The organism is Desulfomicrobium escambiense DSM 10707 (assembly GCF_000428825.1).
Lineage (GTDB): Bacteria > Desulfobacterota > Desulfovibrionia > Desulfovibrionales > Desulfomicrobiaceae > Desulfomicrobium > Desulfomicrobium escambiense.
Window position 1 is genome coordinate 1 of sequence record NZ_AUAR01000008.1, and the last position, 57,671, is coordinate 57,671.

Annotated in this window: 51 protein-coding genes and 1 tRNA gene (1 of these 52 running past the window's edge); 27 read left to right on the forward strand and 25 right to left on the reverse strand. The window is 61.9% G+C overall.

From position 1 onward, the window contains the following. From G394_RS21830 to G394_RS0108710, 9 genes are all read right to left on the reverse strand, one after another. Positions 1-179 (reverse strand): transposase (locus G394_RS21830; RefSeq protein WP_043774332.1); only part of this gene is annotated, 179 nt, incomplete at its 3' end. A 117-nt stretch (positions 180-296) separates the two neighbouring features. Beyond that, positions 297-545 (reverse strand): hypothetical protein, encoded by a 249-nt coding sequence (locus tag G394_RS0108675; RefSeq protein ID WP_028577323.1) that lies wholly within the window; start codon positions 543-545, stop codon positions 297-299. Between the two features lie 4 nt (positions 546-549). Beyond that, entirely contained in the window at positions 550-1,302 is a 753-nt protein-coding gene (locus tag G394_RS0108680) for a M48 family metallopeptidase (protein ID WP_084435478.1), read from the reverse strand. A gap of 4 nt (positions 1,303-1,306) precedes the next feature. After that, the gene (locus tag G394_RS0108685; protein WP_028577325.1) at positions 1,307-4,624 is read right to left on the reverse strand and encodes a type I restriction endonuclease subunit R; all 3,318 of its coding nucleotides are present in this window, start codon (positions 4,622-4,624) and stop codon (positions 1,307-1,309) included. Then, complete coding sequence (locus G394_RS0108690; protein WP_028577326.1) at positions 4,624-4,884, reverse strand: DUF1016 family protein; 261 nt, start codon at positions 4,882-4,884, stop codon at positions 4,624-4,626. The genes G394_RS0108685 and G394_RS0108690 overlap by 1 nt, the downstream gene beginning before the upstream one ends. Beyond that, a complete protein-coding gene (locus G394_RS18580) occupies positions 4,881-5,804 on the reverse strand; it encodes a restriction endonuclease subunit S (protein ID WP_169725546.1) in 924 nt (307 codons plus the stop codon). Before G394_RS18580 ends, G394_RS0108690 begins: the two co-directional genes overlap by 4 nt. A gap of 370 nt (positions 5,805-6,174) precedes the next feature. Then, positions 6,175-6,312: a hypothetical protein gene (locus tag G394_RS21180; protein ID WP_156902550.1), complete on the reverse strand. Its 138-nt coding sequence runs from the start codon at positions 6,310-6,312 to the stop codon at positions 6,175-6,177. After that, entirely contained in the window at positions 6,309-7,421 is a 1,113-nt protein-coding gene (locus G394_RS0108705; RefSeq protein ID WP_028577327.1) for a PDDEXK nuclease domain-containing protein, read from the reverse strand. Before G394_RS0108705 ends, G394_RS21180 begins: the two co-directional genes overlap by 4 nt. Further along, positions 7,414-9,912, reverse strand: coding sequence for a type I restriction-modification system subunit M (locus G394_RS0108710; protein ID WP_028577328.1), 2,499 nt, complete (start codon positions 9,910-9,912; stop codon positions 7,414-7,416). Before G394_RS0108710 ends, G394_RS0108705 begins: the two co-directional genes overlap by 8 nt. Positions 9,913-10,390: 478 nt before the next feature. Here G394_RS0108710 and G394_RS18585 point away from each other — a divergent pair, with 478 nt between their 5' ends. Then, positions 10,391-10,762, forward strand: a complete 372-nt coding sequence (locus G394_RS18585) for a helix-turn-helix domain-containing protein (protein ID WP_051307070.1) — start codon at positions 10,391-10,393, stop codon at positions 10,760-10,762. A 200-nt stretch (positions 10,763-10,962) separates the two neighbouring features. On the opposite strand, the gene G394_RS0108720 is transcribed toward G394_RS18585, so the two are convergent. After that, positions 10,963-11,355: a hypothetical protein gene (locus G394_RS0108720; protein ID WP_156902552.1), complete on the reverse strand. Its 393-nt coding sequence runs from the start codon at positions 11,353-11,355 to the stop codon at positions 10,963-10,965. A gap of 108 nt (positions 11,356-11,463) precedes the next feature. On the opposite strand from G394_RS0108720, the gene G394_RS0108725 reads away from it, so the two are divergent. The 7 genes from G394_RS0108725 (at position 11,464) to G394_RS18595 (ending at position 21,384) form a co-directional block, all read left to right on the forward strand. Beyond that, positions 11,464-12,804, forward strand: coding sequence for a helix-turn-helix domain-containing protein (locus G394_RS0108725; RefSeq protein ID WP_028577330.1), 1,341 nt, complete (start codon positions 11,464-11,466; stop codon positions 12,802-12,804). A 105-nt stretch (positions 12,805-12,909) separates the two neighbouring features. Then, positions 12,910-13,485, forward strand: coding sequence for a TorD/DmsD family molecular chaperone (locus G394_RS18590; protein WP_051307071.1), 576 nt, complete (start codon positions 12,910-12,912; stop codon positions 13,483-13,485). A 26-nt stretch (positions 13,486-13,511) separates the two neighbouring features. After that, on the forward strand, positions 13,512-15,764 hold the full coding sequence (locus tag G394_RS0108735) for a molybdopterin-dependent oxidoreductase (protein WP_028577331.1): 2,253 nt from the start codon (positions 13,512-13,514) through the stop codon (positions 15,762-15,764). Positions 15,765-15,777: 13 nt separating this feature from the next. Next, entirely contained in the window at positions 15,778-16,338 is a 561-nt protein-coding gene (locus G394_RS0108740; RefSeq protein ID WP_028577332.1) for a 4Fe-4S dicluster domain-containing protein, read from the forward strand. Positions 16,339-16,349: 11 nt separating this feature from the next. Further along, a complete protein-coding gene (locus tag G394_RS0108745; RefSeq protein WP_342663413.1) occupies positions 16,350-17,126 on the forward strand; it encodes a dimethyl sulfoxide reductase anchor subunit family protein in 777 nt (258 codons plus the stop codon). A gap of 379 nt (positions 17,127-17,505) precedes the next feature. Then, positions 17,506-19,458 carry a methyl-accepting chemotaxis protein gene (locus G394_RS0108750; protein WP_028577334.1) on the forward strand — a complete coding sequence of 651 codons (1,953 nt, stop codon included), beginning with the start codon at positions 17,506-17,508 and terminating at the stop codon, positions 19,456-19,458. A gap of 243 nt (positions 19,459-19,701) precedes the next feature. Then, a complete protein-coding gene (locus G394_RS18595) occupies positions 19,702-21,384 on the forward strand; it encodes a methyl-accepting chemotaxis protein (RefSeq protein WP_051307072.1) in 1,683 nt (560 codons plus the stop codon). A gap of 159 nt (positions 21,385-21,543) precedes the next feature. Here the strand turns inward: G394_RS18595 and G394_RS0108760 are convergent, their stop codons facing one another. The 3 genes from G394_RS0108760 to G394_RS20745 all read right to left on the reverse strand — a co-directional run bounded on the left by G394_RS0108760 (position 21,544) and on the right by G394_RS20745 (position 24,120). After that, positions 21,544-22,506, reverse strand: coding sequence for a radical SAM protein (locus tag G394_RS0108760; RefSeq protein ID WP_028577335.1), 963 nt, complete (start codon positions 22,504-22,506; stop codon positions 21,544-21,546). Between the two features lie 376 nt (positions 22,507-22,882). Beyond that, positions 22,883-23,878 carry a DUF6976 family protein gene (locus G394_RS0108765; protein WP_028577336.1) on the reverse strand — a complete coding sequence of 332 codons (996 nt, stop codon included), beginning with the start codon at positions 23,876-23,878 and terminating at the stop codon, positions 22,883-22,885. An 8-nt stretch (positions 23,879-23,886) separates the two neighbouring features. Then, on the reverse strand, positions 23,887-24,120 hold the full coding sequence (locus G394_RS20745; RefSeq protein ID WP_084435484.1) for a hypothetical protein: 234 nt from the start codon (positions 24,118-24,120) through the stop codon (positions 23,887-23,889). Positions 24,121-24,689: 569 nt separating this feature from the next. On the opposite strand from G394_RS20745, the gene G394_RS0108770 reads away from it, so the two are divergent. Beyond that, positions 24,690-25,151: a hypothetical protein gene (locus G394_RS0108770; protein ID WP_028577337.1), complete on the forward strand. Its 462-nt coding sequence runs from the start codon at positions 24,690-24,692 to the stop codon at positions 25,149-25,151. A gap of 84 nt (positions 25,152-25,235) precedes the next feature. Here G394_RS0108770 and G394_RS20145 read toward each other — a convergent pair whose 3' ends face one another. Then, complete coding sequence (locus G394_RS20145; protein WP_084435486.1) at positions 25,236-27,911, reverse strand: PAS domain S-box protein; 2,676 nt, start codon at positions 27,909-27,911, stop codon at positions 25,236-25,238. A 580-nt stretch (positions 27,912-28,491) separates the two neighbouring features. Between G394_RS20145 and G394_RS0108780 the strand changes: the two genes are divergently transcribed. From G394_RS0108780 to G394_RS18610, 3 genes are all read left to right on the forward strand, one after another. Continuing rightward, complete coding sequence (locus G394_RS0108780) at positions 28,492-30,663, forward strand: methyl-accepting chemotaxis protein (protein ID WP_028577338.1); 2,172 nt, start codon at positions 28,492-28,494, stop codon at positions 30,661-30,663. 154 nt (positions 30,664-30,817) lie between these two features. Continuing rightward, on the forward strand, positions 30,818-34,279 hold the full coding sequence (locus tag G394_RS20150; RefSeq protein WP_051307074.1) for a response regulator: 3,462 nt from the start codon (positions 30,818-30,820) through the stop codon (positions 34,277-34,279). After that, complete coding sequence (locus G394_RS18610) at positions 34,266-35,183, forward strand: GGDEF domain-containing response regulator (protein ID WP_211226242.1); 918 nt, start codon at positions 34,266-34,268, stop codon at positions 35,181-35,183. Before G394_RS20150 ends, G394_RS18610 begins: the two co-directional genes overlap by 14 nt. A 60-nt stretch (positions 35,184-35,243) precedes the next feature. Here G394_RS18610 and G394_RS0108795 read toward each other — a convergent pair whose 3' ends face one another. From G394_RS0108795 to G394_RS0108810, 4 genes are read right to left on the reverse strand one after another with little or no spacing between them, the layout of a single operon-like run. Next, positions 35,244-35,627 carry a putative zinc-binding protein gene (locus G394_RS0108795; protein ID WP_028577339.1) on the reverse strand — a complete coding sequence of 128 codons (384 nt, stop codon included), beginning with the start codon at positions 35,625-35,627 and terminating at the stop codon, positions 35,244-35,246. Positions 35,628-35,637: 10 nt separating this feature from the next. Then, positions 35,638-35,871 carry a thioredoxin family protein gene (locus G394_RS0108800; RefSeq protein ID WP_028577340.1) on the reverse strand — a complete coding sequence of 78 codons (234 nt, stop codon included), beginning with the start codon at positions 35,869-35,871 and terminating at the stop codon, positions 35,638-35,640. A 29-nt stretch (positions 35,872-35,900) separates the two neighbouring features. Then, positions 35,901-37,202, reverse strand: a complete 1,302-nt coding sequence (locus G394_RS0108805; RefSeq protein WP_028577341.1) for a permease — start codon at positions 37,200-37,202, stop codon at positions 35,901-35,903. Between the two features lie 9 nt (positions 37,203-37,211). After that, positions 37,212-37,556, reverse strand: coding sequence for an ArsR/SmtB family transcription factor (locus G394_RS0108810; protein ID WP_028577342.1), 345 nt, complete (start codon positions 37,554-37,556; stop codon positions 37,212-37,214). A gap of 168 nt (positions 37,557-37,724) precedes the next feature. Between G394_RS0108810 and G394_RS0108820 the strand changes: the two genes are divergently transcribed. The 7 genes from G394_RS0108820 to G394_RS0108850 all read left to right on the forward strand — a co-directional run bounded on the left by G394_RS0108820 (position 37,725) and on the right by G394_RS0108850 (position 41,678). After that, on the forward strand, positions 37,725-38,039 hold the full coding sequence (locus G394_RS0108820) for an ArsR/SmtB family transcription factor (protein WP_028577343.1): 315 nt from the start codon (positions 37,725-37,727) through the stop codon (positions 38,037-38,039). A 46-nt stretch (positions 38,040-38,085) separates the two neighbouring features. Further along, a complete protein-coding gene (locus tag G394_RS0108825; RefSeq protein ID WP_028577344.1) occupies positions 38,086-38,322 on the forward strand; it encodes a thioredoxin family protein in 237 nt (78 codons plus the stop codon). A gap of 256 nt (positions 38,323-38,578) precedes the next feature. Further along, positions 38,579-38,965, forward strand: a complete 387-nt coding sequence (locus G394_RS0108830; protein WP_028577345.1) for a thioredoxin family protein — start codon at positions 38,579-38,581, stop codon at positions 38,963-38,965. Beyond that, on the forward strand, positions 38,965-39,669 hold the full coding sequence (locus G394_RS0108835) for a cytochrome c biogenesis CcdA family protein (protein WP_028577346.1): 705 nt from the start codon (positions 38,965-38,967) through the stop codon (positions 39,667-39,669). Before G394_RS0108830 ends, G394_RS0108835 begins: the two co-directional genes overlap by 1 nt. A 117-nt stretch (positions 39,670-39,786) precedes the next feature. Next, positions 39,787-40,134 (forward strand): ArsR/SmtB family transcription factor, encoded by a 348-nt coding sequence (locus G394_RS0108840; protein ID WP_028577347.1) that lies wholly within the window; start codon positions 39,787-39,789, stop codon positions 40,132-40,134. A 20-nt stretch (positions 40,135-40,154) separates the two neighbouring features. Further along, entirely contained in the window at positions 40,155-41,252 is a 1,098-nt protein-coding gene (gene arsB / locus G394_RS0108845) for an ACR3 family arsenite efflux transporter (RefSeq protein WP_028577348.1), read from the forward strand. Between the two features lie 6 nt (positions 41,253-41,258). Continuing rightward, the gene (locus tag G394_RS0108850; RefSeq protein WP_028577349.1) at positions 41,259-41,678 is read left to right on the forward strand and encodes an arsenate reductase ArsC; all 420 of its coding nucleotides are present in this window, start codon (positions 41,259-41,261) and stop codon (positions 41,676-41,678) included. Between the two features lie 110 nt (positions 41,679-41,788). Here G394_RS0108850 and G394_RS0108855 read toward each other — a convergent pair whose 3' ends face one another. Then, positions 41,789-42,922, reverse strand: a complete 1,134-nt coding sequence (locus G394_RS0108855; protein ID WP_028577350.1) for a DUF362 domain-containing protein — start codon at positions 42,920-42,922, stop codon at positions 41,789-41,791. 424 nt (positions 42,923-43,346) lie between these two features. On the opposite strand from G394_RS0108855, the gene G394_RS0108860 reads away from it, so the two are divergent. The 4 genes from G394_RS0108860 (at position 43,347) to lplA (ending at position 46,968) form a co-directional block, all read left to right on the forward strand. Further along, positions 43,347-43,661: a BON domain-containing protein gene (locus G394_RS0108860; protein WP_028577351.1), complete on the forward strand. Its 315-nt coding sequence runs from the start codon at positions 43,347-43,349 to the stop codon at positions 43,659-43,661. Between the two features lie 94 nt (positions 43,662-43,755). Continuing rightward, positions 43,756-44,718, forward strand: a complete 963-nt coding sequence (locus G394_RS0108865; RefSeq protein WP_028577352.1) for a thiamine pyrophosphate-dependent dehydrogenase E1 component subunit alpha — start codon at positions 43,756-43,758, stop codon at positions 44,716-44,718. Between the two features lie 32 nt (positions 44,719-44,750). Then, positions 44,751-45,728, forward strand: a complete 978-nt coding sequence (locus G394_RS0108870) for an alpha-ketoacid dehydrogenase subunit beta (RefSeq protein WP_028577353.1) — start codon at positions 44,751-44,753, stop codon at positions 45,726-45,728. A gap of 262 nt (positions 45,729-45,990) precedes the next feature. Further along, on the forward strand, positions 45,991-46,968 hold the full coding sequence (gene lplA / locus G394_RS0108875) for a lipoate--protein ligase (RefSeq protein WP_028577354.1): 978 nt from the start codon (positions 45,991-45,993) through the stop codon (positions 46,966-46,968). Between the two features lie 86 nt (positions 46,969-47,054). Here lplA and G394_RS0108880 read toward each other — a convergent pair whose 3' ends face one another. Together G394_RS0108880 and G394_RS20155 are read right to left on the reverse strand one after the other, a co-directional pair. Next, entirely contained in the window at positions 47,055-48,029 is a 975-nt protein-coding gene (locus G394_RS0108880; protein WP_028577355.1) for a calcium/sodium antiporter, read from the reverse strand. Between the two features lie 415 nt (positions 48,030-48,444). Continuing rightward, entirely contained in the window at positions 48,445-49,605 is a 1,161-nt protein-coding gene (locus G394_RS20155; protein ID WP_084435488.1) for a sensor domain-containing diguanylate cyclase, read from the reverse strand. 284 nt (positions 49,606-49,889) lie between these two features. Between G394_RS20155 and G394_RS20160 the strand changes: the two genes are divergently transcribed. Then, positions 49,890-51,932, forward strand: coding sequence for a sensor domain-containing diguanylate cyclase (locus G394_RS20160; protein WP_084435490.1), 2,043 nt, complete (start codon positions 49,890-49,892; stop codon positions 51,930-51,932). 378 nt (positions 51,933-52,310) lie between these two features. Continuing rightward, positions 52,311-53,219, forward strand: a complete 909-nt coding sequence (locus tag G394_RS0108895; protein WP_051307077.1) for a Tim44 domain-containing protein — start codon at positions 52,311-52,313, stop codon at positions 53,217-53,219. Positions 53,220-53,628: 409 nt separating this feature from the next. On the opposite strand, the gene G394_RS0108900 is transcribed toward G394_RS0108895, so the two are convergent. From G394_RS0108900 to G394_RS0108915, 4 genes are all read right to left on the reverse strand, one after another. Continuing rightward, positions 53,629-53,713, reverse strand: a tRNA-Leu gene (locus tag G394_RS0108900). Between the two features lie 88 nt (positions 53,714-53,801). Beyond that, the gene (gene secG / locus G394_RS0108905) at positions 53,802-54,146 is read right to left on the reverse strand and encodes a preprotein translocase subunit SecG (protein WP_028577357.1); all 345 of its coding nucleotides are present in this window, start codon (positions 54,144-54,146) and stop codon (positions 53,802-53,804) included. 18 nt (positions 54,147-54,164) lie between these two features. Further along, positions 54,165-54,920 (reverse strand): triose-phosphate isomerase, encoded by a 756-nt coding sequence (tpiA, locus tag G394_RS0108910; RefSeq protein ID WP_028577358.1) that lies wholly within the window; start codon positions 54,918-54,920, stop codon positions 54,165-54,167. Then, positions 54,917-56,098, reverse strand: coding sequence for a phosphoglycerate kinase (locus G394_RS0108915; RefSeq protein ID WP_028577359.1), 1,182 nt, complete (start codon positions 56,096-56,098; stop codon positions 54,917-54,919). The genes tpiA and G394_RS0108915 overlap by 4 nt, the downstream gene beginning before the upstream one ends. A gap of 198 nt (positions 56,099-56,296) precedes the next feature. On the opposite strand from G394_RS0108915, the gene G394_RS0108920 reads away from it, so the two are divergent. Next, complete coding sequence (locus G394_RS0108920) at positions 56,297-56,734, forward strand: GNAT family N-acetyltransferase (RefSeq protein WP_211226244.1); 438 nt, start codon at positions 56,297-56,299, stop codon at positions 56,732-56,734. Further along, positions 56,731-57,671 carry the 5' portion of a M20 metallopeptidase family protein gene (locus G394_RS0108925; protein ID WP_028577361.1) on the forward strand. Its footprint extends 226 nt past the window's final position, so the window shows 941 of its 1,167 coding nt (coding positions 1-941); the start codon lies at positions 56,731-56,733; the stop codon falls past the right edge of the window. Before G394_RS0108920 ends, G394_RS0108925 begins: the two co-directional genes overlap by 4 nt.

Here is a 57,671-nt window from a genome sequence, read left to right on the forward strand (position 1 = left end):
CTGCGATAGCCCAGACGGCCCTCTGTGCGCTCACCCTTGGATGCTCCAAGGGCTGCGTCCATCTCGGCCTCCAACGTTTGCTGGACAACCGCACGCACGAGTTCCTTCAAAACATCCTGTTCGCCTTCAAGAAGCCCTTTCAGTTCAGACGACGATAGAATAGAATTCTTCCTGACCATGGCAGACTCCTCCCGGAGTTGTGGATTGGTGGTACAACCCACACATGCCATGGTCTTTCTTTTTGCTGAAGATCCCGCACACTACCTTTTAATCCTCTTGGAATTGCTCTTCCCCCGTCAACGTAGCTCCACACGTCCCGGTATTGGGGCGTCAAGTCGAACAGACCTCCACGGCTTACGGACCGTCTTCGCCCAGCCCATCGGAAACAAGATTTGTTGGACTGCATCAGCCCAGCGTTTCGTTACATCGAAAGCCTGGCTCAGCTCCTCATATACCTTCTGTTGCTCGGGGTTGGATTTGTCGTAAATCGTCCTCTTCCATTTGTTCAGCAGCTTGAAATGGTCACTGGTAAAATAATCCGCCATGCTTTTATATCCCCTCGATATCAATCCCATGTTCCGCCAGCCAAGCCTTGCGCTGCGCATAGTCGGGCATTGCCCGCTCAACGCGCAGCCAAAAGGCCGCGGTGTGGTGGGCCTCGTGCAGATGGGCCATCTCGTGCACGACCACGTATTCCGCGATACGGGCCGGCAGCAGGATGCTCTTCCAATGGAAGTACAGCCAGTCGCCCTTGCCGCAGGAGCCCCAGCGATACCCGAGATCCTGCACCTTGATGCCGACGGGCATCACCTCCATGCGCGACCGGTACTCGGCCACGCGGCCCGACAGCCATACCCGGGCCCTTTCGCTGTACCAGCGGATGAAATGCTCGCGTGCGCCTTCCTGCGCATCGCGCCGCAATGCAAAGCGGCCATTCGCCAGTTTCAAGGGCGTGTTCTGGTCCTCGACCAGTTTCAGCCGATAGCTGCGCCCCAAATACAAAAACCCCTCGCCGCCGACGAACTCTTTACGCGGCACCTGGCGCTGCAAACGCTCCTTTTCGGCCAACTTCGTATACACCCAAAAGCGCTTTTCAGTGACGAAATCACGCAACTGGGCGATGCCGACGTCAGGCGGCGCGCTCAGAATCAGCTCACCGGTTCGTTCCACCGTGATTTGCATGGTCCGGCGGCGGGCGCTGCGGCGTAGCGCGAAGCGCAGATCGTCCACTTGGATATAGCTCTCGGCCGAGGCAGAGGGACTATCCGTTTGATGGTCGACAGATTTCAAAGGCACCGACATGGCGTTACACCTGCACCAGTTTATCGTGGTTGGCGCGGGCCTGTTCCATCAACTTGTCCGCGAGAACGCCCGCCTTGTCGGTATCCACCAGAGGCGGCCGCAGGCGCATCACGTGTTCGAACAGCTGCGTGTTCAGGTTTTCCTGCGCCGCACGTTTGTAGGGGCTCCAGATGTCGCGGTTGTCCTGCAGTTCCTGCGCAATCAGGTCCACCAACTCGACCGTCACATCCTTCAATCGCAACAGTTCCGCAGGCGTCGGCGTCTGCCCGGCGCACACCACGTCCAGAACGGTGCGCAGGAAGGACGCGTACTGCTCGGGCAAATCGCCCGGCGTATCGGCGCTGCCGGCTTTGCCCGTGCGCAGTTCGTCGATGATCTTCTGCAATTGCGAGATCACCTCGTTCCACTGCTCGCCCAAGGTCTTGAGGATGTCGTTCAGGCGTTCGGAAAGCTTGCGGTACAATACGGGGTCTTCGTCCAGGTGCTTGCGAATGTGCGAGCGAATCGCGTGCTCCATCTCGGAAGCCTTGGCGCGGTCGTTCGCGGCGCGCGCGACATGCGTGTCAAACTCGGCATCGGTCAGCTGGATCGGCGGAATCTTGGGGTCGATACCCAAGGAGATCACATGGTCGTCGATCAGCTTGCGCACCTTGGCGCCGACATCCTTGCCCAGCACCGGCGTGTCTTTGTAGCGGTTGCGGGCGCGGGCGTAGATGTAGGCCAGACGCTTGGCGTCGCCCGAGTAGGGCAGGCCCTCGGGACGCGGCAGCACCGTGTCCAGCGATCCCAAAAACGCCTTGAGCTTGACGGAAAATTCGGCGCGCAGCTTCTCGCTGCCCAAGGCCTCAACGCAGGCTTCGGTGTCATCCAGCGACTCGATACCGAGCCTTCGGAACAGGTCCACCACGCGCAGATGCCGGGCGCGCAGCACCGGCACCTCGTCCTTCAGGCTGGCCAGCGAACCCTCCACGTCCTCGGCGGAGTACGCGGCCAGCGCCTCCTTCAAATGCCGGGCCACACCATAGTAATCCACCACGATGCCGCAGCGCTTGCCGAAGCCGGTCCGGTTGACGCGGGCAATGGCCTGCAGCAGCTCGGCCTCGCGGATCGGGCGGTCCAGGTACATCACGCCTTCGATCGGCGCATCAAAACCGGTGAGCAGCATCGATTTCACGACCAGAAAAGTCAGCGGATCGGTCTTTTCCGGCTTGGCGTGAAACAGCGGCTTCTTGAAACGCTTGATCAATTGCTCGTGCGCCGCGCCGTCCGTCCAGCGCTTCCAGGCCGGGTCGTCGTTGTTGCTGCCCGAAATGACGGGCGCGAACTCGATGCGGGCCAGGGTGTCGCGATAGCGCCAGGCCTGCACCACCGCCTGCACCTTGGCCGGTCGTTGACACAAGGCCTCGTCATCCAGCCCCTTGTCTTCCGGCGGCAGCGCCTGCGCTTCAGCAAGCAGCTCGTCGCGGGCCTGCTTCAAGGCCTCGAAATAGCGGATCGCCGCCAGACGGCTGTACGCCACCACCTGCGCCTTGTAGCCGTTGGGGAGGATATTGGTGACGTAATGGCGGATGATGTCACGGGCCTTGTCGGCGATGAGCGCCGGGGCATCGAAGATATGGCCCTTGGTGGCGTACTTTTTCTTGATCGCCTCCAGTTCCTCGGGCGTGTGCTGGCGGAAGAGGTCCTCGAACAACTCGTCCAGGCTGGCCCCGTCCCTGATCGCCCCGGAGGCCGTGCGGCCCTCGTACAACACCGGCACGGTGGCGCCGTCGGCCTCGGACTCCTTGATGGTGTAGCGGTCGATGAACTCGCCGAAAATCTCATGGGTGCGCTTCTTCTCGCCCATGATGATCGGCGTGCCGGTAAAGCCGATGCGCGCGCAGTTGGGCAGGCCAGCCAGCAGGTTGGCGTGCAGGTCCCCCGCCTGGGTGCGGTGGGCCTCGTCCACGAGCACGAGGATGCTCTCGTCCTCGTTCAGCACCTCGAACTTCTCGTTGGCCGCATAGGCGGCTTTCGGCTCCTCCAGCCTTGGCAGATCGTCCACGGTCAACGGCGCTTCGCCAACAGTGTCGGTGTCACGATATTTCTGGATGGTGGCGAAGATCAGCCCTGGCCCCTTGCGGCGCGCCAGGGCCTTGATGCCCGCCGTGCTGTCGGCCACCTCGACCGCTTCGCCGGTCAGGGTGGCGGTGACGGACAACTGACCCTGCAAGTCCTTGCGATCGGTGACGACGATGACCTTGAAGCGCCGCAGGTCCGCGTCCCCGCGCATCTTGCGTACCAGAAACACCATGGTCAGGCTCTTGCCCGAGCCCTGGGTGTGCCAGATGATGCCGCCGCGCGTATCGTACTCGCCGTGCTGCAATCGCGTCCGGCCGGTCTTGAGCCGGGCAATGGCCCGATTCACCGCCCGGTACTGCTGGTAGCGGCACACAGCCTTGATGGTCTGCCCACCCGCCTGCATGAACAGCACGAAATTCTTGATCACATCCAGCAGGTGCGCGGGTGCGAGCAGCCCGGCGATCAGGCGTTCCTGCTCGGACAGGGCGGGCTTGCCCAGAGCTTGCGTCACCTCGATCTCGCTGCCGGTGCCATCAGGGCCGACCACCGTTTTCCACTGGCCGTAGTGCTCGAAGGCCGCGCCCACGCACCCCACCCGCGCCTCGTCAAAACTGGTGGCCACAAGCAGCTGGTTGGTGGCGAACAACGGCTCGCTGCCCTCGTTGTCGTCGACCTCGAAGGCGGCCTTGCGCTGGTTGCTGTAGCGACGCAGCTGGTCAACGGCCTCGGCCAGGGGTTCGGGCGTGGATGGGCTCTTGCACTCCACCACGACCAGGGGGATGCCGTTCACCAGCAGCACAAGGTCGGGCACGATGAAGGCCTTGCCGCTGTTGAAGCCTGGAGGGCAATCGACGCGGTACTGGTTGATGACGGTGAAGCGGTTGTTGGCCGGAGTCTCCCAGTCGATGTAGCGGATGGTCTGCCCCCGCCCCCCGATCCAGCCGGGCAGGCCTTCAACGGTCAAGCCACGAATCAACAGGCCGGTGGCCTTTTCGTTGGCCTCCATCAGCTTGTGCGTGCCCAGGCGGGTGATGGCCGCCACGGCCTCGGACAGTCGCGCATCGTCCAGCCAAGGCTCGCCGTCGGGGCCGGGGTTCAGCGCGCGCAGTTGTCCGCGCAGGACATCCTCCTGAATCACCTCGGCAAAGCCGGTTCGGCCCGTGACCGCCGGGTCGTCCAGACTGCCCTCGATGTGCCCCCAGCCCAGCGTTTGCAGCTGGGCCACGAAAGGCTTTTCGACATCGTCAAGTTCCCAGCCCATCAGCACTCCTTCCCCGGTATTGCATCCGGCAGTCGGCCCAGTTCCTGTTTGATATGAATCTCCAGCACACTGCGCGACCAGCCGTGTTCAGTGGTCCGCAGTGCAAAGGCCAGACGCAGGCCAGGGGTTTTCAGCTTGGTCGAGAGCACCGGATCGTGCCCCCAGGACAATTGTCCAAAAGGCTGTTGGACAATTGCTTCGGCTGTCCATTCGACATAGCCAATGAGTGGATGGGGCAAGGAAAGGGGGCGTTCGGTCATTCGGCAGCCTCCAGCAGTGGAGTAACACGGACGCGGCCGGTGAGGAGGTCGTCCATTAGGCTGATTTTTTGCAGAAGTAGATTAGCACGCAGTGCTGATTCGCTGCGGATACTTTCGTCGATGCTTGCCATCCGCTTGACTGCTTCCAATTGTTCTTCAGGCTGCGGGAGCGCAAACGAGAGCGCAGCAATCTGTGCAGAGTTAATTCCCTCACGCGTCCCTCGTCCCTTCACTTGATCCACTTGGGACTTGGTATTGTCGGAATTGAAAACCGCATAAAGATAAGAAGGATGACACCTCGCTTTGTCGACAGCCACCCGAATAATGTGGTAGTTGATGACAGCTCCATCTGCGCGCGCGTCCGCTAGCGCATTGCGGCCTGTTGTTGCTCCTTGTCGCGCAAACAACAGGTCGCCCTCCTGAATAAGGTACTTCGCAAGCGAGTTAGCCTTGTGCTGTGTGACATACTGTGTGTCACTCCAATCAATGAAGCCTGACTGGACGTTTCCAATTCGCAGTACAGGCACGCCTTCGGGTCTAAAATCACTCTGGCCGAGATCTGCACCAAAGGGTCCAGTGAGGATGCTCTGACGGTCTTCGGGGGCTACATCCAACACGCCCCGCAGCTCCCAGGTCTTCGGAATCAAACCCACCCGCGAGGTCTTGTAGAGATGCGGCGCCTCGGCCTGGGGTGGGCGCAGTTCGCCGTTGGCGTCGATGCCGCGCGTCAGCAGGTCGTGCAACAGGCCCTGCTTGACGGCCTTGAGCTTGGCGATAATCGCCTCGGTTTCGTGGATGGCGGTGTCGAGGGTGTCGAGAATTTTGGCGAGGGTCGATTGCTCGTCGGGGTCAAAGTTGGCAACAAGAAACTCGTCGAAAAACGAGCGTGGGACACGTTGCTGCCCCGCAGAACCGACCATCTGCCCCTCCGCTGCGTGCCTGAATTTCCTCCACTGTGTAAGGTGGAAAACAAACCGCTGCGCGTTTCCTGGCCTTGCCCGTAGCACGTGGAACTCGGTGCTCCCGAACCCGAGACCGTTCTCAAGGCCGAGAGCGTGAGCGCCTTTGCCGTTCTCCATACACGGAGTAATCTTCGCAACAAGAATGTCTCCTTCATTGAATGCAGTGAATCCGGCAGCAATCGATCTGAGCGGACGAATTTGCTTGAACGTCCAATGTCCTGACTCGGAAACATCTCCCATCGGAATGAATGAAACCGCGTCCTTACCAGAGAGGTTTCTCGGAATCCGAACGGTTGGATTGACCTCGGCAATCGACGAGAGGGGCAAGTCACACATACCCCACGCCCCTCAAAACCCCCTGCAACACCTTCGCCGCCTCATCCCGCTCCCCCTCGATCTCCGTCACCCGCACCCGGTACGTGTTCCACCAGTTCGCTAAGGCCGCCACTTTTCGGTTCGAGTTCATTGCGCTCCCTCCAGTTCGTGCAAGGCCCGGCTCAAGAAGGCGCTCATGTCCTCTGGCCGAGGCAGTTCAACCTGATAGCGTGACACGAACAGGCTGTCCGAAAGACCGGCCAAGGCGTAGCGCAGCAATTCGTCATTCTTGGCTGTGCAGAGCAGGAGGCCTATGGGCGGCTGGTCGCCCGGAGTCATGGCGTTTTCCCGGTACCAGCCGACATAGCTGTTCAATTGCCCCAGATGTTCGTGGCGGAAGTGGTCGGTCTTGAGTTCGACCAGGACATGGCATTTGAGAATGCGGTGATAGAAGACCAGATCCACGAAGAAATACTCGCCGCCGATAGACAGGCGCTTTTGCCGCGCCTCGAAGCAAAAGCCGTGGCCGAGTTCGAGCAGGAAGTCTTGCAGCCGATCAATCAGCGCGGTTTCCAGATCAGCCTCGCGCATGACTTCAGCAGGCTGGAGGCCAAGAAATTCAAAGACGTAGGGATCACGGATGACCTGAGCCGGAGTCTGGACCTCGCAGGACTCACGGGTCAGCCGGCTCAAAGCGTCCTTGTCGCCGGACAGGCCGCTGCGTTGATAATACAGGCTGCCGATCTGGCGTTTGAGTTCACGTACCGACCATTGGCCTCGCAGGGCTTCGATTTCATAGAAACGCCGCTGCTCTGGATCGGCAATTTCGCAGAGCAGCGCGAAATGGGAATAGCTCAGGCGGGCAAGAAGCTGCATTTCGGGAGCTGACTGTGGGGACGCCGTTCCCACTTTCTCCAGTAGGACGCTTGGCAATGATTGTGGGGACAGCGTCCCCATTATCTGCGGGTAGCACGTAAAGAAATCCCGGTAGCGGTAGAGTTCACGGCGGTCGCAGCCCGGTATGCGCAGGGCTTTGAGCCGGGCGGCCAAGCGTGAAAACAGATGTTCGCCATACTCGGCGCGGTCTTTGCCCGCCAGTTCGAATTCGGCGATATGACGCCCGATCAGCCAGTTGCGCAGGCTCAGACCGATATTGACCGCCCGAGACGCTTGTGCGGCCATCTGCCGATGCGCTTCGGCAATGGCTTGAGCCAATGTTTCAAAGTCTTCCGACCCGTGGAACGGCAATGATTCAGACATACCCCAACCCTTTCAAAAACCCCTGCAACGCCTTGGCCGCCGCATCCCGCTTGCCCTCGATCTCGGTCAGCGTCACCCGGTACTTGTCCCACCAGTTCTCGAACGCGGCCACGATCTGCTTGCGCTGGGCGGCCATGTAGCGTTCGACGATGGCCTGCATGTCGTTGTGCAGGATGGTCAGCAGCAGGTCGGCGGCGGCTTCCGGGGCCAGCCCGTCCACGGCGGCGTCAATGTGCTGCCTGAAGCTGTCCTTCTTGGCCTTGAGCTGCTTTTTGACGGCGGCGAGTTCCTTTTTCCACGCCCTGATCTGCTCTTCGTTCACCGCGTTTTCATCGTCGCCATCCTCCTCCGCCTCGGCGGCTTCGCCGTCCTCGCCTTCGGCGCCCTTGGGCGCGGCAGCCTTGATTTGGCTGTCCAGCTCGGCCTTTTTGGCCTCCAGCTCGGTGATGGCCTCCACGAAATCACTCATCAGGAACTTGACCAGCTTGTGCTCCAGCGGGTTTTCCTTGCTGGTCTTGTCTTCCAGCGCCGTGACGATGCTGGTGCGCCAGGCGTCGGCCACGCCTTTGGCGCCGCGCGCCATCAAGGTGAGGAAGTCGTACTTGGTCTGATACCAGAAGCCGGCGACGATGCCGCGCACCTGGAAGGGGTCGAGCAGACCGATGGCCTCCAGACTCTGGCTGAAGCTGGCCAACAGGTCGTTACGCAATGCGACGAGGCTGGCGGCGTTGTCCATTTGCCCGGACAACTCCGTGATGCGCACGCTGTGGGTTTGCCACCAGTGCTCGAAGGCGGTGCGGACGGCCGTTTCCTTGGCGACCAGACCGGCATTGCTTTCAACAGCCGGTTTGAGGGCCTGACGGGTGTCGAGAATCGGCGCGAAATCGAGATACCTGGCGTCCCGTTCCACCAGCAGATCCATGGGGTTCAGACCGTGGGCGCTGAACAGTACGGCCTTGTCGGCCACCTCGGCCTTGGGGATGCCGCCCACCAGATGGGCGCGCACGTCGTGCGGCTCGGGCGGCGGCGCGTTGTCGGCGTAGCGGCGGATGTTGAGATTGCAGTCGTTGGCTTTGAGCGTGGCGTTGTCGACAATGGCCGAAAAAGCGTCGATGGCCCGGAACTCATCGAAGGTGGTGACGATCTTTTCGATGTGCTCGGGCAACAGGTAGTTCTGGGCGCGGCCTTCGAAGAATTCGCGGTCGGCATTGATGAACAGCACCTTGCCCTGGCGCTCGGGCGGCTTGCCGCTGACGCGTTGGGCGCCCTTCTGCACCCTCTGGCGCAAGACCAGAATGCAGGCCGGAATGCCCGTGCCGTAGAACAGATTGGGCGCGACGCCGATGACGGCTTCGAGCAGGTCATCCTCGATGATGCCGGCGCGGATGTTTCGTTCCTCGCCGCCCCGGAACAGCACGCCGTGAGGCATGACGGTGGCGACCATGCCGCCGTCGCGGGTCACGGCCAGCATGTGCTGCAGAAACATCAGGTCGGCCTTCTTGGCGCCCAGCGGCACCTGACCGTAGGTGAAGCGCTCGGCTTCAAACTTGGGCTGCCAGGCGGGCTTGCCATTAGCATCCTTCTCGGTGTTGCCCCAGTTGATGGAGAACGGCGGGTTGGTGAGTACGCGGTCGAAGTGCATCAGCTCACCGCCTTCCACGTGCTGCGGCTCGGCCAGGGTGTCGTCATTTTGCAGATTGGCGTTGCTGATGCCGTGCAGCAGCATGTTCATCTTGGCGATGGACCAGACCGTTCCGTTGAATTCCTGCCCGAAGAGGTTGGCCTTGCGGCCGTCTTCGCCGTGCTCGTCGATGTATTCCTTGGAAGCGATCAGCATGCCGCCGGAGCCGCAACAGGGGTCGTAGATGTCGTGCTTGAGCTCGGGCTTGATGAGCCGCACCATCATCCGCACCACCGAACGCGGCGTGTAGAACTCGCCGCCCTTCTTGCCGGCCGAGTCGGCGAACTCGCCGATCAGGTATTCGTAGGCCGCGCCGAGCAGATCCGGGAATTCAAAATCCTCGTTGCGCAGCCGGTAGGCGCCGAAATGGGTGATCAGCTGGCGCAGCTTGATATCCGGGATCTTGCTCTGGCCGACCTTGCGGGTGAAGTCGATGTGCTCCAGCACATCGTACAGGCTGGTGTTGGCCGTCTCGATGCCGGTCAGCGCCTTGTTCAGAAAGTCCCCCACGTTCTGGTGGGCATCGTTGAGCAGAAATTCGTAGCGCGACTGCGGCGGCACCCAGAAGGACCCATCCTTCTTGTACCAGCGCGAATTTTCGGCGGATTTCTCGGCCTCGGCGGTGTTCTTGCCCGCGTCGATTTCCAGTTTGATGACTTCTTCACAGCGCTGGTCGAACACGTCGGAGCAGCGTTTGAGAAACAGCATCCCGAAGATGTATTCCTTGAACTCCGAGGCATCCATTTTGCCGCGCAGAATGTCGGCTGCTTTGAAGAGGTGACGTTCGAGCTGTGGGAGGGTCAGTGGCATGAAGGGAATCCGGTTCAGTTCGATGGTTCTTGTGAGATGCTCCCCAACCGTTGCCAGGGAGATGGCCGCTCCGAGGCATGCGATCTTCGGACAGACAGGTCAAGGCGTCCTTGGGCGAAAATTTCTCCAGATTCTTCTTCGATCATCAAGCACAAACACCTTGACAATTTTGCTACAAGAAAAGTTGCGAAAGGGACAAGTACTTATTTTGTCATACATATTTCACTGCAAGACTGACTGACAATACGTACATGATCCCCTGGCAGAAAAGAACCTCTGGGTAGGGTTGATATTGATTTCAACGGGCAGCACGCTGACCACGGTTCTTTTGCCGTCACCTTTCCGATAACCATCGACAGCGCAAGCATGAAAGGATCACGCATCGTCTCAGACCTGATTTCGAAACCGATGAAAAATAGCAGGCCATACCCTCCAGCCACAAGCGCCTGGCCCGGGAGAGAATGAAGGAGATCATGCAATGCCGGACCTGAAATACGAACCCGTGACCCACGACCACGAAAAATTCCTGCAACGGGCCCGCCGCCGGAAAAGATTCGAGGACGCTTACGAGAGACTGGAAGGTGAATACGCGGTCATTCGCGAACTGGTCGCGGCGAGAATCCGGGCAGGCCTGACCCAGGAAAGCGTCGCCACGCGCATGGGCACCACCAAGAGCGCCGTGTCGCGGCTCGAAAGCGCCGGGAGGCATTCTCCGTCAGTATCCACGCTCAGGAAATACGCCCGCGCCGTTGGCTGCGAACTGGAAATCAGGCTCCGCGAGATGGAGGCCCTGCACGAGCCCGAAGCAAATACATCCGCCTGCGAAACGGCTGAAGACTACAAGGCCTGACCAAGCTATCCGACTCGCCACGTCTCCGGCAGGGCTCATCCTCTCCGCGAGAATTTTCTCCAGGTTTTGGCTCTGCTGATCAGCCCCTCCGGCGCCCATGCCTCTGCCGAACGCCTCCGTCCCGGACATCGGCGCCGAAGAGGCGACCATCTCGAACGTCAGCCCAACGCACCGGGCCGATCCCGGTTAACCTCTGCGCCTCACGGAGCGATCACGATGGTCTCCTCCCTCTCCATGAGCGGCCTGGCCGCAACTCCGCCGCAGCTTGTCTTGCAGATCTGGTTGAGCCTGAAATTCAGCACGTATTTCCCCGGAGTCTCGAAGACCAGGCTGGTCACCGGGTACCCGGGTATGATCCTGGGCATGGGGCCGTCGGGGCTTTCCAGGATGTCCACGTTGATGGCCACGGACTGCCCAGACGGCGGGGTGTAGCCGCCCATGTCGAAGGACGCGGTCATGTCCGCGCCCACGGCTCGCTCTCCTGCGAGGACGAGGCGGCCGGCCTTCGTCCCGGCAGCCTGGCCGCCGTCGGCGAGGGCCATGCCGGTCATGCCGAGGCACAAAACGGTTATGAAAACGCAGATTCGTCGCATTCTTCCTCCCGAAGCTCGGATTGACCTGCCTTGCTGATACGCCCAAAAAGAAATAAGACAATCCGGTGGGTAGACAATGGGTAGAACGCCTTGCCGGAGAAGAACGCCATGAAGACGCCCGTCACGAACGGCCACGAGGGCCTGTTGCGGCTGATCGAGACAGACCAGGACTATTTCCTCGAAAGATGGACCATCCGCATGGAGGCCGCAGGATACCTGCAGCACACCACGGCCAAGCGCGTGGACTGCATGGTCGCCCTGAAGGAATTCCTGCACCCGATCCTCGCCGACCTCGAATCAGGCGGCATTCCATCGGATTTCCCGGAACTGCTCCGCCGCGACAGCGGCTGGGAACGCTTCCTGATCGAATCGTCCCGCCGCCACCGGGCGCGCGGCATCACCTTCGACATGTTCCTCGGCTGCTTCAAGACCTTCATCCACAGCCTCCTCGACGTCATCGAGGCCATGGATGCCGAATACGCCCGCAAGGTGGAGGCGCGCAGGCTGATCCGGCTCTACGGCGACGCCCTCGAAGTGCTCTACCTGCAGGACTGGATCCGCACCTTCCCCGATTTCTCGGACGGCAGGCTCGACGACATGAACCGGCTCCTGACCCTGGAGAAATGCCGCTTCGAAAACATACTGAACGCCACCTCGGACCTCATCCTCGTAGTGGACGGCACCGGACAGGTGGTGAACATCAACGCCGCGGTCAAGGCCGTCATGGACGAGGCGCACGTGATGCATCGCCCCATTTGGGAAGTCCTTTCCCTGGAGGGCGACAGCGTCGACGAACTGCTCCGGTACTACCCCGTAGGCATCACCTGCGAGCTCGCACCCTTCGGGGAGAGCGCCATCTACAGGATGCAGGTCAACCCCCTGAAGTCCGTAAGCATGGCCAGCGACCAGTACATCTTCGTGCTGACGAACATGACCACCCAGGCCATGCAACGCGAGACGCTGGAACGTATCGTCGACGAAAAGACCGAGGCCCTGCGCAGGGAAAAGGCGCAGCTCGAAGAGATGAACATCACCCTGCGCAACGTCCTCAAGAGCGTCGGCCGGGAGCACGAGGAGCACGCCAGCAACCTCGCCGCCAAGGTCAACACCCTCGTGCTGCCTGCCCTGGAGCGCATCGAGTCCGAGAACGACCCGGCCATCCGCAAGGGATACGTCACCGTCGCCAAGGACCAGCTGACGCGCCTCTTGCCCCGCGACTCCGGAGGCATGCCCCTGCTCCTCAAGCTCACGCAGATGGAGATGAAGGTCTGCCAGTTCATCCAGTCCGGCCATTCCAACAAGGACATCGCCGACCTCCTGAACCTCTCCGTGGAAACCATCCAAACCCACCGCAAGAGCATCCGCCGCAAGCTCGGCCTGCACGGCCGCAGCGTCAGCCTCTTCGCCCATCTCAACACCATGGGGCTGGACAGCGCATTGGGTAGTTAAAACTACCCAATATTTACCCTGAATCCCGCCTGTCGGACATGGCATCGCTGACGTACCTGTGATACGGGTACTCTGTACCCCAACTTGTAACCAAGGTACGTCAGCATGTCCGCACGTGTATTCCCCATCATCGAGGCCCTGCGCGACTTCTTCTCCGCCACGGACGCCGCCGGCCTGCAGGGGGCAGCCGTCCGCATCGCGGAAAGCTCCGGCGCAGAGATCCCTGCCTGCACGGACTGGACCGCGGCCGAGTACGAGTTCAACCGTCTCTTCGTGGGACCGGCGGCTGTCCCCGCCCCGCCCTTCGCCTCGGCCTGGTCCGAAACCGACCGCGCCCTCATGGGCAGGGCGACCATGGAGGCGCGCCAGACATACCACCGCCTCGGCCTGGCCGTACCCGGCGAGGGCGTCATCCCCGACGACCACTTGGCCTACGAGCTCGAAGCCGTGCTGGCCATGAAGGCCTGGCTCGCCGCTCAGACAGGAGCGCCGGACGCGGAGATCGCGGACCTGCACGCATGGTTCGTCGGGGAGCATCTGGCGCGGTGGATTCCACCTTTCGTCCGAACGGTCCGGGAACACGCGACCAGAGGCGGTGTCATCGCCCTGGCCGCGGACGCGCTGGACTCGTGGTTCGACAGCGAACGCAATTCAACAGCAGCAGCGCCGCGCCGGTCCTGAAGCCCGCGCGGTCGAGGAGGAGTGACATGTCACACACACCGAGTGGATTGAGCAGGCGCCAGTTCCTGAAGGGGCTGACCATGGCCGGGGCGGCCTCGCTCCTGCCCCTGCGCCTGCTGATGCCGTACACCGCCCAGGCGTCCACGGCATTCAACGCCAAGGATTTCCAGATCTTCCGCAACGCCTGCCCACGCAACTGCTACGACACGTGCTCCATCAAGACGTACGTCAAGGACGGGGTCGTGCAGTTCATCGAGGGAGCGCCGGAGTCGACCTTCACGGCCGGCGGGCTGTGCGTCAAAGGGTATGCCTACCCCCGCCGCGTCTACAGCCCGGACCGCATCAAGTACCCCATGGTCCAGGACGGCCGCCGTTCGGGCAACTGGCGGCGCGTGTCCTGGGACGAAGCCATGGACCGCATCGCGAAGAAGATCCTCGAAATCAAGGAAAAGGACGGGAGCCTCCTGGGCCTGGGACTGACCAAGTATTCCGGCAACTTCGGCATCACCAACTACGGCGTCGAAGGCATGATGTCGTCCCTGGGCTACACCACCCGCTTCGTCGGCACCCCCTGCTGGCCGGCGGGCATCGACGCCCAGAACTACGACCTGGGCGACATGTGGTGCAACGACCCCGAGGACATGGTCAAAGCCAGATACGTGATCGTCTGGGGCGCCAACCCCGCCTGGTGTTCGGTGCACTCCATGAAATACATCATGGAGGCCAAGCGGCGCGGCGCCAAGGTCGTGGTCATCGACCCGGTCTTCACCCAGACCGCGGCCAAGGCGGACGTCTTCTGGCAGCCCGAGACGTCCAGCGACGGCGCCCTGGCCCTGGGCATGGCCCGGCACATCCTCGACAAGGGGCTGACGGACAAGGGCTTCGTGACCGAAAACGCCCTCGGGTTCGAGGAATTCGCCGCCTACCTGCGCGAGAACGTGACCGTGGAGTGGGCCGCGGAGGTCAGCGGCATCCCGGCCGAGCAGATCCGCGAGGTGGCCGAGGAGTTCGCCACGGCTGACCCGGCGACCATCTGGATCGGCTACGGCATGCAGCGCCACACCAACGGCGGGGCCTCGGTGCGGGCCATCGACGCCCTGGTGGCCATGACCGGCAACGTCGGCAAGGAAGGCGGCGGAGCACGCTACGGCCATCTGCGGACCTGGGGCTTCAACTACCACGCCCTCCTCCAGAAGCAGCCCGAGGGCTCCGTGGGCTTCGTCGGCGCGGGCGGCCCCAAGGGCGAGTTCGACTTCACCAAGGGCGGGGCGGCCAGCTACACGGACCGCACCTTCAACATCAACAAGACCGCCCAGGGCATCCTCGACGCCAAGGACCCGGCCATCAGGATGCTCTGGGTGTCGTGCAAGAACCCCTTCGCCCAGGACTTCGACCGGCCCAAGCTGGAGAAGGCCTTCGACACGCTGGAGCTGGTCGTGACCGTGGACCAGTTCTTCAACGAGACCGTGGCCAACTCCGACATCGTGCTGCCGGTGACGACCCTCTTCGAGGAATGGACCGTCAACGTATCCTACTGGCACTACTGGCTGGGCATCAACGAGCAGGCCATCAAACCCATGTACGAGACGAAGTCGAACATCGAGATCGCGTCCCTGCTGTCGAAAAGGATGAACGCGCTTGCCCCGGGCTCCTGCACCTTCCCGCAGGACATCGACACCAGGGAGTGGCTGGAGAAGGAGTTCAACCAAGGCATTTACGACTCCTTCGGCATCAAGCACTGGACCGACCTGAGGAACGGGCCCGTCAAGGCCAGGCTCGCCTCCACCGCCTCTTGGCACGACATGAAGTTCGGCACCCCGTCCGGCAAGTACGAGTTCCGCTCGGACCTCTGCCGGGAACACGGCCACGAAGCTCTCCCCAAATACAAGGAAGGCCGCAAGCCCTACGATGCATTCAGACTGCTGACGCCGCACACGAAGTTCGGCCTGCATTCGCAGTTCATCAATCTCGACTGGATGCACGAATACAACAAGGAGCCCTTCCTCTACATGCATCCTGACGACGCGCGCGCCAAGAACATCAATGACCTGGACACGGTCCGCGTCTTCAACAAGGTCGGCGAGGTGCGCCTCAAGGTCAAGCTGACCCGTAACGTCGCCCCCAGGAGTCTCGTCATGTACGAGGCCTGGTTCGGCCGCGGCAACGACTTCAACGTCCAGAACCTGGTGGACGACGAGGCGGCGGACATGGGCGCCTACAAGACCGGCGCCCCCGGCGTCGCCATTCATGACCAGTTCGCCAACGTCGAACGGGTCTAAAGGAGTGATAGCGATGAAGAAACACTACGCATTTCTGGTCGATTCGGAGAAGTGCATCGGCTGCTTCACCTGCGCCATGGCCTGCCGGAATTACTACCATCAGGTCGAAGGCGTGGTCTGGCGGCAGGTCTATCCCCTGGGTGAGCCCATCTATCCGCACCGGGAAAGGGCCTTCTTCTCCCTGGCCTGCAACCATTGCGAAAACCCGGCCTGCCTGAACGTGTGCCCCGTCGAGGCCTACACCAAGCGCGAAGAGGACGGGGTGGTGGTCCATCACCAGGAGAAGTGCATCGGCTGCGGCAACTGCATCCGCTCGTGCCCCTACGGCGCGCCCGTCTACAACCCCGTGGAGAAGCGCGCGGAAAAATGCAGCTTCTGCCACGAGCGCCTCGACGCCGGCCTCCTGCCGGCCTGCGTGCAGAGCTGCCCTACGGGCGCGCTGAAGCTCGTGGACCTGGCGACAATGGAGCCTGGAAACGAGATTCAATTCCCGGCAGGGTTCCCCAAAAACGAAAAGGTGAACCCTTCCACCCGCTTCATCATGCCCAAAGTGCCGACCCTGGTAAGGAGGTAGCGATGCAATCCATGGAATTGCCACTTGTTCTGTTCACGGTGCTTTCACAGGCGGCCGTCGGGATGGTCCTGATGAGCGCGGTGCGAGGTTTTGCCGGCCATCACGGAGGCAGCGCCCGCAACGAATGGACACTGGTCGCCGGGCTCATGGGCCTGGGCATCGTCGCGTCCCTCTTCCACCTCGGGCACCCACTGGAGGCCTACCGCGCCCTGGCCCATCTGGAAAAAGCCTGGCTCAGCCGCGAGGTCCTGGCCGCAGGCGTCTTCCTGGCCCTGGCGGCGGTCGCGGCGGTTGCGGGAATCGGCAAGGGCGCCCTGCTCTGGGGCGCGATCCTGGCCGGACTGGCCACTGTCCTGGCGTCCGGCATGACATACGCTCCGCCCGCGTTTCCGGCCCTGAACAACGCCCTGCCCACGGTCTTCTTCCTGATTTCGGCCGTGGTCCTGGGTGCGGGCTTCGCCAGCTGGTTCGCGGCTGCCGGCAGTCAGACGCTGCTCGCGCGCATCTGCGCCACCGCCCTGGTGACGGGTCTGGTCGTACGTCTGGCCGTGCCCTGCGTCTGGCTCTCGGGCGGCGAGATCATGCGCCAGAGCGGCCTGGCCTGGCTCGACTCCCCGCTCTACTGGGCCAATATCGCCGTCATGGCGGCCTGCCTGGGAGTGCTCTGGAAGAATCGAACCATCCCGTCCTGGCTCCCCATCCTGGCCCTGCTGGGCGAACTGGCCGGCCGCGCGGCCTTCTTCGCCGAAACGGTCCACACGGCCATGAACATCGGCAACCCTTACTGACCCGACCGAAGCGGGGCGGCATCGCCGCTCCGCTTCGGCCCCATGCTCCCTGCTTGAGCGCGACCCAAAAATTGAAATCGTCACTTCAGCGCGTTCTCTACGCTGTGCGGTTCGCCTCTTCGGTATCATCTCGGTCTGTCCGGCATGGAAATCCGAAAAAATCTCACCGCCCATGCCGTCGGCCTCTTTCTCTCGTCAGTAATTTCCTGTATCTTTGTCATACAGTTTGAGGTGTCCCCCCTACCTCTCTGCCCTGCGCAAAGGGGATCGATCCGGGCCGGGACAGCGTGAATAGGGGAAGTAAGGGCGAAAGTCCTGAGTTCCCGATACAGTGCGACACGAAAAGGTCATCTGAACCATCCACCATTCGGAGGCGGCAATGAAGAGCATCCCCATTCGCGTGAAACTGATCGGCGGGATTCTGGCCCTGCTGGCGCTGGTGTGCGCAGGCCTGGGGTATATCGCCTATAACCGGGCCATGCATGCGGCCCGGGGCCAGGTGGAGGAAAACATCGTCCTGACGGCCAAAAACGGCGCAAATCTGGTCCGCAGCCGCCTGGACTATCATCTCGCCGTCATACAGGGCATCGCCAACCGCCACGTCGTCAAATCCATGGACTGGGAGCAGCAGCGGCCGGCCCTGGAAAACGAAACGGCCCGGATGAAATACCTCGGCATGGGCATCATCTCCGCCGACGGCCAGGCCAAGTACCCCGACGGCACCACGGCCAACCTGGGCGACAGGGCGTACTTCAAGCAGGCCATGGCCGGCGAGTCGCTCTTCTCCAGCGTCATCATCAGCAAAGTGACCAACTCTCCGGTCATCGTCCTGGCCACCCCGATCAAGGGTGACGACGGCAAGGCCCGCGCAGTGCTCATCGCCAGGCTCGACGCGACCATGCTGAGCGAAATCACCGACGGCATCAAGTACGGCCAGACCGGCTACTCCTACATGATCGACGAGAAGGGCGTGCTCATCGCCCACGCCAACCGGCAGTTCGTCCTGGACCAGAAGAACTTCCTCGAAGAAGGCAAGACCAACCCCGATTACGCGACCCTGTCGGCCATGCTGCAGCGCATGGTCAAGGGCGAGTCCGGTTTCGAACAGTATCCGTTCATGGGCAAGGACCGCTTCTTCGGCTTCGCGCCCATCGAGGGGACCGGCTGGTCCATCGCCGTGGGGGCCATGCAGGACGACGTGCTGGCCGCGATCTACCAGATGCGCTGGATGATCGCCCTGGCGTCCGTGGTCTTCTTCGCCATCGGCATCGTCATCGCCCTGATCATCGGCCGCATGGTCCTGCTCCCGGTCAGGAGTTGCGTGCATCTGCTCAAGGACATCTCCGAAGGCGAAGGCGACCTGACCAAGCGCCTGCCCGTCGAGACCCGGGATGAAATCGGGCAGCTGGCGCAATACTTCAACACCTTTGTCGAAAAGCTGCAGCGCATCATTTCCGAGATCGCGGGCAACGCCCAGACCGTGGCCTCCTCGGCCACGCAGCTTTCGGCCGTGAGCGGCCAGACGACGCAGAACGTGCGCTCCCTGTCGGCCAAGACGTCCACGGTGGCCACGGCCGCCGAGGAGATGAGCGCCAACATCGCCTCGGTCGCCTCCGGCATGGAGGAGACCTCGGCCAACCTCTCCTCCGTCGCCGCGGCAACGGAGGAGATGACCTCGACCATCGGCGAGATCGCCGGCAACACCGAACGCGCCCGCGGCACCACGGACAACGCGGCGCAGCAGGTGGACAGCTTTGCGGGCGTGCTGCGGGACCTCGGCGCGGCGGCCCAGGAGATCGGCAAGGTCACGGAAACCATCGCCGCCATCTCCTCCCAGACCAACCTCCTGGCCCTCAACGCGACCATCGAGGCGGCCAGGGCCGGCGAGGCGGGCCGCGGCTTCGCCGTGGTGGCCAACGAGATCAAGGAACTGGCCCAGAAAACGGCCGAGGCCACCAAGGACATCCGCGATCGCATCGGCGGGATTCAGTCCGCCACGGGCAGCGCCGTGAGCGACATCGGGCAGATCGTGCATGTCATCGGCGAGGTCAACACCATCGTCACGGCCATCGCCGCGGCCATCGAAGAGCAGTCCGCCGTGACCCGCGAGGTGGCCGAAAACATCTCCCATGCCACGCATGACGTGCAGGACGCCAACAGGCGGTCGTCGGAGATGTCGACGGTGTCCAGGGACATCACGCGCGACATCACGTCCGTGGACGCCATCACCGGCGACATCCGCGGGGGCGGCGACCAGGTCCAGGCCAGCGCCGAGGAGCTGTCCAGGCTGGCCGAACAGCTCAAGGGGCTCGTGAGCCAGTTCAAGGTATAGATGCAGCAAAGGGCCCGCCACAAAGAGAAACGCGGGCCCCGTGCCGATACGGCAAATGGGACGGCGGCATTCAGGCGGATCGGCCAATGTTGTCCCATCGGCCATGAGCCGCCCATCACCGGGCCTTGCGCCGGGTCAGACAAATCCATTTGAATCCGCCTTGATTGTTGGGTAGTGTCGCGAACTGGGTTGCAAAGGATGTTGCGTGTTCCGTATCTCAATCACAGGCCACAGGAGACTCACATGTTAGGAAGGTTCCGCATTCGCGCGCGACTGTTCGTCATTCTCGGCATCAACGTCGCTCTCATCGCCGTCATGGGGTTGGTGGCCTTCTTCATGGCCACCTCCATCAACGGCAAACTCAGTCTGGTGCTTCAGCGCGATTTGCCGGGGGCGAGCGTGCTCCTGGAGGCGGACCGCGACCTGCACCAGATGCTCCTGGCCGAGAACGGCATGCTACTGAGCGCACCGGGCACGCCTGAGTACGAAAAGCACATGAAATCCTACACCGAGAACATGCAGCAGGCCGATACGCGGCTGGGCAAGTTCATCGAGATCTCGTTCTCCCCGGAGAAGAAGGCCCTGGTGGACAAGTACCGCGCGGACCGGGCGGTCTGGGAGGAGGTGTCCAAAAAGATACTCGCCCTGCGCAACCAGGCCGGTCACGAGAGCAGCCCGGAAGCGGTCGCCCTGGCCATGACCGAGGGGATCGAGAAGTTCGACACCATGCGCGACCACATCAACAAGCTGACGGAAATCGTCGATAACGACGCGGCCACGGCCGGCAAGGAGGCCGAGGCCGCCTTCTCGCGCCTGAAGCTCATTCTCGCCGCCATCACCCTCGGCAGCATTCTCATCGGCGGGGCACTGACCATCATCATTTCGGGGGGGATCACCGCGCCGCTGCGCCGGATGATCGTCATGCTCAAGGACATCGCCGAGGGCGAAGGCGACCTGACCAGGCGGATCGAGGACCGCTCGGGCACGGAAACCCAGGAACTGGCCGAATGGTTCAACCAGTTCGTCAGCCGGGTCCACAACATCATCAAGGATGTGGCCCACAATTCCAGCCAGGTCACGGGGGCGTCAAAGAACCTGCTGGCCCTGGCCGGGAGCCTGAACACCTCGTCCCAGACCATGACGCAGACCTCGAACACCGTCGCGGCCTCGGCCGAGGAGATGAGCGCCAACATGAACAACGTCGCGGCCTCCATGGAGCAGTTCACCGTGAACATCGGCACCGTGGCAACGAGTTCCGAGGAGATGAGCGCGACCATCGCCGAAATCTCGGCCAGCACCGGCAAGGCCAAGGAGATCACCGGGCAGGCCGTCGCGGCAGCGGGCAAGGCCACGTCGCAGGTCAGCCAGCTCGGCGCCGCGGCCCAGGACATCGGCAAGGTGACTGAGGCCATCTCGGCCATCTCCTCCCAGACCAACCTCCTGGCCCTGAACGCCACCATCGAGGCGGCCCGGGCCGGGGAAGCGGGCAAGGGCTTCGCGGTCGTGGCCAACGAGATCAAGGAACTGGCTCAGCAGACCGCCCAGGCCACCGAGGAGATCCGGGGCAAGATCCAGGGCATCCAGCACACCACCAGCCAGACAGTGCTCGAGATCGGGCAGATCAGCAACGTCATCGGCGACGTGGATGCCATCGTCGGCAGCATCGCTGCCGCGGTGGAAGAGCAATCCGTGACCACCCACGACATCGCCGAAAATGTCGGACAGGCCTCCACGGGCGTCCAGCAGGTCAACGAGAACGTGGCCCAGGCGGACACGGTCATTCGCGGCATCGCCCGTGACGTGGCCGCGGTCAGCGCCTCGGCCGGCGAGGTGGCCACCACAGCGCGGTCCATGCACGAAAACTCCGAGACCCTGGCCGGCCTGGCCGGCAATCTCGACACCATGGTCAGCCGCTTCAAAATCTAAGGGCTTCGCCCCGGGCGGCATGGCGTGACGCAAAAACGGGGAGGGAAAGCCCTTGGCTCCCTCCCCGCCGGTCACTCTGGACGACCCGCCCGTCCCGCCACTGTTTGAACTCTTACGCACGCAAGCAGGACGCCTGCGTGATCGCCGGCCGCGCTGCAATCAGGACACAGAACCTCGGGACGGCCCCCCGTGCTTGCGCGCATAGAACACGCCCCGCTCCCGCCGCACGGGCACGACCCGCCCTTCGCCCTCCAACACCCCGACGTATTTGTTGATTTCCGCAGCGCCCAGCCCCAGGATCGTTGACAGATCGTCCACGGTGCAGGGTCGGCGGGCGATGGTTTCCAGAATGGCCGTTTCCGTGTCGCTGCGGTATCCGCCCAGGTTTTTGCGCTGCGGCGGCGCGGCGATGATCTCCACGTTGTCCAGGGCCAGCATGTCCGCCACAGCCCGGAGTTCCTGCGGCGTGGCGGCGCGCAGGTCCTCCAGGGTTCCGGGCCTGTCCAGCGTGTTCAGCTGGACGCGGTCCGGCCGGATGTCCAGCACAGCCTTCCTGATGGCCGCAATTTCCTCCGGAGCGTCGTTGTAGCCGGGCAGGATGAACACTTCGAGCCACAGCGCGCCAGCAAACTCCCTGCGGAACGCGACCAGCCCCTTGATGCATTCCTCGATGTCCAGGGAGCTGTGCGGCCTGTTGATCCGCCTGAAGACGTCGGCGGTGGCCGCATCGAGCGACGGCAGGACCACATCGGCGCCGAGCAGCTCCCGCCGCACCGACGGGTCGCGCAGCAACGTCCCATTGGTCAGGACGGCCACGGGAAGGCCGGGCTTCTCCCGCTTGATGAAATCCACCAGGTCGCCGATTCGGCTGTTCAAGGTCGGTTCTCCCGAACCCGAGAAGGTCACGTAGTCGGGCTCCGGACCCTGGGCGAAAAACTCGCGCAGCTCACGCGCCACCAACTCGAACTTGACGTACTCCCTGCGCTCGTCGGTCAGCAACGTAGTCCGTCCGACCTCGCAATAGACGCAGTCCAGGGAGCACACCTTCCTGGGCACCAGATCGACGCCCAGGGACATGCCCAGCCTGCGCGAAGGGACGGGACCGAACAGACATGCAAACATGGGGCCCTCCTGTTTTCAATACGGCCAGATGACGGGATGCGTCAGGAGCCACCGTGGCCGGGTGCATTCCATAATCCGGGAGGCTTTGAACATTTCCTGTTTTGGGGCCATGGTTACCCAAAAAGGGCGCTTCGGCAACAGCCGCCATGAAGCGAGCCGACAGCCCGGCCCGAACAGCCCGAGGTTGGCACGCTCGAATCCGGCACGTGAGTTGAATCGCAGATACCGCATCGAAGGGCATGGGATCGGTGGCAGGCAAGCTTGCCGTCGTATGCGATTAAGGTCGATCGCAAAGCCGTGTGGGCTCCACGCCAATGAACAAAGGGAAGACCGGCGGACCCGGCCTTCCCTTTGTTACGAAATGAGGAAAAATATCTTACAGATCGTGGACTTGCAGATAAACGAGGGTCTGGTTCAGCAGCTGGTAGGCCACCTCGCCGAAGGTGATCGGACCGACAAAGGGTTCCGTCTTGTGACCCTCAAGGCCTGAATAGAGGTAGTTCAGGATGCAGTTGCAGGAAAAGACGATGTTTTCCCCGCCCACCTCGTTCTTCTTCAACTGGGCGTCAAACAGCGTGGCGTAGTCGCTGATGGGCTTGGCGTGTTTGTAGCGGATTCCGGCGAAGACGGGGGCGTAGAATTTCACGTCGGCGCCCGGTTCCACGCTCTGAAAACTGATGTTGACCAAGGCGCCGTAGTAGTCCGCGACGAGGGGCAGCTTGGTGTCGAGCTTGTTCCGCGTGATGTAGTCGGCGAAGTTCTCCTTCACGCCGTTGACCATGACGTCGGTGCAGGAGAAGCCGTCGGACGCGAAGGTCAGGGTATCGCCGCCGCCCTGCTCAAAAATGTTCACGATCCCCACATCCACGGTTTTGCCTTGTGGCACGCGCACGTGCATGACCACGGCTTCCCGTTCGTGGGCGGTGCCGCTGACGCCGTCAAACACTTTCGGGGAACTCTTTCCCAAGTTGTCCAAGTGTACTCCGGAAATCCATCCGATAAGCGGCTGGCAGCCGAAATCCTTGTAGTTCGGCCCATTGAGCGCAAAGTTCGAATGAACGGGACTCATGGCCGGGATGATGATGAAACTAAAACCTGCGTGTCCGGAGTCCGTATAAACCTTGCCTAACGTATTGTCGTCATAAACCTTGACGTCTATGGACGCGACAACATCGCTGATATCGGTGACGAAAATCTTGTCCTGCGAAACCATGCCTCCTTTCTCGGGAGTGATGAAATACGGAATCGTTCCGCCAATCCACTTTCCTTTGGGCAAGTTGCGAAGAAGATCTTCCTCGCCTGCGAGCAAAAGAGTTTTTCCTTTCTGGATCAATTGTTCAACATCAGCCAGTGTCATGATATGCTGCAGCATGGTGTCTCCTAACCGAAAATGGTTTTCAAATCTTCTTTGACAGCAGGATTACTTTCATTTTTTTCGTAAATTGAATGCAAATGATCAATAGCACCTTGAATATTCGCTGGTGATGGATCAGCACTCAAGCTGCGAATGACACGTCCTAGCATAATTTTCACAGCGAGAAATTTCAAATCGAATGTCTTTTTTCCCGTGACGACCTCAACCCATTTTGGGTGATTCTTTGCCGGAATGCTCATGGCCCCCTCCTTAAGAATGTTTACGAATATTTTTGCGCTCACATTGATTATTTCAAAAAATCATCACGATGAATTGAATAAACATGTCATAGAAAATACCGCATAAGTATAGCCGACAAATTTTTGAACAAAACGCATTCGCGTTGCGTTAGACAGGCATATGTTCAAAAGCACCTTTCGTGCCATTGTGCCGGGCAATATTTTTTTAGAAGCTAATTGTCTGACATGATTTGTAATACATCCACTCTTCGCCCTCCCTGACATTTGTCGCATACAAAGTCATAAAAATCTTGTAATTCAAAATTGTTACATCAAAATGGCACATCGCTGGCAAGGCGTATTGCGTCATTGTGACACGCCAAAAAGTGTCGGAACGACACAACTGCAGACATCGTGACCATACATTCTGCGCTTCCCGATCCACCCTGAACACGATTCCGCATTTCACAACGCGGCACGAAACGATCTTGCCAGGCACTTGCAAAATTCACCCCCCCTCTGCTATCATCATGTCCTGACTGACTTCAAACGCTGCCGGATTCGGATTCACATTGCCGCAAGGACGCAACATGCCTGCATCATGGCACAAACAAGAACATGTCGCGATTGTTCAACTGGAACAAGCGATTCGGCTTTTTCTTGACGAGCAGGACTACTACTCCGCCGCAACGCTGGCAGGATCGAGCGAGGAAATATCAGGCAGGATCGCGCTGAACGCAGGAAAATTGCCGGTCCGCGAAGAGAGGATGCGCGACCTAGTATTGAACTTTTCCCGAAATCAAATCTGCGCCATACTTGAACTCAAGAAGCTCGACAGCGAAGAAATTGCACTTGAATGGATATTGTACAAATATACTGACTGGCTCAAACACTACAGGGAAAAGAATAGCGAGATATACATAAACACGAAAGCAGCAGCATATGAACTGATCACACGAGCGCTCTCAAACCTGTCGAATTGCGGAAAAACAATCCGATATGCCGACAGATTCAGGGAATACGCCATGCAGACGACCACCCTCGACGAATAGCCCATACTAACTCTCCCCCCAGCCCGGCCCATCCGCGCAACGGACGTGGCGCACAATGACACAGCCGCCAAAAAGGGAAAGAACTCAGGATCTCCCGTTCTTTCCCGCCGGAGAAGCCCGAGGGATTTCGATATGAAAGCAGGCGCCCTGCTCCGGCGCGGACCGGACATGGATGCTGCCGCCATGGGTCTGGGTCACGATGAAGTACGAAACCGACAACCCGAGCCCGGTGCCCTGGCCCGGAGGCTTGGTCGTGAAGAACGGCTCGAAAATCCTGCGAACCGTCTCCGGCGGAATGCCGGGCCCGTTGTCCTCGACCTCGATCACGACATTCTCCCCCTGGCACCTTGTGCGCACGGTGATGGCCGGTTCGGCCACGGACCCGCCGGCCAGGGCCTGCGCGGCGTTGCGCAGCAGATTGAGGATGACCTGCTCTATCTCGGTTTCAGAGCACCGGATGCCCGGCATCCGTTCCTCGAAGTCACGGACAATCTGGATGCGCCTGAAATCGAAACTCTTACGCAGATCGTAGTCGCTACCGGCCAGAACGATGGCCCGGTCGATGATGTCGTTCACGCAGCAGAACTTGTGTCCTGAATCGCTGCGCCGGCTGAAATCCAGCATATGCCGGATAATGTCGGCGGCCCGTTTCGCGGCTTCGCGAATATCCCGGACATACCCCAGAATGTTGCGCTCGCGCATGTAACGATCCAACAGCCGCAAATCGAGTCCCATACCCTCAGCCACGGCGACGTTCCGCGGAAAGTCCGGCAGGGTCCGCTGTTCCAGCAACTGGGCCGACTGCATGATGATGCCTAGGGGATTGTTGATCTCATGGGCGATGCCTGCGGCGATCCCGCCTATGGACACCATCTTCTCCGTCTGGATCATCATTTCCTGCATTTTCTTCAATTCGGTGACGTTTCGATAAACGGACATTACAACACGTTGCTCGCCGATCTGCAGGACATGCGACGACAACGCGCAAACGAGCGCATGCCCGTCCCGGGTCCGGATCATGAGTTCCTGGTTTGCCAGGTGGCCTTCACGTCTGAGCATGCCATACAGGCGGTCCCACAACGCGGGATCGACATAGAAGTTGAGGCTGCCGGTGGTCCTGCCGATGACCTCGCCGCGGGTGTACCCCGTCATGGCCACGAAGGTGTCGTTGATGTCGGAGACGATCCCGGTCTCGATGTCGGCCAGCAGGATGGCGTCCGGGGAATTCCTGAAAAGATGGGCAAACTTCTTCTCGGACTGAAGCAGCAACTCTTCGGATTTCTTCCGTTCAGTGATGTCCATGCCCATGCCGACGAGATATGCTCGTCTGTCGATGGTGTGTCGCGCCACGGTGAAGAGACAGGGAACCCTGCGCCCCGACTTCGTGAACAGGAGCGCCTCCGCCTCGGACCGTCCCTGGGCCATGGCCTGCCGAAAGCTGGCCAGGATGATCGACGTATCCGGTTCCCTGCCCCCGAACCAGGCCGCGGCATCGCTTCCAAGAAGTTCCTCGGGCGAATACCCCGTCATGGTCTCGTAGTTCCTGTTCCAACGGACCATGCGCTCCTGGCTGTCGTAAATGTAGAGAAGGCCGGGCACGCTCTCCATGACGGCGTCGGTGAACATGCGCTCCCGCGCGGCTTCCTGCTCGGCCTCCTTGCGCCTGCCGATATCCCTGAGGATGCCTTCGAGGCCGAGCATGAAGCCGGATTCGTCACTATAGATGTTGCTGGTGGCCTCCACGACCACTTCGCTGCCGTCCCTGCGCAGGAGGGTGGCCTCCAACTCCCGGACCACACCCTGTTCGGACAGGATCTCGACATACTTCTGAAACGCCTCCGGAGTCTTCCACAGTTTTTCCATCGGCGTCCCGAGCAGTTCCTCCACGGTCTCGTAGCCCAGGAGGCTCGCGCCCGACGGACTGAGCATAATCAGAGCTCCGCCTGCGTCGGTGCGGTAATAGGTGTCCTGGATGTTCTCGATGACCGACCTGTAGCGGGCCGCGCTCTCTCGCAAGGCCAGTTCCGCATCCGCACCCTCGCCCATGCAGAGGCACCGTGTCCGGTAGGCCTGGTGAAAGACATGCCCGGCGATCAGCGCCATGGAGTCGGCCACAGCGGTGAAGCGCGACCTGTCCATCCGCGGCACCTGCTCCAGGGCGGCGGCGACGGCCTCGGGGTCGGCCCCGATCCTCCCGGCGAGGGCGATGGCCTGCTCCCCGTTCGTGTCCTCGTCGCGGACCTGGCCGATGACCCAGTTCGCGACATGGCGCTCGCCGACGATGATGGGCATGGCCGCATACAGGAGGTCGGTCAGCGGGCAGACGTACACGGCAAGGCCGTCCGCAGCGGAAGTCCGAAGCGCGGTGGCCGGAAAGACGTGGCCCGCCTCGACGGCGTTTCTGCCGTGGACGAGCGTCGTGAACGGCTCGCTCAAATTGCCGGGACTGGTCAAAGGCGTGCCGTCGGGAGCCGAGATGACGGAGGCCACATTCGAGGCCAGGGCAAAGGCGTCCTGCACGCGCTGAATTTCCTCCGCCTGGAAAAGGTCAAAGAGCGAGATTCTCTGAGTGAAGCAAGACGTCATAATTCCTCGCCGGACAGATCGCTGTTCATGAGTGCATGAGCCGATATGACTCCCTAGCAAACTATTCCGAAGTTCGTCGACCCTGCGGGACCTGAATACGAAAAACTGGCGGCGCAATATTCGACATGATGTCGACATGGCTGGCGAGCGGATGGACAGAATTCTGGAAATCATAGTCAGCCACGGCCTTCAGCAAACACCATGCCCGCAAACAAAAGAATGCATGCGAAAGCGTCATGCCGGGCAAATTACACGAAACATTCGGCTGCATGTCGCAACAGCTGTCGGAATGCTCCATCATCGTGCACGACAAATCGATGGGCTGTTTCGACACAGCGCGTATCAAATCGACACATAGCCATCTTTCGATCCAGCCGAAACACTCCTTCAATTGTCGAAATAATTCTATATAGTTGGGGCATTCGTTTCTTCAAGCGGACGTGATTCGAAAAATATCCGTACCACATAGAATGTCAGACAATTAGCGATTAAAACCATATTTTCTCAAAAAATGGCACAAATCATGCTTACACGCCAAACCCACACCACACCGCACCACAATACATCAATATAACAGAATAACGTATTTCATTTGTGGAAACATATATGGTACAGAAATAAAGGAGCGCGTTGCATCATATTCATTTTTTCAAAAGACAAAGATGTAGTATACTTTATTCAGACTAAACACCCCAAAGGGATCAATCCAACCCATTGCAAAAAATAGCGTCGCTTCCATTCAACGGAGAGAAACATGAAGTTCGTGTCTGTTCGCACTAAAATAGCCGGTATTGCCGGCATCTGCCTGTTCGTTTCCTCGGCGGTCCTGGTCGGGTACAGCGTGTATTCGGCGCGCGCCAACCAGGAGTTGGTCAACACCCGCGTTTCCAGGCTGATCGAGAGCCGTTCGCTGGACGGACTGAAAAACCTGGCCGGAAACTACGCAGGCAAGATCAAGGCGGAATTCGACGTGGCCCTGGACGCGGCGCGCACCATGGCCGACACATTCATGCTCTCCAAGGACAAGGACAGTGCTGGCCTGGTCCTCGGCCGGGACCAGATCAACGGCATTCTCCTCAAAGTCCTGAAAAACAACCCCAACTTCAACGGCTCCTATTCCTGCTGGGAACCCGACGCCCTTGATGGACGGGATGCCGAGTTCGCAACGGGCCGGGACGGCAACAATAAGGTCACGGGCCGCTTCACCCCGTACTGGAACCGCGACGAGAACGGAAACATCGCGGTCCAGCCCCTGGTCGAATACGACACCATGGACCGCCACCCCAACGGCGTGCTCAAGGGCGGCTGGTACATCGGCCCGCGCGAGAACCACACCGAAAGTGTGCTCGACCCCTTCCCCTACATCGTGCAGGGCAAACAGGTCTGGCTGACCACGCTCTCGGTACCGATTCTGGTCGACGGCGCGTTCCTCGGCGTGGCGGGCACAGACTACAATCTCAATTTCGTTCAGGAAATGGCAAAGAATGTCGACAAGGAACTGTTCGACGGCCAGGGAGCGGTGACCATCGTCAGCTATCAGGGCCTCGTCGTCGCCGACAGCGAGAAGCCGGAACTCATCGGCTCCTCCATGCAGAACATCATCGCCGAGGGGTGGGAAAAGGATCTCTCCGAGATCCAGGCCGGGAAAAGCGCCGCGACCATCGACCAATCCAAGGGACAGTTCGTGGTCTTCGCCCCGATCCCCCTGGGACGCACCGGCAAACCGTGGTCGGTCATGATCCGCGTCGATTTGGCGACCGTTATGGCCGACGCCATCGACTTGGACACGGAACTGAGCGCCGCGGGACGGAAAAGCGTCGCCATGCTGGTGGGCACCGGGGCCGGGACCACGGTTCTGGCCATCGCGCTGCTCTGGTATGCGGCAGGAGGCATCGTCCGCCCCATCCGCAGCACGGTCGAGGTCCTCAAGGATATCGCCGAGGGCGAGGGCGACCTGACTAGGCGCCTGGAGATCAAGGCCAACGACGAAGTCGGCGAAATGGCCAGCTGGTTCAACCAGTTCATGGAAAAACTGCGCGAACTGATCGGCCAGATCGTGGACGACGCCGGTTCGCTCAATACCGCCTCCGCGTCCCTGTCCGACATCGCCAGGCAGATGAAGGAAGGGGCCGAATCCATGGCCGAACGGTCCCGTACCGTGGCCACCGGCGCCGAGGAGATGGACGGGACCATGGTCGGGGTCGCTGCGGCCTGCGAGCAGGCGGCTATCAGCGTCAACATGGTGGCCACTGCGACCGACGGCATGAACCTGACCGTCCGGGAGATCGCCAAGAAAACCGAAGAGTCGCGGACCATCTCCGAGTCGGCGGTGCTCAAGGCCGGCGAGGTCTCGGGCAAGCTGGGCAACTTGGGACAGAGCGCCCTGGAGATCAGCAAGGTCACGGACGTCATTTCGGCCATCTCCTCCCAGATCAACCTGCTGGCCCTGAATGCCACCATCGAGGCGGCCCGGGCCGGCGACGCTGGACGGGGCTTCGCCGTGGTCGCGTCCGAAGTGAAGGAACTGGCCAAGCAGACGGCCGACGCAACGCAACTGGTCCAGAGCCAGATCAGCAAGATTCAGGTCTCCACCGAGGAGACGGTGTCCGAAGTGGCCCAGATTCTGGATATATTCAAGAACGTCAGTGAAAACGTCGCCTCCATCGCACAGGACGTCGAAGGACAGGCCTCCACCACGCAGGAGATCGCCGACAACATCACCCAGACGTCGGCCGGCATCCAGGAGGTCAATCTGAGCGTCAGCCAGGGGTCAGGGGTCGTGCGTTCAATAACTACCGAAATCAACAACGTGAACGAGTCCGTGCAGGAGGCGTCCGTTTCCATCGGCCGGGTCAACGACAGCGCCGGAGAGCTGTCCGGCCTGTCCGGCAAGCTGCAGGAGCTCGTAGGACGCTTCAAGATCTGAGAATGAGCCATCGCGTCGCGGACACTGCCGGCCGCCGGAGGTGTCCGCGACGCACGTTCAAGAAATACGGAAACAGCCTGATTAACGCTTCCGCTCTGGTCGCGGAATAATTATTGTATTCGCCATCCCGATCCAGAAGGAAGCGCATGCCCTCATGAAAAAAATAAGCATTTCGGCCCGTCTGATCCTGGTCATGAGCCTCATCGCGGTCCTGACGGCCGGCCTGTCCGCCTATCTCATCCTCCGCTTCATCGAGAGCGGAGAACAGGTCAAGGTCCTGGCCGAGGAAGGCACGCAGGGCATCGTCTGGGGCGAAAAAGCCAATTTTCACCTGCACAACCTGATCATCAACTTCTACAGGGCCAACAGCGGCGACATGAAGTGGGTCACGGCCATGGAGGAGAACATCCCCAGGGTCCGCTCGGCCCTGGACGAATACGCCAAGACCGCGCGGGACCCGGAGAACAGGCGTATGCTGGCCGAAACCAGGGAAGCCCTGGACATCTACGCGGGCGACATCCTGATCCTGGGACAATCCTTCCGGAAGGGCGTCTTCGGGCCGGGCATCATCCAGGTCCTCAACGACCTCGACACCAAGACGCACGCCAACCGCCTGATCACCGCCATCACGAACCTGGTCGAGTACTCCAAGGCCCTGGCCGAGAAGAACCGCGCCAGCTTCTTCGCCGACATGTCCGCCAACACAAGGGCCTCCATTGTCCTGGCCTGCGTCGTCATCCTCATCCTGATCTGGGCGGGGTATATGGGCGTCATCTGGACCAGGGACGAAATCGCCGAGCACAACGCCAAGGAGCGGCTGCTGCAGAAGCTGCGGACCGACCTGCTGAACAGCCTCGAAGCGGCCGGCGCCGTCTCGCGTCATATCGCATTCGACAGCGGCGCCCTCACGTTCGTCGGAGAGGTCGAGAAGGTGCTGGGCCTGCGGGGGGATGCCGTCTCCAATTTCGTCGAGTACGCGCGCCAAATCCATCCGGACGACCGCGACAGGGTCCTGGGCGAGATTCCAGTGGATAATATCGGCGGTTGGGATGAATTCATTGGCCTGCTCCAGGACGATTTCATCGAGGTCGACGGCAAAAGGCTGCTGAAAAAGGACTCCCGATTGGTGCGAAGCTGGATCGAGCAGGCCGGCTCCGACACGGCCACCAACCACCGGGAGTTCAGATGCCGATCCGCGACCGGGGACGACCGGCAGTGGCGCTGGAAGCGCAGCCTCTTCAAGCTGCTGCCCCACCCCTCCGGCCTGGGTTATTCCGGGGAAAGCGGCATCGTGTTCGACATCACGGATGAATACGAGATGCGAAACGCGCTGATCCGGGCCAAATACGACGCCGAAGCGGCCAACAGGGCCAAGAGCGATTTCCTGGCCCGCATGAGCCACGAAATCCGCACGCCCATGAACGCCATCATCGGCATGACCCATCTCATCCTGCGCACCGAGGTCAACGAGGCGCAAAAGGACTACCTGTCCAAGATACTCTCCTCAGCCCGGGTGCTCATGGGCATCATCAACGACATCCTGGACTACTCCAAGATCGAGGCGGACCGGATGCAGCTCGAAGACCTCCCCTTCCGCCTGGACGACGTGTTCAAGTCCCTGGCCGACGTCATCCTCGTCAAGGCCCAGGAAAAACAGCTGGAGGTCATCTTCGCCGTTTCCGACGACACCCCGCAATGGCTGGTCGGGGATGCCCTGCGTCTGGGCCAGGTGCTCATCAATCTGGCCGGCAACGCCGTCAAGTTCACCCCCGACGGCGAAATCCTCGTCAACGTCGGGGTGATGGAGCGGAGCGAACATGCGGTGCAGCTCCACTTTTCCGTGACCGACAGCGGCATCGGCCTGACGGCCGAGCAGATTCAGGGCCTGTTCCAGCCCTTCACCCAGGCCGACGGCACCATCACCCGCAGGTTCGGCGGAACCGGCCTGGGACTGGCCATCAGCAAGAGCCTGGTGGAGGCTATGGACGGAAGCATCTGGGTGGAGAGCCAGCCGGACAAGGGCAGCACCTTCCATTTCACCGCCAGGCTCGGCCTCGCCCCGGACCAGCCGACGCAGCTGTTCCTGCCCCTGGACCTCAGATGCCTGAAAACCCTCGTCATCGACGACAACAGCACGGCCAGAAGCAGCTTCGCCGACATGCTGAAAGCCCTCTTCGCCACGCCGCCCGTCACGGCCACGTCCGCGGACGAAGCCCTGGACACGCTCCTGGCTCCGGACGCAACGGGCATCCCCTACGACCTGATCTTCGTGGATTGGAGGATGCCCGGCAAGGACGGCATCGAAACCGCTCGCCTGATCAAGGACAGGATACGGGAAACCGGCAGTTCGACCTCCCTTGTCTTGATGGCCAACGGCTACGAACTGGAAACAGCCCGCCCCAGCGCGCAGTTGGCCGGGGTGGACGCGTTTCTGGCCAAGCCGGCCTGCCCTTCGGACATCTTCGACACCGTGGCCACCCTCTGCGGCCGTAAAACCGAACCGGGCAAGGGTTCGCACATCGTCGTCAGCATGGGCAAGCTCGATCGGGTCCGCGGCACGCGCATTCTCCTGGTCGACGACAACCTGTTCAACCAGCAGGTGGCGGGGGAGCTTCTCGAGCAGGCCGGCATGGTGGTCGAGATCGCCTCGAACGGCTTTTCCGCCCTGGAAATGGCCGCAGCAAACGACTACGACCTCATTTTCATGGATATCCAGATGCCCGATCTCGACGGGCTGGAGGTCACCAGGCGCATCCGTCAGATGCACGAAGCCGCGCACCTGCCCATCGTGGCCATGACCGCCCATGCCCTGGCCGAGGACCGCGCCAAAAGCCTGGCCGCGGGCATGAACGATCACATCACCAAACCCATCGACCCCGAAGAGCTGCTGGCCCAGGTGGTCAAATGGGGAAACCCGGAACGCGGCGCGCACGCCCCGGCCCCTGCTCCGCAGATCGGGCCCGGAATGTCCGGGGAGCCGGACACCGTCTTCCGTTTCGCGGAAATCGACCATCAGGCGGGGCTCGGGCGCTGCCTCGGGAACACCGAGTCCTACCTCAGGCTCCTGCGCCTCTTCCACCAGGAATACTCGCGCTTCGCCAGGCAGTGCGAAGAGCACGGGACGCGCGGCGAATGCGAACAGATCCGCCATCTGGCCCACGCCATCAAGGGACCGGCCGGTTCCATCGGCGCGCGGAAACTCCAGGCCGCGGCCGACGACCTGGAACAGGCCCTCGGGGCAAAGGACGCCACCCCGGACAACCGGCTGCTCCTGTCCTTCCGGCAGGCTCTGGAGGCGGTCATGCGCGATCTTGACCCCATCCTCCGCCAGGCGGAAAGCGGAGCGCCGGCGGCCGCCCCCTGCGTGTTCGCCGGCGACGGGGACACGAGCCGGAAGCTTTTGGAGCGCTTGCGGTCGTGTCTGGAAAAGAACGACGCCGAAGCTTCGGCTGTGCTGCCGGAGTTCGGCGCGGTGAACGCCTGGCCGGAACTTGCCGACGACTGGGCGCAGCTGAAGGCGCACATCGGAAACTTCGACTTCGAGCAAGCCCTGGAGCCCCTCAATCGCATCGAAGCATGGCTGCAGGCCAGGAAAAACGTCGATGATGAACACTGAAAAACCGCGCATCCTGATCGTCGACGATGAAGTCTTCAACCTGCAGTTCCTGACCGAACTGCTCATCACCGACCATCATGTCAGCACGGCCAAGGACGGGCCGAAAGCCCTGCAGCTCGCGCAGTCCCTCCTGCCTGACCTCGTCATCCTGGACGTGGTCATGCCGGGGATGGACGGCTACGAGGTCATTCAGGCCCTGAAAGCCAACCGCAAGACCCGCCACATTCCGGTGATCTTTCTGACCGGCCTGGACAACGCCCGGGACGAGGAAAAAGGGCTCTCCCTGGGTGCGCTGGATTACATCAGCAAGCCCTTCCACCCCGCCATCGTCAAGGCGCGGGTCAACAACATCCTGGAACTGGTCCAGCACCGCAAGCTCCTGGAAAAGATCGCCCTCATCGACGGGCTGACGGGCGTGCCCAACCGCAGAGCCTACGACGAACGCCTGCAGCACGAATGGCACCGGGCCTGCCGAAGCGGCGAGCCTTTTTCCCTGGCCTTCGTGGACATCGATTACTTCAAGCAGTTCAACGACACCTACGGCCACGCCGCCGGCGATCTTGCCCTCAAAAAAGTCGCCCAGACCCTGAACTCCGTGCTGAAGCGCACATCCGACTTTGTCGCCCGCTACGGCGGCGAGGAATTCGCCTTCATTCTGCCGAGCATCTCCTTCCAGAACGCCCAAGCCTTCGCGACCCAAGCCTGTCTGGAAGTGCACGGCATGGGTTTGGAGCACAAGGCATCCTCCGCTGCGGACGTCATCACCATCAGCATCGGCGGCGCCACCACCCTGCCCGCCCGCAACCAGCACCTCGGAGCGTTCACCAAACACGTCGACACGATGCTCTATCAGGCGAAGGAAGCGCGTAACCGGGCCGTGTGGAGCTTTTTCCAGGAAAGCTGACGGCGTGCGCGTTCAGCGACAGCCCAGGCGGCCGAGCCTCCGTCGCCCCTTCGCAATTGTTTACATGGTCATCCTGGCAGCCGCTACCTTGGCCACGTTCTCGATGTTCTCCTCGTTGGCCGGGCTTTCGCCTTTCTGAAATCCTACCTCCATGAGATTCAGATGGACGAAATCACTGAACCCCGCCTCTTCGAGCGTCTTCTTGGCGCAGTTCAACGGGCAACCATCGATGACCAGAACACTGGCAGCAGCCTCGGTGGACGTGATGATGCCGCTGACGCGCCCGCCGATCCCGGCCAAGCAGAACATGCGGCCCACACCATCCCTGGTAAGCTTGCGCGCGGCCTGGTCAGCCAAGGCGCCCACGTCGGCCCCACCCGAACAGGCGAAAATGAGTTTCGGGGCTCCTCCGCACGCACAGGAACAGGAATGCTTTTCGGACATAACGACTCTCCTATTTCACCAGAATTTTTTTCAGTTCATCCACGGTCGGCACCTTGCCGACCAATTTGACGTCTCCATCCACCACCAGGCCCGGAGTCATCATCACTCCGAACGCCATGATTTGATTCACGTCCGAAACCTTTTCGATCTCATACGCCAACCCCAGAGCGTCGGCAGCCGTCTTTACGGCTTCCGTCAACTTGACGCACTTGGGACACCCCGTGCCCAGAATCTGAATCTTCATACATCCTCCTGATTTCAGAAATTGGGGCATCAACCCCAGATCGATCCGTAAAAAAGACCCGAGAACGTGGCCATGACGATGACCAGACTGACAAAAACCACGGTCTTCTTCACGCCCATAATGCTGTTGATGACCAGCATGTTCGGCAGGCTGAGCGCTGGCCCGGCCAGAAGCAGGGCCAGGGCCGGGCCCTTGCCCATGCCCGCGCCGATGAGTCCCTGCAGGATGGGCACCTCGGTCAGGGTGGCGAAGTACATGAACGCTCCGGCGAAGGAGGCGAAGAAGTTGGCCATGAATGAATTGCCGCCCACGGCCTTGGCCACCCACTCCGAGGGAATGAGGCCTTCATACCCGACGCGGCCCAGAAGCGCGCCGGCAATGAGCACGCCGAAAAGAAGGAGCGGCAGAATCTGCTTTGCAAATCCCCAGGATGCCGAAAACCAGTCTCCGGCCTCGCCTTCGTGCGTGCTTGTAAATGCGGACAAACCAATAACTCCGGCCGTGAACGCGATCAGCGGATGATCCGGAAAAAAGAAAGCCAGAAGCACCACAGGCACAGCTGCGACGGCTACTTTCCACGCTTTGATCTCAAACCATGCCACGAGAATGAGTCCCAATGATACAGCAAAGAGAGATGTCAGGATCCATTTTGCACCGAAAATGGCGGCCCAAAGCCCGGTTTCTTCCTGAGGCCGAGCCCAATTGGCGAAAACAAGAATGGCGACCATGGAGGCGAAATAGAGCGCATTCTGCCACAGGGGACGCTTAACTTCCTCCTCGATTTGAGCCATTTGGAGAACTTGCCGCTGAGCTTCTTCCTTATGAAAAAAGACATGCATGAGCACGCCGATGATCACGCTGAACGATATGGCCCCCACTGCTCTTGCGATACCCATTTCAGTGCCGAGCACCCGTGCGGTCATGACAATGGCCAGCACGTTGATGGCCGGGCCGGAGTAGAGGAACGCACAGGCCGGTCCAAGCCCCGCGCCCATGCGGTAGATGCCAGCGAAAAGGGGCAGCACCGTGCAGGAGCATACGGCCAGGATGGTGCCGGAGACAGCGGCCACGCCGTAGGCCAGAACCTTGTTGGCCTTGGCCCCCAGGTACTTCATGACCGAGCCCTGGCTGACGAAGACCGATATGGCGCCTGCTATGAAGAAGGCGGGGATCAGACAAAGGAGCACGTGCTCCTGAGCGTACCATTTGACGAGGTGAAACGCTTCGAGGATGGCGTTGTCAAAGCGCTGCGTGCCGACGGGCAGATAAAAACAGGCCAGGAACACGGCCACGATGATTGCCAGCGGCTTCCACTCTTCTCTCCAGTTCATGACAAACCCCTACTTGAGTTGCGGCCGGTCAGAGAGGCCGGTCATTGAAAGATGGTCCAGGGCCCGCGCGGACAGCACGGCCTCCACGCAATGGATGAAACTCAGGACGCACGGGACCTTGAGGCTGTAGTAGACCTGCTTGCCCCGCTTCTCGTCCTGCACGATGCCTGCCTGCTTGAGCACGGTCAGGTGCTTGGAAACCGTCGAAAAATCCGCGTCGACGGCATCGGCGAACTCGCAAACGCACTTCTCGCCGGATTCCAACTGCTCGACCATCCACAAGCGGGTCGGGTGAGCCAAAGCCTTGAGCACGGCAGCCTTGGCTTCATAGAATCTCTTGTCTTCAGATTTCATAAACGCTCCTTCATTTGCACGAATGACCAAATATGCAAACAGCAGATCTCCGTCAAGTGGGTCACGAGAATTCCGGAGTTGAAGGGATTGTCGTCCGACAAAATCTGGGAAAAGAATTGACGCGGATAATACTTGGCAATATTGCCAAGCATAAAACCGAGGAAGCCCATGCTCATGCACCTTCGACCGACCAGGGAAGAATTCGAGGCCCGCGCCAAAGTCATGAAGGCCCTGGCCCACCCGACCCGCCTCATGATGATCGAGGAATTGTCGAGGGGCGAGCGTTGCGTCTGCGACCTGCGCGACCTGGCGGGTTGCGACCTGTCCACGGTCTCCAAGCACCTCGCGCTGCTGAAGGACGCGGGCATCGTCGAGGACGAGAAGCGGGGCAAGCAGGTCTACTACCGGCTGCGCGTGCCGTGCGTGCTGAATTTCTTCCACTGCCTGGATTCGGTGCTCACGGCGCGGGACCGGCTGGGCTGATTCTTGGCCGTCTCGCCAAGTCAACTTCAACCTGTATGGAGCTATCATGAAAAAAATTCACGTCATGGGTCCTGGCTGCCCCAAGTGCACGGAAACCTTCAAGATCGTCGAGGCGGCCATCGCCGAATCAGGGGTGGAGGCCAGCCTGGAAAAGGTGACCGACTTCACCGAGATCGCCAAGTTCGGCGTGTTCACCACCCCGGCCGTGGCCGTTGACGGCACGGTCAAGATCATGGGCAAGGTGCCCAAGAAGGCCGATGTGGTGGCCTGGCTGACCGCATAATGTGCTTTGGGTTCAACGCATCGAACGCCTGGGCCTAACTTTGCGATCGCCGCAAAAAGTCGTCATCCCCCTGAAGAAGGGGATTCATGTCCTTTTAACTCCTTGGAAGGCATGGATTCCCGCCTTCGCGGGAATGACGCACGGGTCCACTCGCGACTTTTCGCAGTTGCCCTTCCTTCAAGCAAATTGCGTTGAATCGAAGCAAACCACTACGTTTTCAAACCGATAACTTAGCAACCCTTTCTCCGAGGTTTCCATGAACGGCTTTCGCCTCCTCCTCGCCCTCCTCTTCCTCGCTTCCGCCAGCCAGGCGCTTGCCGCCCCGTTCCCGCTCATCTCCGGCGATCCCCAGGAAGTGCCCATCAAGGGCATGGTCACCATGGTGGACATCGGTGCAAAAGCCTGCATCCCGTGCAAGATGATGATCCCGGTCATCGAATCCCTGTCAGAGGAGTACGAGGGCCGGGCCGGCATCGTTTTCATCGATGTCTGGAAAAACCCGAAGGAGGCCGAAAAGTTCGGCATCCGCGCCATCCCCACCCAAATATTTTATGACAAGGACGGCAAGGAGGCCATGCGCCACGAAGGCTACTTTTCCAAAGAGGAAATCATCAAGGTTCTCACAAAACTCGGGGTAAAATGATGGATCAGTTCCTGATCCTTATCCACGAATGGATGGGGTCCGGGGCAGGGCTGGCGGCCGTGGGCTGTTTTCTGTGGGGCGTGGTCAGCGTGCTCTTCAGCCCCTGCCATCTGGCCTCCATCCCCCTCATCGTCGGCTACGTGGCGGGTCAGGACAAGCTGGTGGAAGGGCGTCAGGCCGCCCTCTACGCCGGCCTCTTCACGACCGGGTTGTTCCTGACCATTGCCGCCATCGGCGTGATCTGCGCCCTGCTCGGCCGGATGCTCGGTGACGTGGGCCCCTATTGGACCATTGTCGTGGGGCTCATCCTCTTGTGGGTCGCCATGGACATGCTCGGCGTGGCCAAGTGCTCCATGGGCGGCAGCCTCATGGGTCGGTTCAAACTGCGCGGCATGGGCGGAGCTTTCGTACTTGGCTTGGCCTACGGCATCCTGTCGGGCTCCTGCACCTTCGGCTTCATCGCCCCCATCCTGGCCGTCATCACGGTTCAGGAAAAAATCATGACCGGCATCCTGCTCATCATCCTTTTCGGCCTCGGACACTGCATCCCAATCGTCATCGCCGGAAGTTCCGCGGCCCTGGTCCGCCGCCTCATGGCAAATGCCTCCTGGCAACGCGGAGGTACGGCCTTCCGCCGCCTGGCGGGGGTTCTCATCGGAATCATGGGCGTCTATTTCATCGCCAGGCCCTTTCTGCCTGCCTGAAGATCGTCACGCCAGAACACGCTCCACAGACTCTTCGCCTCCCGATCAGCGCCGTTCCACCGAATTCCCGAATACGGCTGATATTGACATATTCGCTTATGCGGATATGTTAAAGCCATGGAACGCACCGCCGAAATTCTCAAAGCCCTCTCCGACCCCACCCGTCTGCGCATCGTATCGCTGCTGCGCCACGGCGAACTCTGTGTCTGCGACCTGATGGAAGCACTGGGCATCCCGCAGTCGACCATATCGCGGCATCTCGCCACGCTGAAGAACGCGGGCTGGGTCAAGGCCCGCCGCAGCGGGAAATGGATGCACTACGTCCTCCTCGACCCGGTTCCGTCCCTCCAAATGCGTATAGCGGACATCCTCCGGGAAGAACTCCCCCTGATCGCCGCGTGCCGGGAGGATGACAAACGCTATTTCGCCTATCTTGCCGTCAAACCGTCACAATCCTGTGACTGACAACCCGTAGAGAGGCTCTCATGACCGAATCCGTCATCCGCAAACTGTCCTTCCTGGACCGCTACCTGACCCTCTGGATCTTCCTGGCCATGTTCGTCGGCGTGGGGCTGGGCTATCTGGCGCCGGGCGTGAAGGACGTCGTGGGCGCCTTCCAGGTCGGGACCACCAACATTCCCATCGCCATCGGCCTCATCATCATGATGTACCCGCCCCTAGCCAAGGTGAAATACGAGGAACTCGGACACGTTTTCCGCAACGGCCGCGTTCTGGCCCTGTCCCTGGTCCAGAACTGGGTCATCGGCCCCATTCTGATGTTCCTGCTGGCCATCGGCCTGCTGTCCGGCTACCCGGAATACATGGTCGGCCTGATCCTCATCGGCCTGGCCCGCTGCATCGCCATGGTCATCGTCTGGAACGACCTGGCCAAGGGCGACACTGAGTACTGCGCGGGTCTGGTGGCCTTCAACTCCATCTTCCAGGTCCTCTTCTTCTCGGTCTACGCCTGGGTCTTCATCACGATCTTGCCCGGCTGGTTCGGCCTCAAGGGCATGGAGGTGGACATCTCCATGGGCCAGATCGCCGAGAGCGTCTTCATCTACCTGGGCATTCCCTTCCTGGGCGGCATGATCACACGTTTTGTGGGTCTGAAGACCAAGGGCAAGGACTGGTACGAGAAGGTCTTCATCCCCAAGATCAGCCCCTTCACGCTCATTTTCCTCCTGTTCACCATTCTGGTCATGTTCTCCCTCAAGGGCGAGTACATCGTGCAGCTGCCCATGGACGTGGTGCGGGTGGCCATCCCCCTGACGATCTACTTCCTGGTCATGTTCCTTATGTCCTTCTATCTCTCGGCCAAGGCCGGGGCGACCTACGAGCAGTCCACGACACTCAGCTTCACGGCGGCCTCCAACAACTTCGAACTGGCCATCGCCGTGGCCATCGCCGTCTTCGGCATCAATTCCGGCCAGGCCTTCGCCGCGGTCATCGGCCCCTTGGTCGAGGTGCCGGTCCTCATCGCCCTGGTCGGCGTGGCCCTGCGTTTCAAGGAAAAGTACTTCCCCCACGCCGTAGGCACCCTGCAAGGAGTCTGTCACGTGCGGGTCAAACCCGAAGCCTGAGGTTCCATGCGCATTCTCTTCTTATGCACCGGCAACTCCTGCCGCAGCCAGATGGCCGAAGGGTGGGCCAGGCGTCTGAAAAAGGGCGTGATCGAGGCCAGCTCGGCCGGCATCGTGCGCCACGGCCTGAACCCTTACGCCATGCGCGTGATGGAGGAGGCGGGAGTGGACATGTCCGGCCACTCGTCCAAGACCCTGGACGACCTGACGGGCCTGGGGTTCGACGTGGTGGTCACGCTGTGTGGGCACGCTAGCGAAACGTGCCCCATCTTTCCGGGACAGGTACGCCGGGTGCACCGCGGCTTCGACGACCCGCCGAGCCTGTGCGCCGGCATGACGGACGAAGAGGAGATCCTGTCCGTCTACCGCCGGGTGCGCGATGAGATCCGGGAGTTCGTGAGCGGATTGCCCGGCTCTCTGGATTGATCCGCAGAGAAAGCACCCCGCGACGCCGCAGGCGGCAGGGATGCGCGCAGGTTCAAAAAAGCGGGGCGCCCAGGCAAACGCATGGGCGCCCCGCATCCATTTCGCTCAGTTCATTTGACGACGATCAGCTCGTACTCCCGGGTGCCCAGCCCGATCTTCTCGGCATGCTCCAGGCAGGAGCGCCATTCCGATTGCGGCGTGGAGTTTTTGAAGTGATCGTGATGGTCAAGGAAGTCGGGCCTCGACATGTTCTCGAAGAGATGGCTCCCTGGGAGCGGCTTGGCCTTCATGCAAGCGTCCACGCAGGCCTGGTCCAGGGCCAGCGGGTCGAAGGAGGCGAACATGCCCAGATTGGGCAGGATGGGCACGTCGTTTTCCCCGTGACAATCGCAGAAGGGCGAGACGTCGACGATCAGGGAAATGTGGAAGCACGGACGGCCGTCCACGACCGCCTTGGTGTATTCCGCCATGCGCCGGTTCAGGAGTTCGTTGGCCGCGAAGTTCGTGAACGCGATGGCGTCGAAATTACACGCCCCGAGGCAGCGGCCGCAGCCGACGCAGTTGTCCTCGTTGACGCGCATCTTTTTGGCCTCGGCGTCGAAAAAGAGCCCGTCGTTGGCGCATTCCTTCAGGCAGGCCATGCAGCCCCGGCACTTGGCCTCGTCGATTGAGGCCTTGCCGCCGCTGTGCTGCTCGGTCTTGCCGGCCCGGGAACCGCAGCCCATGCCGATGTTCTTGATGGTCCCGCCGAACCCGATCATCTCGTGGCCCTTGAAGTGCGTCAGGCTGATGAACACGTCGGCGTCCATGACGGCACGCCCGATCTTGGCCTCCTTCACGTACTCCCCGCCTGCCACGGGCACGGCGATATCGTCGGTCCCCTTGAGCCCATCGCCGATGAGGACGGGGCAACCGACGGAGAGCGGCGTGAATCCGTTTTCCCAGGCGCACTCCAGATGGTCCAGGGCGTTCTTGCGCTTTCCCGGGTACATGGTGTTGCAGTCCGTCAGAAACGGCTTGCCGCCCAGTTCCTTGACCACGTCGGCCACGGCCTTGGCGTAGTTGGGACGCAGGTAGCTGATGTTGCCCAGTTCGCCGAAATGCAGCTTGATGGCCACGAACTTCCCGTCCATGTCGATCTCCCCGATGCCGGCTTTCCTGATCATCTTCTTGAGCTTGGTGGGCAGGCCGTCGCCAAAGGCCACCGTACGGAAATCGGTAAAATAAACCTTCGCTTTCTCCATTGTCATGCATCCTTTTTTCCAGGTTGATTGCACGGGACGCCGGGCGCATCCGCTGGGGAGGCACCCCGCTCTCGCCCGATCTCGTGTCTGCCGTTTTCACGCACTGCGCTGAAAAAATCAAAGCCCAAAAGAGCCGCGACGGCGCGCCGCCCTCATCGACCACCCGACCTGCGCGGCATGGATGTCGTTCTCCGGGAAATGTTGATATGAGGCGAAGAATTACGTATCGTTGACTCTACCGCTTTTGTCCACGGGGTAGGCGCTGTCAGCTGACCATGGCTCGTGCGGGCCACGAGACGCCACACGCGACAATAGCCCCAAGGCCCCATCGCCCGGAGATTCGTTTCGGACTTCGACGTGCCGATGCGGTGCGATTCGGCAATACGGGTTTGCAACACCACACTGAAATAACGGAGGCTACACTATGAAAAATTGTCTGAAGATCATGAAAATCATGCTGTGCATGCTGCTGGTCGCGTCTTTCGTGGGCTGCGCCGGAACAAAGACGCGCGAAAGCACGGGGCAGTACATTGACGATTCCGCCATCACAACCAAGGTCAAGGCCGCCATATTCGCCGAAGAATCCCTGAAGACGCTGCAGATCACGGTGGTCACGTTCAAGGGCGTCGTGCAGTTGAGCGGCTTTGTCGATTCGGCGGCCAGCGTCACCAAGGCGGGCAAGGTCGCCCGCGGCGTCGAGGGGGTGAAGTCGGTCAAGAATGACCTCGTGGTCAAATGACCTCCGGCTGCGGCCCCCACACGCCGGACAGCCCGGCAGCACGCGATGTGGCTGCCGGGCCGTTGCCGGCTTCCGCGCGAAAAGAGGAGAACACATGCCGGCATCCAAAGAGAAAAAGCTGGAAATGCTCCGTTCCATGCTCCTGGCCCGAAAATTCGAGGAAGCGCTGACGGAGCTGTGCATGATCAAGAACAAGATCCCGGGGATGATGATTCTGTGCACGGGCCAGGAGGCCGTCGGCGCCGGGGTGTGCGCCGCCCTGGCGGCTGAGGATGTCATCATCACCAACCACCGCAGCCACAGCCACCTGCTGGCCAAGGGTGCGGACCCGAAGCTGCTGATGGCCGAAATCTTCTGCAAGAGGACGGGGTGCAACAAGGGCAAGAGCGGCACGCTGCACTTGGCCGTACCCGAGGTCAACGCGCCCTGCACCACCACCGTGGTCGGCGGGGGCCCACCCATCGCCGTGGGCCGGGCCTTTGCCCAGCAGTACCGGGGCGAACAACGCGTGACCGTCTGCTTCATCGGCGACGGCGCGGCCAACGAGGGCTCCGTACACGAGGCCATGAACCTGGCCAGCGTGTGGCGCCTGCCGGTCGTCTTCGTCTGCGAAAACAACGTCTACGCCGGCGCCCAGCGTTACGAGGAGCACACCAGGGCCGCCAACATCGCCGACCGCGCGGCCGGGTACGCCATGCCCGGCGTGGTAGTCGACGGCAACGACGCCCTGGCGGTCCACGATTCGGTCAAGAAGGCCCGGGAGCGGGCCCTGGCCGGGAAGGGCCCGACCCTGATCGAATACAAGACCTACCGCTGGCGGGGCCACGGCGAAAACGACATGCAGATCTACCAGCCCAAGGACGAGATAGCCCGCTGGCAGGCCGCATGCCCCATCCCCAGGCTGCGCGCCGACATGCTCGCCGAAGGCCTCATCACCGCGGACGAGGTCAGGGCGATGGAGGCCCGCGCCGAGGCCGTCGTACAGGAAGCCATCCGCTTCGCAGAGGAGAGCCCCTTCCCCGAGCCCCACGAGGCCCTCGAAGACGTCTTCGCCTGAAAAAACCGGAACGCACACGAAGGAGTCGCAGCATGCAGAAACTCGGGATGGGACAGGCCGTGAACCAGGCCCTGCGCGAAGAAATGATCCGGGACTCGGGCGTCTTCATCGCCGGCGAGGGCGTCGGCGTAAGCATCCACGACAGCCCCATGCTCCCTACGCACGGACTGCTGGCGGAGTTCGGACCGGCCCGCGTCAAGGACACCCCTGTTTCGGAAGCGGCCATCGCCGGGCTTGCCGTGGGGGCGGCGGAAGCGGGGCTCAGGCCTGTCGTGGAGATCATGTTCAACCCGTTTTTCACCCTGGCCTCGGACATGATCGTCAACCACGCCGCCAAGCTGCGCTATCTTTCTGGGGGCAAGTCGTCCTTCCCGCTGGTGGTGCGCATGAAATCCGGGGCGGGTTTCGGCGCCGGGTGCCAGCACGCCCACAACCTGGAGGCCTGGGTTGCCCACTGCCCCGGCCTGAAGGTGGTCATGCCCGCGACGCCGGCCGACGCCAAGGGGCTGCTCAAGTCCGCCATCCGGGACCCCAACCCCGTAGTCTTCATCGAAGACATGATGCTCTACTTCGCGCCGGGGCCGGTTCCCGAAGGCGAATACCTGATCCCCATCGGCCAGGCCGACGTCAAGCGGCCTGGCCGGGACGTGACCGTGGTCACCTGGTCCAAGATGCTCGGCGTGGCCATGGGCGCGGCCGAGACGCTGGCCGCCGAGGGGATCGAAGCCGAGGTCGTGGACCTGCGCACCCTGTCCCCCCTGGACACGGAGACCATCCTCGCCTCGGTGCGCAAGACCGGCCGACTGGTCGTCCTGCACGAGGCCTGCCGCACGGGCGGTTTCGCCGGGGAGGTGGCGGCGGTGGTCATGGAACAGGCCTTCGACAGCCTGAAGGCCCCCCTGCGGCGCGTGACCGGCCCGGACATCCCGGTCCCGGCCAGCCCGCCCTTGGAGCGCTTCTTCATCCCGGACCAAGGGCAGCTGATCGCGGCAGTGAAGGAAATCGTCTGAAGTCCCCGGACATCCTCCCCGACCGGGGAGCAGGCCGCACCGCGGTCATGCCCCGCGGGTCGGAACGATGAGACGCACAAAGGCCGGCATTACGCTTCATCGCGTTGCCGGCCTTTGCGCGTGCTGGCCCGTCACCGCTGCCGGCACGGCCGTGGGTCCGCACCGACAGGATTTCTTGCGCGCGGGGCGAAGCGGAAACATCCGACTGGACAAACCCGCCAGGCATCGCGTTTGATGGGCACCTGCGAAACAAGGAGCACCCATGCGTTACATCCACCACCCCCAAACTGACCCGGCCTTTAACCTCGCCGCCGAGGAATGGCTGCTGCGCAACACGGACCAGGACATCTTCATGCTCTGGCGCAACCACCGGGCGGTCATCGTCGGGCGCAACCAGAACACCGCCGCCGAGATCGACGAGGCCTACGTGCGCGAGCACGACATCACGGTCATCCGCCGCATGACCGGCGGCGGGGCCGTGTTCCACGACCTGGGCAACGTCAACTTCTCCTTCATCCAGCTCGGCAGCCAGAGCAGGCACCTGGACTTCCACCGATTCACGGCCCCCATCCTCGAAGCCCTGCGGGCCATGGGCGTGGACTGCCGGTTCGAGGGCCGCAACGACCTGACCATCGACGGCCTCAAGTTCTCGGGCAACGCCCAGCTCATCGAGAAGGACCGCGTCCTGCACCACGGCACCCTGCTCTTCTCGGCCCAGATGGCCGACCTGTCCGGCGCCCTCAAGGCCAACCCGCTCAAGTTCGAGGACAAGGCGGTCAAGAGCGTCAAGAAGCGGGTCACGAACATTTCGAGCCACCTGCCGGAGCCCATGGACGTCGAGACCTTCATCGCCCGCGTCATGGACCACGTCTCCGGCGGCGCGCCCGGCCACGCCCTGGGCCTGCGCCCCGACGAGGAGGCGGGAATCCGCGAACTGGTGCGCACCAAATACGGCACCTGGGACTGGAACTTCGGCGCCTCGCCGGACTACGGCATCGCCCAATGCCGCAAGACTGCTGGCGGGCTGGTGGAGATCCATCTGGACGTGCATCAGGGCCGCATCCGCCGCGCCCGCATCTTCGGGGACTTCTTCGGCGTCCGCCCGGTGGCCGAACTGGAGGCCCTCCTGGCCGGCCGCCGACACGAACGCGCGGACATCGAGGCAGCCCTTGAAGGGGTGAGCGTGGGGGAATTCATCCGCGACGTGGACTCGGGGACATTCATCGACTGCCTGTTCTGAAATCGACCGGAGCACGGGGAGCGGAAATTCAAGGCCCTGCCCGCTACGCGACCGTTTGGGTGTCGCGCAGCAGGCAGGCAGGGCCGTCAGCCCAGCAGCACGCTGCGGATCAGCACGGACACGTAACCGACGTAGCAGGCCAGCAGGATCGTGCCCTCGAAACGGTTGATGCGCCCCTGGCCCGGGCCGCGAAAGCCGTAGCCCATGACGAAGAGGGAAAAGGTCAGGCCGGCCATGACCAGGATGTCGCGGGAGAAGACCTCCGGACCGACGCGCAGGGGGGAGATGGACCCGGCGATGCCGACCACGGCCAGGGTGTTGAAGAGGTTCGAGCCGAGGATGTTGCCCAGGGCGATGTCGTCCTCGCCCTTGCGCGCGGCGACGATGGACGAGGCCAGTTCGGGCAGGGACGTGCCCACGGCGACGATGGTCAGGCCGATGATCATGTCGCTGACCCCGAAACCGCGGGCCAGTTCCACCGCTCCCCAGACCAGGATGCGCGAACTGGCCACGAGCAGGACAAGCCCGACCGCCAGCCAGGTCAGGGCGCGGCGCAGGGGCATTGGGCGCCTCATCTCCTGCTCCATCTCCAGACCCAGGGCATCGGTCTGCCGGCGCAGTCCCTGCCAAACGGTCCAGGCCATGAGCCCGCCGAAGACGGCCAGGAGCGTCACGGCATCGCCACGCGAGACCTCCCCGTCCATGAGCTGCCACGCGGCGAAGACGGTCACGGCCGTCAGGATCGGCAATTCCGTGCGCAGCACGCGTGAATGCACCATCACGGGCCGAATGACGGCGGTCAGGCCGAGGATGAGGGCGATGTTGGTGATGTTCGAGCCAAAGGCGTTGCCCAAGGCGATTCCGGGGTTGCCCTGGCTCGCCGACAGCGCCGAGACGACCATCTCCGGCGCGGACGTGCCGAAGCCGACGATGACCATGCCGATGAGCAGCGACGGCATGCCGAGGCGGCTTGCCGCGGAGGCCGCCCCGTCCACAAAACGCTCGGCGCTCCAGACCAGCAGGGCGAGGCCGAACACGACGGCGAGAATCGGGGTGATCATGCGCAGTCCCTCCCGGGGTGCGTGAAGCCCCCGCTCACGATGGGACAACGCCCGGTTTGGACGTCTGAATCCTGGATGAGGCCACCCCTCGGGGATGGCGAAGACGGCAGGAAACGGTTCTTTTTCATGAGACCTCCGGGTCTTGGCCGAAGGTCCAAAAAAAAGACCTCCAGCACGGTTCGGTGCTGAAGGTCTTGCTCATCGGTGTGATCCGACGGCAAGGCCAAGCGCGGAAGCGCCGGTGTTGTTGACCTTGCCTGGAGGAGCTACTCCCCTTCGAAAAAAATAAGTTTACATCTCCCCCACTTCCCCGTCAAGGCCCGGCTCCCGCATCCCCCCCGCATTGCGGGCAATCCGTCCCACATACGAAGATCATGGCAAAAAGAGACGCGATGACACCCAGAAGAGCGAACCGTCACCCACACGAAGTCTCCAAGGGCAACACGACGACCTGATTTCGCCCCTTGTCCTTGCCCACGTACAACGCCTTGTCGGCGACATGGACGCAATCGTTGATGGTCATGCACGGATTCTCACAGGCGCTGACGCCGAAGGTCGCGGTGACCCGGAAAGACTCGCCGCCGCACGAAAAGGGGGTGTCCGCAATGGCCTTGCGGATGCGCTCGGCGATCACGGCGGCCCCTGGGGCATCCGTATCCTTGAGCAGCATGACGAACTCCTCCCCGCCCCAGCGCGCGACCCTGTCCTGGGCGCGCAGGCTGTTCGTCAGAAGCGTCGAGATGACCTTGAGAACCTCGTCGCCGCAGACATGGCCGAAAGTGTCGTTTATGTCCTTGAAATTGTCGACATCGCACATGACAAGAGAAAAACCGGGAAAGACGGCGCGGACCTGCGCGGCGTGCCTTCTGCGGTTCAGCGCGGCGATCTCCGTGTCCAGACAGTCGATGATGGCCCGGCGATTCGGCAGCCCGGTCAGGAAGTCCGTCAGCGCCATCTCCTCGATCTTGCGGTTTTTCTCCTCAAGGGCCGCGTTGGCCGCGGCGAGGCGGTTCTGGGTCAGGAGACGTTCCTCCTCCAGGCGGATGGCGGACGAAAAGGCCTCGATGATGTACTGCTCGATCTCCGTGTATTCGCGCTTGCGGGTGTCGACGACGCACAGCGACCCGACCACCCTGCCTTCCAGCTGGATAGGGAAGCCCAGGTAGGATTTCAGGCCGTACTGCCTGACGTTGGCGTCCAGCGTTGCCCATTCCGTGCCCTCCAGGTCGTTGAGGACAACGGCCTTCATGTTGGACGGGTCGCGGTGCGAGATGGTCATGTCGTAGCAGATATGGCCTTCCGGGGCGTCTTCCCGCTTGAAGCCAGGAGGTTCATGATCGATGGACCACGTCCTGAGCACACCGCCTTCGAGCCGGTTGTAGAACGCCACGTCTGAACCGAGGACCTTTCCCAGCGTGGTGACGACAACGTCGATGTTCCTGATGGGATCGGGTCCGAGCAGATAGAAATAGTCGAAGAGAAAGCGCCGCATCTCCACCAGGGCGTCCTCGGCCTTCTTCCTCATCTGGGATTGCTTCTCCGCGACCATCCGCCAGTCCGAGCTCTGCGTACTCATATCCTCACCTCGAAACTCCGAAAACGCCGATTGTCCGGCTGCCGAAAGCGTATCCGATCACCATGGGCGCAAAATATACGGACTGACAGTACAGGTAAAGCCGAAACCCCTACTTCCCTCACCCATCAATGCCCGCACGCCACTGGGAGGCCCGTCCGCTCGGCATCGACAGAACATCGAATCGCGCCTTGTAAGAATGAACTCTTGCTGATATCCCCGGCAGCTACGACAAAGCGGACACGGTTACCACAAGGCCTACCACGCACGTCCGGACCATCCCAAACATGATCACCCATCTGAAGCAACTTCTATCACGACGCTCCACCGCCCCGGCCCCGGACTCCACGTACAGCGGCAGGCAGACGATTCGCAGGGAAATGTTCCTCATCGGCCTGTTCTGCCTGGCGGCGATAGCCGTCGTCGTCGTTTCCATGCAGTCCATGGGCATCTACCGCGCGGGCATGGACAGCGCGCGCGAACGGATCACCGGCGCGAACAGGCAGATTTCGTCCTACGTCGAGGCCCACCTCGAAGGCCTGGCGGCCGCGGTACGGATCATGGCCGCCACCCCCGATGTCGTGCATGGCGACACAAGCGGCGAGGAATCCAGGGAACGCGCCCGGACCTACTTCCGTTTCGTCGAGCTATCCAACCCGAACGTGAAGTACTGTTATGCAGGCTATGCAGGCGGAGAACTGCTGATCAACGGCTACATCCCGCCCGATGGCTACGATCCGAGGGTCCGGCCCTGGTACGTCGCCGCGGTCGAAAGCTGGCCCAAAATGACCATCGGCCTGCCCTATCGGGACATCGTCGACCAGGAGTGGCTCGTCGCCATATCATCGGCCTTTTCCGACGCCAACGGCCTGCGCGGCGTCGTCTCCGTCGATAGCACCCTGTCCAGCATGGACGGGATGCTCAACAATATCAAATCCTTCAGCAGCCAGTCGAACTTCGTCGTCAATGCCGGGGGGCAGATCCTCATCCACAACAACGAGAACGGGTACCTAGACCACAAAATCGGGGACATTGTCCCCGGGGCCATGGAGCTGATGAAGGCCGATACCGGCTATATCGAATACGACTTGCCCGGAACCGGAATCCGGATGGCGTATTTCACCCGGCTCAACATCAACGACTGGATCATCATATCCGCCGTGGACCGGGACGAGGTCATGGCCCCGATCAGAGGCAGGATCGCGCTGACCGTGTCGGCGACGGCCCTGGTCACGCTGCTGCTGGGGCTTCTGCAGCTCAAGGCGTACGAGTGGCGCTTCGTCGAGCCGTTCATGACCCTCAAACGGCGCATAGCCGACATCACGGCGGGCAGGGAGGCGGGCAGAAAGCCGCCGTCCATTTCCAACGCCGAACTGGCTTCCATCGCGGACAGCATCGAAGGGATGACCCAGTCCTCTCTCCGGCGCAAGGCCACGGAGCTGCGGCTCATCCTGGAGACGACCAGCGACGGCCTGCTGGTCCTGGACGATCAGGACAGGATCACGCACTACAACCAGCGCTTCCTCGAACTGTGGAACCTCCGGGACGAGCATGTCGGCGGGGGACTGAGCGCCCTCGTCATCGAGCACGTCAGAGGGGCCGTCCTGCCCGAGTCCGCCGACAGCGTACTCGAAACACGCCACAAGGACCGGGACAGCCAGCTGATCCACCTGAAAACGGGGATCATCCTCGAACAAAGCGCCCGGCCGCTGCTCGAGGACGGCAGCGTCACGGGCTGGCTGTGGAGTTTCAAGGATGTGACCATCAAGATCATGGCCGAAGAAAAGCTCCGGTTACTGGCCGCCACGGACGAACTGACGGGCCTTTGGAACCGGCGCTGCTTCATGGGCCGGGCCGAGGCGGAAATCACCGAGGCGACGCGCCTGCGCCAACCCTTGTGCCTGGTGCTCCTGGACGCGGACCACTTCAAGCGCATCAACGACACCTACGGCCACGCGGCCGGGGACGCCGCCCTGAAATACCTGGCGAACACGCTGACCTCGCGCCTTCGCTCCTCGGACACCGTCGGACGGATCGGCGGAGAGGAATTCGCGATCCTGCTGCCCAACACGGGCCAGGAGACTGCCCGGGCGGTGCTCGAAAAGATCCGGACCGTCATCGCGCAAGGACGCTTCACCTTTGGCGACAAGGAACTGGCCTTCACCGTAAGCATCGGCATCGCCGCCCTGCAAGGCGCCAAGATCAGCGTCGACGAATTCTTCTCCGTCGCCGACGCAGCCTGCTACCAGGCCAAGGCCCTGGGACGGAACCGCACCGTGGTCCGGGCCTGCGACAGCCCCCGGCCGGATGAAGCCGTAAGCCGGCAGTGACGCCGCGCGGCACGTGGTCAGCCCGGCCATTGCGGCCGCCGGAAGACGGCCAGTGACAAACGGAGACGGCCATCGCCTGTCCGGCATGGAATATGGCGATGAAAGAGCGTGACTGGATACATCCTTCCGCACAGTCTGTTTGACGGGCTTCCGCCCCGATTCCGGAGCGCTACGATCGGAATTATTCTTGACAATGTGCCTCCATGCACAATATTTATGGTTTTGAAGGGGAGTAGCTCCCAGTGGCAAGGTCAACAATACTGGCGCGAAAGCGCTTGGCCTTGCCGTCGGAATCAACCGATGAGCCAGACCTTCAGCATGATCAACCATGCTGGAGGTCTTTTTTTTGGATGACCTCCAGCCAAATCAGGAGGTTCCATGAAGACCGATTCTCTTTCTCCATCTTGCGCGGCCGTCGCGCATACAAGAACAGCCTATCTCTTTTTCCCCCTTATCGCCCTGGCCTTTCTACTTTTCACCTGGCCAGACCTGGCCGACGCAAAACGCATGGGCGGAGGCGGGTCCTTCGGCAGCAAACCGTCGTACAGCAGCGGCTACAACAAGCAGGCTTCCCCTTCCAAGGACTCCCCGACCATGGCCAAGCAGGCTGCACCGAACAGCCCGTCCCGCTTCGGCGGCCTCGGCGGCATGTTCGGTGGCCTGCTCATGGGCGGCCTCATCGGCTCCATGCTTTTCGGCGGCGGATTCGCAGGCCCGGGCATGCTCGACATGCTTCTCCTGGCCATGGGCGGGTTTCTGCTGTTCAAGTTCCTAAAATCCCGCCGGGCGGCCACGGCAAATTCCGCGCCCTATGCCTACGCCGGACATGAAGAAGCCCGGAACCCCGGCTCTCATGGCGGATGGGGCCAGCAGCGCTTCGAAGCGCAGGCGCCGCCGCGGCCCGTCATGCCCCACGGCCTGGACGAGCAGGAATTCCTGGCCGGGGCGAAGGCCCTGTACACCCGCCTGCAGGCATCCTGGGACCGTCGGGACATCGACGACATCCGCCAGTTCACGAGCCCGGAAGTGTACGGCGAGATCGCACGCCAGGCAGCGCTCGACCCTGCGCCCGGGCGCACGGAAATCCTCATGGTCGAGGCGCGCGTACTGGAGGCCCGCAACGCAGGGACCGAAACCGTCATCAGTGTGCTCTTCGACGCCATGCTGCGCGAGGACGGCGAAGGCTCCCCGGCGGAGCAGGTCAGGGAAGTCTGGCACATCCGACGCGACGAAAGCGACCAGTCCCCCCAGTGGACCCTGGAGGGCATCCAGCAACTGACGGTGTAGCGCCCTGCCTGGCACACGCCCGGGGCATTGGCATGGCCAATGCCCCGGGCGTTTTTCCGTCTGCAGCACCCGACGGCAAGGCAGGTGGACTCGAGAAAGAGATCAAGATGACACGTCGTGTTTCAGCCGAGGATGCCGGCCACCAACGGCAGGGGAAGTATCACGGCCCGTGTGTCGATCATCAGGGCCTCCACACGCGAAAGCCCCGGAGCTTGTGACTCCAGGGCTTTCGTTCGTGCGTACGCATATGGGTCCGTCCCTGTCCAGCAAAGCGGCCAAGCCATATGCGCCAGTGCTTCAGAGCGCCCAGGAAGGGGACGGAATCGCGGGAGAAGTAACCACAGGAAATTCAACCCCCATGCATAGAAAAAGCCGCAGGAGCTTTCACTTCAGCGGCTTATCCGTTTTTTGGTGTCGAAGGGGGGACTCGAACCCCCACGGGATACCCCACTACCCCCTCAAGATAGCGTGTCTACCAATTCCACCACTTCGACATCTAACCTATCAGATTTGCGAAACTTCATCCCGCAAACCGGAGAAGCAGTCTTTAGCCATGCCTCTTCGGTTTGTCCAGCACTTTTTTTACTGTTTCTGCTCCGGAGCGGCAGGCTGCTCGGCCGGGGCCGCGGGGGCGGCGTCCTGGGTGGCCGGGATCTGGGTCACGGGCATGTCGATGACGATGGACTCCTTGGGAGCCACGTGCTGCTGGGTGCTGATATACGTGAAGACCATGGAAGTCAGGAAGAACACGGTCGCTGCGCCGGCGGTCAGTTTGCCGAGCAGGCCTCCCGCGCCCGTGGCCCCGAACAGGGACCCGCCGCCACCGCCGAAGATGACTCCCATGCCCTCTTTGCCGGACTGCAGCAGGACGAGGACGACAAGGGTGACACAGGCAATGACGTGAATGGTGATTATCAGGGCGTTCAAGGGGATTCCTCCTAATATTTAAGCCAGAACGATCTGGCTGAAGCTGTCGGCTTTGAGACTTGCGCCGCCTACCAGTACACCGTCCACATTGTCAAGGCGGATGATGATTCCGGCGTTGTCGGGCTTGACGGAACCCCCGTAGAGGATACGCACGGATGCGCCCTCGGTCGGCAGCAGGGCCACGAGTTTTTCGCGCACAAAGGCATGGGCGGCCAAAATCTCGGCCGGTCCGGCGACCTCGCCCGTGCCGATGGCCCAGACCGGCTCATAGGCCACTGCCAGGTTCCCGGCCGTGGCTGTGCCGAGCACGCCCTCCAGGCCCTTCTCCAGCTGCCGCGCCAGCACCGTCTCGACCTGCCCGGCCCTGCGCTCCTCGATGGTCTCGCCGACGCACAGGATCATCCGCAGGCCCGCGCCCAGGCCGAAGGTCACCTTCCGCCCGACAAGCTCGTCACCCTCTCCCAGGACGTGCCTGCGCTCGGAGTGTCCGGCCAGAGCGTAGGCGCAGCCCAGGTCCAGCAGTTGCTCAGGGGCGATCTCGCCCGTGAAGGCGCCCTGCCCGGCAGGGTAGAAGTTCTGGGCGCCTGCGCTGCAGCCCGGGGTCTTGGAAAGGATGGGAGCCACGGCCGAAAGCATGGTGAAGGACGGACAGACCAGGACCTCGCGGTCCGCGGGCAGACGCCCGTCCAGCAGCCCGACCAGTTCCGCGGCCGTGGCCGCGCCTTCGGCCACGGTCTTGTACATCTTCCAGTTGGCGGCCATGAGCTTCTTCATGACTTCTTCTCCAGGGCGGTGAAGGCCGGCAGTTCCTTGCCTTCGAGGAATTCCAGGAACGAGCCGCCGCCGGTCGAAATGAAGGAGAACTTCTCGGTCAGCCTGGTCTGCTCCACGATGACGTTGGTGTCGCCGCCACCGAGGATGGTCATGGCGGGGATGGCGGCCACCACCCGGCAGAGGTTGATGGAACCCTGGGCAAAGGCCGGGTTCTCGAAGGCACCCATGGGGCCGTTCCAGATGACGGTCCCGGCGTCCTTGATGACCTCGGCGAACAGGGTGTGGGAGGCCGGGCCCGTGTCGAGGATCATCTCATCCTGGGGAATGTCTTGGTAGGTCTTCACGCCCGAGGCGATGCCGCCCTTGGGGTCTGTGCCGAGGATGAAGTCCACGGGCAGGTAGAACTTGACGCCCTTCTCGCGGGCCTCGACCATGATGGCCATGGCATCCTCGAGCAGGTCGTCCTCGACCAGGGAGGTGCCGACCTCGAAGCCCTGGGCCTTGCGGAAGGTGTTGGCCATGGCGCCGCCGACGATCATGGAATCGACCTGCCCCATGAGGGCCTTCAGGATGCCGAGCTTGGAGGATACCTTGGCCCCGCCGATGATGGCCACGAAGGGGCGCTTGGGGTCTTTCAGGGCCTCGCCCAAGTACTGCCATTCCTTCTTCAGGAGCAGGCCGCCGCAGCAGTCGGCGATAAATTCCGTCACGCCGACCACTGAGGCGTGGGCCCGGTGGGACGCACCGAAGGCGTCGTTGACGTAGACTTGGCCGAGGCCGGCCAGTTCGCGGCTGAAATCGGGGTCGTTCTTGGTCTCGCCGGGATGGAAGCGCAGGTTTTCAAGCAGCAGGACTTCGCCGGGCTTCAGGGCGTCGGCCATGGCCCTGACCTCGGGCCCGATGCAGTCCGGAGCCATCTTCACCTCGCGACCCAGCAGCTCGGCCAGGCGGGCGGCCACGGGCTTGAGGGAGAACTGGGCGTCCGGGGCGCCCTTGGGCCGGCCCAAATGGGAGCAGATCACCAGGGAGGCGCCGCCGTCCAGGGCCATCTGCAGGGTCGGCAGGCTCTGACGGATGCGGTTGTCGTCGGTGATGGTCTCGCCCTTCAGGGGCACGTTGTAGTCGACGCGCATGAGGACGCGCTTGCCGCTGACATTCAGTTCGTCCAGAAATCTCATATGGTCTGCCTCCATGGGCTGCGGAGTTGGTTGTCGAAGGCGTGTGCAAACATCCGCTTACGTACTGGAATGGCGCCGGAATGACAATGCCCCGCCCCATCGGCATGGAATCCGGCCCGCCCCCCTTGATCCCGGAACGCAAAGCACGCACAATGCCATGGTCCCGATTTTTTGCAACGTCATCCCAAGGATCGCAGCATGACCGCACCGCGCATCGCCACCATGACCATGAACGACTACCCCGCCGCCCTGGCCCTGTGGCAGGACACGCCGGGCATCGGCCTGTCCGCCGCCGACGGGCCCGAGTGCATGCGCGACTACCTGCTGCGCAATCCGGGCCTGAGCCAGTGCGCCTGGTCCGGCGAAGTCCTGACAGGTACGGTCCTGGCCGGGCACGACGGCCGGCGCGGCTACCTGCATCATCTGTGCGTGCACGAAGATTACAGGCGCGGAGGCATCGGCCGCATGCTGATCGACAGCGCCCTGGGCGCCCTGGCCGAAGCAGGGCTGGACAAGGCCCACGCCTTCCTCTTCACGGACAACGAGGACGGGCGGAAATTCTGGGAGCGGATCGGGTGGAACTGGCGCGCGGACATCGGGGTCGTGTCCCGGATGACGGCTGGAGGCGGACGATGAAGAGCATACTGAACCAGAGCAGGCAGCGCCTCGACCACGTGCGCGCCATCCGGCGCGAGCTGCACCGGCATCCCGAGATCGGCGTGGACCTTCCCCGAACCAAGGCCCTGGTCCTGCGTGAACTGAACAGGCTCGGCCTGGACGTCCGGGAGAACGTCGGCGGAGGCATCGTGGCAGATCTGCACGGACCGGACGAAGCCTCGGGCGGCATGATCGCCCTGCGGGCCGACATGGACGCCCTGCCCGTGCAGGAGGAGACCGGGCTCGACTTCGCCTCGCAGATCCTTGGGCAGGCCCACGTCTGCGGCCACGACGCGCACACGGCCATGCTCCTGGGCGCGGCCGCCCTGCTTACGGACCTGCGGGACAGGCTGCCGACGGGCGTGCGCTTCCTTTTCCAGCCCAACGAGGAGAACCAGCCCGGCGGGGCGAAATTCATGGTCGAGGCCGGGTGCCTGGACGGCGTGAGCGAGGTCTACGGCCTGCACGTCTGGCCGGGCAGGCCCACGGGCTGGTTCGGCACCCGCCCCGGCCCCCTCATGGCCCGGCCAGACGTCTTCGGCGTGACCCTGCGGGGCAAGGGCGGCCACGCCTCGGCCCCGCACCAGTGCGTCGACCCGGTCCTGGCCGCCTGCCACCTGGTGACCCAGCTCAATACCATCGTCTCGCGCCGGGTGCCCCCGGGCGAACGGGCCGTGCTCAGCGTGACGCGCCTCGACGCCGGCACGGGCTACAACATCATCCCGGACATGGCCTTCCTGCAGGGCACGGTGCGCACGCTCTCGGCGTCGACGGGCGACATGATCGAAGGGGCCATGCGCGCCATGACGGACGCCGTGGCCGCAGGCATGGGCGTGCAGGCCGACTTCGACTACCTGCGGGGCTTCCCCGTGGTCGTCAACGATTCTGCAGCCGCGGCGAAAGCCGCACGGGTTCT

Bases quoted from the DNA above. Each gene is read 5' to 3' on its own strand.
- G394_RS20160 (WP_084435490.1), top strand. From the start codon at position 49,890: ATGATCACCCATCTGAAGCAACTTCTATCACGACGCTCCACCGCCCCG.
- G394_RS18590 (WP_051307071.1), top strand. From the start codon at position 12,910: ATGTCCGCACGTGTATTCCCCATCATCGAGGCCCTGCGCGACTTCTTC.
- arsB (WP_028577348.1), top strand. From the start codon at position 40,155: ATGACCGAATCCGTCATCCGCAAACTGTCCTTCCTGGACCGCTACCTG.
- G394_RS0108865 (WP_028577352.1), top strand. From the start codon at position 43,756: ATGCCGGCATCCAAAGAGAAAAAGCTGGAAATGCTCCGTTCCATGCTC.
- G394_RS0108830 (WP_028577345.1), top strand. From the start codon at position 38,579: ATGAACGGCTTTCGCCTCCTCCTCGCCCTCCTCTTCCTCGCTTCCGCC.
- G394_RS18580 (WP_169725546.1), bottom strand. From the start codon at position 5,804: ATGGTCGGTTCTGCGGGGCAGCAACGTGTCCCACGCTCGTTTTTCGAC.
- G394_RS0108825 (WP_028577344.1), top strand. From the start codon at position 38,086: ATGAAAAAAATTCACGTCATGGGTCCTGGCTGCCCCAAGTGCACGGAA.
- G394_RS0108920 (WP_211226244.1), top strand. From the start codon at position 56,297: ATGACCGCACCGCGCATCGCCACCATGACCATGAACGACTACCCCGCC.
- G394_RS0108880 (WP_028577355.1), bottom strand. From the start codon at position 48,029: ATGATCACCCCGATTCTCGCCGTCGTGTTCGGCCTCGCCCTGCTGGTC.
- G394_RS0108810 (WP_028577342.1), bottom strand. From the start codon at position 37,556: ATGAAATCTGAAGACAAGAGATTCTATGAAGCCAAGGCTGCCGTGCTC.
- G394_RS0108835 (WP_028577346.1), top strand. From the start codon at position 38,965: ATGGATCAGTTCCTGATCCTTATCCACGAATGGATGGGGTCCGGGGCA.
- tpiA (WP_028577358.1), bottom strand. From the start codon at position 54,920: ATGAAGAAGCTCATGGCCGCCAACTGGAAGATGTACAAGACCGTGGCC.
- G394_RS20155 (WP_084435488.1), bottom strand. From the start codon at position 49,605: ATGAGTACGCAGAGCTCGGACTGGCGGATGGTCGCGGAGAAGCAATCC.
- G394_RS20745 (WP_084435484.1), bottom strand. From the start codon at position 24,120: ATGAGCATTCCGGCAAAGAATCACCCAAAATGGGTTGAGGTCGTCACG.
- lplA (WP_028577354.1), top strand. From the start codon at position 45,991: ATGCGTTACATCCACCACCCCCAAACTGACCCGGCCTTTAACCTCGCC.
- G394_RS0108855 (WP_028577350.1), bottom strand. From the start codon at position 42,922: ATGGAGAAAGCGAAGGTTTATTTTACCGATTTCCGTACGGTGGCCTTT.
- G394_RS0108690 (WP_028577326.1), bottom strand. From the start codon at position 4,884: ATGACCGAACGCCCCCTTTCCTTGCCCCATCCACTCATTGGCTATGTC.
- G394_RS0108800 (WP_028577340.1), bottom strand. From the start codon at position 35,871: ATGAAGATTCAGATTCTGGGCACGGGGTGTCCCAAGTGCGTCAAGTTG.
- G394_RS0108740 (WP_028577332.1), top strand. From the start codon at position 15,778: ATGAAGAAACACTACGCATTTCTGGTCGATTCGGAGAAGTGCATCGGC.
- G394_RS0108895 (WP_051307077.1), top strand. From the start codon at position 52,311: ATGAAGACCGATTCTCTTTCTCCATCTTGCGCGGCCGTCGCGCATACA.
- G394_RS18595 (WP_051307072.1), top strand. From the start codon at position 19,702: ATGTTAGGAAGGTTCCGCATTCGCGCGCGACTGTTCGTCATTCTCGGC.
- G394_RS0108915 (WP_028577359.1), bottom strand. From the start codon at position 56,098: ATGAGATTTCTGGACGAACTGAATGTCAGCGGCAAGCGCGTCCTCATG.
- G394_RS0108685 (WP_028577325.1), bottom strand. From the start codon at position 4,624: ATGGGCTGGGAACTTGACGATGTCGAAAAGCCTTTCGTGGCCCAGCTG.
- G394_RS0108805 (WP_028577341.1), bottom strand. From the start codon at position 37,202: ATGAACTGGAGAGAAGAGTGGAAGCCGCTGGCAATCATCGTGGCCGTG.
- G394_RS0108745 (WP_342663413.1), top strand. From the start codon at position 16,350: ATGGAATTGCCACTTGTTCTGTTCACGGTGCTTTCACAGGCGGCCGTC.
- G394_RS0108675 (WP_028577323.1), bottom strand. From the start codon at position 545: ATGGCGGATTATTTTACCAGTGACCATTTCAAGCTGCTGAACAAATGG.
- G394_RS0108770 (WP_028577337.1), top strand. From the start codon at position 24,690: ATGCCTGCATCATGGCACAAACAAGAACATGTCGCGATTGTTCAACTG.
- G394_RS0108750 (WP_028577334.1), top strand. From the start codon at position 17,506: ATGAAGAGCATCCCCATTCGCGTGAAACTGATCGGCGGGATTCTGGCC.
- G394_RS0108680 (WP_084435478.1), bottom strand. From the start codon at position 1,302: ATGTCGGTGCCTTTGAAATCTGTCGACCATCAAACGGATAGTCCCTCT.
- G394_RS0108720 (WP_156902552.1), bottom strand. From the start codon at position 11,355: ATGCGACGAATCTGCGTTTTCATAACCGTTTTGTGCCTCGGCATGACC.
- G394_RS0108840 (WP_028577347.1), top strand. From the start codon at position 39,787: ATGGAACGCACCGCCGAAATTCTCAAAGCCCTCTCCGACCCCACCCGT.
- G394_RS20150 (WP_051307074.1), top strand. From the start codon at position 30,818: ATGAAAAAAATAAGCATTTCGGCCCGTCTGATCCTGGTCATGAGCCTC.
- G394_RS0108765 (WP_028577336.1), bottom strand. From the start codon at position 23,878: ATGCTGCAGCATATCATGACACTGGCTGATGTTGAACAATTGATCCAG.
- G394_RS0108860 (WP_028577351.1), top strand. From the start codon at position 43,347: ATGAAAAATTGTCTGAAGATCATGAAAATCATGCTGTGCATGCTGCTG.
- G394_RS0108780 (WP_028577338.1), top strand. From the start codon at position 28,492: ATGAAGTTCGTGTCTGTTCGCACTAAAATAGCCGGTATTGCCGGCATC.
- G394_RS0108795 (WP_028577339.1), bottom strand. From the start codon at position 35,627: ATGTCCGAAAAGCATTCCTGTTCCTGTGCGTGCGGAGGAGCCCCGAAA.
- G394_RS0108820 (WP_028577343.1), top strand. From the start codon at position 37,725: ATGCTCATGCACCTTCGACCGACCAGGGAAGAATTCGAGGCCCGCGCC.
- G394_RS0108735 (WP_028577331.1), top strand. From the start codon at position 13,512: ATGTCACACACACCGAGTGGATTGAGCAGGCGCCAGTTCCTGAAGGGG.
- G394_RS18610 (WP_211226242.1), top strand. From the start codon at position 34,266: ATGATGAACACTGAAAAACCGCGCATCCTGATCGTCGACGATGAAGTC.
- G394_RS0108710 (WP_028577328.1), bottom strand. From the start codon at position 9,912: ATGCCACTGACCCTCCCACAGCTCGAACGTCACCTCTTCAAAGCAGCC.
- G394_RS0108705 (WP_028577327.1), bottom strand. From the start codon at position 7,421: ATGTCTGAATCATTGCCGTTCCACGGGTCGGAAGACTTTGAAACATTG.
- G394_RS0108850 (WP_028577349.1), top strand. From the start codon at position 41,259: ATGCGCATTCTCTTCTTATGCACCGGCAACTCCTGCCGCAGCCAGATG.
- G394_RS0108725 (WP_028577330.1), top strand. From the start codon at position 11,464: ATGAAGACGCCCGTCACGAACGGCCACGAGGGCCTGTTGCGGCTGATC.
- G394_RS18585 (WP_051307070.1), top strand. From the start codon at position 10,391: ATGCCGGACCTGAAATACGAACCCGTGACCCACGACCACGAAAAATTC.
- G394_RS21180 (WP_156902550.1), bottom strand. From the start codon at position 6,312: ATGAACTCGAACCGAAAAGTGGCGGCCTTAGCGAACTGGTGGAACACG.
- G394_RS0108760 (WP_028577335.1), bottom strand. From the start codon at position 22,506: ATGTTTGCATGTCTGTTCGGTCCCGTCCCTTCGCGCAGGCTGGGCATG.
- G394_RS20145 (WP_084435486.1), bottom strand. From the start codon at position 27,911: ATGATTTCCAGAATTCTGTCCATCCGCTCGCCAGCCATGTCGACATCA.
- G394_RS0108870 (WP_028577353.1), top strand. From the start codon at position 44,751: ATGCAGAAACTCGGGATGGGACAGGCCGTGAACCAGGCCCTGCGCGAA.